The organism is Blastomonas sp. UPD001 (genome assembly GCF_003426715.1).
GTDB lineage: Bacteria > Pseudomonadota > Alphaproteobacteria > Sphingomonadales > Sphingomonadaceae > Blastomonas.
In genome coordinates this window covers 261226-317580 of sequence record NZ_QKVT01000001.1, presented here as the reverse complement: position 1 = coordinate 317580, position 56355 = coordinate 261226, and the positions used below count along the sequence as shown (strand labels likewise).

Genomic DNA, 56355 nt, shown 5'->3' with positions numbered 1-56355 from the left:
GCGATCGGCCATCTGGTCGAGTTCGCGATAGCTGATGCGGGTGATACCGTCGTCCATGGCGATGGCGTCCGGGCGTTCCTCGGCCCAGTAGCGGATGGTGGAACCCAGATCGGTACGCGCATTGGTGGTCGTGGCCAGCATCTCTCTCTCCCACTTGTTCGGCAAAGGAGCGGACCTTTGCGGCCCTGCCCTCCCCCGCGCAGGCTAGGCAGAAAGGCCGCAGCTTGACAATAGATTTGCGTCAGGCGCGCCGATAGACGAGCGACAGGTTGTTCGCGGGCATCTCGATCAGGTCGGTGCGGGCGAAGCCCTGGTCGGCAGCGACGGCGTCGACATCAGCGACATCGCGCAGGCCCCAGGCCGGATTGCGCGCCTTGAGCGAGGCGTCGAAGGCGAGGTTGCTTTCCGCGGTCATGACGTCATGACGTACGAACGGTCCGTAAAGATAGAGCGGCGCGCCCGATGGCAGCAGTGCGGCGGCGTGGCGGAACAGCGCCAGCGTCGCGCTCCACGGGCTGATATGCACCATGTTGATGCACAGGATGGCATCGGCGTGCCGAACCGGCCAATCATCCTGCTCGACATCGATCGGCACCGGAGGAAGGATATTGGTCCCCCCGCTTTCGGCCGTCCAGGCGGCGATCGAGCGCAAAGCGGCGCCTTCGCAATCGCTCGGCTGCCATTGCAGGTGCGGAAAGGCCTTTGCGAAATGAACCACATGCTCGCCGCTGCCGCTGGCGATCTCGAGCACCGTTCCGCTCGCGGGCAGCACCGATAGCAGCACCTGCGCGATCGCATCGCGGTTGCGCAGCGTTGCAGGGGCGTGGCGTCGCGCTTCGCTGCCCGCCTCGTCGATCAGCCAGGGCCTGGGTTCGGTCATGACAGCATCATGGCCGCAACCGCGTGTCGCCGCAATCACCCGGCTTGCGCCACGGTCCGCAAAGCGCCAGTTTGACCGTCATGGATGACGAACCTCCCCAATTGCCGCGCATCGACCCCAGCATCGCGCCCGCGGTCGGCTTTCCGCCGCCTCTGGTGTTCCTGGGCTTTCTGCTGCTCGGATTGTTGCTCGATGACGTCATGCACCTGCCGCCGATCCCCATGGGCCGCGCGCTCGAATGGCCGGGATTCGGCCTGATGATGGCGGGGATCGGGCTGATCATCGTCTCGCTCGGCATGTTCAGTGCCTATGGCGAGGATCCGCAGCCCTGGACGCCGAGCCAGGCGATCATCGCACGCGGGCCCTATCGGCACAGCCGCAACCCGATGTATCTGGGCATGCTGATGATCCAGCTTGGCTACGCGCTGTGGGATGCGAGCATGGGCGTGCTGGCCTTTGTGCCATTCGCGTTCATCGCCATCGACCGGGCAGTCATCGCCAGGGAAGAGAGTTACTTGCGCCGTAAATTTGGCAAGGCGTTCGAGGATTATTGCGCGCGCGTACGCCGCTGGATCTGACGAAAAGCCCGCCCGGTACAGAACCGGGTGGGCCGTCCGAAGGGATTACTCTGCCGCTTCGGCCTGTTCGGCCACCGGCTCGGTCCAGACCAGCACCGGCTTGCGCGCAGCAAGCGTCTCGTCGAGACGACGACGCGGCGCGAAATGCGGCGCGCTGTGCAGCGACGGATCGCCCTGCTTGGCGCGCAGCGCCACCGAGCGCATCGCACCGATGAACTGGTCGAGTGCCGCCTTGCTCTCGGTCTCTGTCGGCTCGACCAGCATCGCGCCGTGCACCACCAGCGGGAAATAGACCGTCATCGGGTGGAAGCCCTCGTCGATCAGCCCCTTGGCAATGTCGAGCGTCGAGAAGCCCTCGGCGAGACCATTGTCCGAGAACAGCGCCTCGTGCATGCACGGGCCCGCCGCACCAAACGGCGCATCGAGCACATCATCGAGCGAACGCAGAACATAGTTGGCGTTGAGCACCGCATCCTCGGCAACCTGGAGCAGGCCGTCGGCGCCATGGCTGAGGATATAGGTCAGCGCGCGGGTGAACATGCCCATCTGGCCATGGAAGGCGACCATGCGACCGAAGCTGGACGCATGGTGGTCTTCCATGCTCTCTTCCTCGATGAGCGCCAGCTTGCCGTCCTCGCTGCGTTCGACAAAGGGCAGCGGCGCGAACGGGGCGAGTGCTTCGGAGAACACCACCGGGCCCGAGCCGGGACCGCCGCCGCCATGCGGGGTGGAGAAGGTCTTGTGCAGGTTAATGTGCATCGCATCGACGCCGAGATCGCCCGGGCGCACCTTGCCGACCACCGCGTTGAAGTTCGCACCATCGCAATAGACGAAGCCGCCCGCCTCATGCACCGCGTCCGAGATGATCTTGAGATCGCGCTCGAACAGGCCGCAGGTATTGGGATTGGTGATCATCACGCCCGCGACATCGGGTCCGAGCCGGGCCTTCAGCGCATCGACATCGACGCGGCCATCGGGCTTGGCGGGAATGTCCTCGACCTGATAGCCGACGAACGCCGCGGTCGCCGGGTTGGTACCGTGCGCGCTTTCGGGTACGAGGATGACCGAGCGCTTGTCGCCGCGCGCCTCGAGCGCCGAGCGGATCGCGAGTATGCCGCACAGCTCGCCATGCGCACCCGCCTTGGGCGACATCGCGACGCCGGCCATGCCGGTCAGCTTGATCAGCCAGTCGCCCAGCTCGTCGATGACCGCCAGCGCGCCCTGCACCGTGTGGATCGGCTGCAGCGGGTGGATGTCTGCAAAGCCCGGAAGCCGCGCCATCTTCTCGTTGAGGCGCGGGTTGTGCTTCATCGTGCACGATCCGAGCGGGAACAGGCCGAGGTCGATGGCATAGTTCTGGCGGCTGAGCCGCGTATAGTGGCGCACCGTTTCCTGCTCGGACAGGCCGGGCAGGCCGATGGCCGACTTGCGCTCCAGCCCGCCGAGCCGCGAGGCGGCCTTGGGGGCTTCGGGCAGATCGACGCCGGTGCGGTTCGCATCGCCGATCTCGAAGATCAGCGCCTCTTCGAGCATCAGCGCGCGATTGCCGGTGCTGGTCGCAAAAGCCGTCGGTGCAGCGCTGTCCTCGGCAGGACGGGTGGGGCGTCCCTGGTTGTTCATGCTCATGCCAGCAGCTCCTCAAGGTTCGTGGCAAAGGCTTCGATATCGTCGAGCGTCGCGGTCTCGGTGACGGCGACGACCAGTCCGTTGGCCAGGTCCGCCTCCTCCGGATACAGACGGCCCAGCGAGACGCCGCCAAGGATCTTGCGATCCGCCAGCGCGCGCACGATCGAGCGAGCATCCTTGGGAAGAACCAGCGTGAACTCGTTGAAAAAGCTGTTGTTGAGCAGCTTGACGCCCGCAACCTTCTCGAGCCTTTCGGCCGCCGTCACAGCCATCGCGTGGTTGACATCCGCCAGGCCGCGCAGGCCCTTTTCGCCCAGCAGCGTCATGTGGATGCTGAAGGCCAGCGCACACAGGCCGCTATTGGTGCAGATGTTGCTCGTCGCCTTTTCGCGGCGGATATGCTGCTCGCGAGTCGAGAGCGTCAGCACGAAACCGCGCTTGCCCTCGGCATCGACGGTTTCGCCGCACAGGCGGCCCGGCATCTGGCGGACATATTTCTGCTTGCAGCCGAACAGGCCGACATAGGGGCCGCCGAACTGCAGGCCGACACCGAGCGATTGGCCTTCGCCGACGACGATATCCGCGCCCATCTCGCCGGGGCTACGCAGAGCGCCGAGCGCGACCGGCTCGGTCACGACGGCGATCAGCAGCGCGCCTGCGGCCTGCGCCGCCTGGGCGAGCGCGGACAGATCGTCCACGCGGCCGAGAATGTCGGGATATTGCACCAAGACGCAGCTGGTATTCTTGTCGATCTGCCCGATCAGGCCGGCGATATCAGTCTCTGGCGTGAGGCTGGGCGCCTGATGCACCAGCGCATCGCCGGTGAAGCGCGCCATGGTCTTGGCGACGCCGACATAATGTGGGTGCAGGCCAGAGGACAGCAGCGCGGTAGCCCGCTTGGTGATCCGCCGCGCCATGCCGATCGCTTCCCAGCACGCGGTCGAGCCATCGTACATCGATGCGTTCGCGACATCGCAGCCGAGCAGACGCGCGACCTGGGTCTGGAACTCGAACAGCATCTGCAGCGTGCCCTGCGCGATTTCCGGCTGGTAGGGAGTATACGCCGTCAGAAACTCGCCGCGCTGGATCAGATGATCGACCGAGGCGGGGACATGGTGCCGATAGGCGCCCGCGCCCATGAAGAACGGCACGTCGCCCGCGACCAGATTCTGGCTGGCCAGCGCCTTCATGTGCCGTTCGACCGCCATTTCGGGCGCGTGCATCGGCAGGCCATGGATCGGCCCGGTCAGCCGCGCCTCTTCGGGGATATCGATGAACAGGTCATCGATCGCTGCCGCGCCGATGGTGGCGAGCATGCTCGAACGGTCCTGCGTGTTGAGCGGGAGATAGCGCATTGCGGCTAATGTCCTTGGTTCAGAAACGACGAAAAATCAGAGGTCTGCAACGAACTTCTTGTACGCGGCCTCATCCATCAGGCTGTCGAGTTCGCCGGCATCGGTCAGCTCGAGCTTGAAGAACCAGCCATCGCCCTCGGGGTCCGAATTGACCAGGCCGGGCTCGTCGGCGAGCACGTCATTGCCCTCGACGATGGTGCCGGAGACCGGGCTGTAGACGTCGCTGGCGGCCTTGACCGATTCGACGACGGCGGCTTCGTCGCCCTTGTCGAACTGCTTGCCTTCGGCGGGCACGTCGACGAACACCACATCGCCCAACTGCTGCTGCGCATATTCGGTGATGCCGACCGTGGCGATCTTGCCCTCGACTTCAACCCATTCATGTTCTTCGGTAAAATAGCGGCTCATGGTGTCACTCCATTGGGTCGTTTGATGGTCAGGCGGCCTTGGGCCGGTGATAGCGGTGCGGCACGAACGGCATAGCTGCGACCGTTACCGGGATACGCTTGCCGCGCACTTCGGCTTCCAGCGCGGTGCCGAGCGGGGCAAAGGCGGACTTGACCAGTGCCATCGCGATCGGCGCGCCCAGCGTCGGGGAGAAGCCGCCCGAGGTCACCTTGCCGACCATGCGATCGCCGGAGAACAGCTCCGCACCCTCGCGCACCGGCTGGCGGCCTTCGATGGCGAGGCCGACACGCCTGCGATCGGTGCCCTCTTCGAGCTCTTCGAGAATGCGCTCGGCCCCGGCGAAGCCGCCTTCGGTGCGCCGGCGCTTGCTGATCGCGAACGACAGATCGCCCTCGACCGGGCTCACGCTCTCGTCCAGGTCGTGACCGTACAGCGGCAGGCCCGCCTCGAGCCGCAGCGAGTCGCGCGCACCGAGGCCGATCGGCTTGACGACATCGAGCGCGCACAGCCGGTCCGCCAGCACCTCGGCATGATCGCAATCGACGCTGATCTCGAAACCGTCCTCGCCGGTATAGCCCGAACGGCTGATCCACAGCGACATGCCTTCAAAGGTGAACGCGCCTGCCTGCATGAAATAGAGCGACGCCACCTCGGGGATCAGGCTGGCCAGCGCTTCGCCGGCCTTGGGCCCCTGCAGCGCGAACAGCGCGCGCTCGTCGAGCAGGGTGATCACGACCTCGTCAGGAAAGGTCTCGCGCATATGCGCCAGGTCGTCATATTTGCACGCACCATTGACGACGAGATACAGGTCGCGCTCGCGCCGCGTGACCATCAGGTCGTCGAGAATGCCGCCCTCTTCATTGAGCAGCACCGAATAGCGCATACGGTTGACGCCCAGCTTCTGGATCTCGCCCGGTACGATCGCCTCCAGCGCGACATCGGGCGCATCGCCGGTGAGCAGGACCTGGCCCATATGGCTGACGTCGAACAGACCGGCATTCTCGCGCGTCCAAAGATGTTCGGCCATGACGCCTTCATACTGCACGGGCATCTGGTATCCGGCGAACGGAACCATGCGGCCTCCGCGCGCACGATGCCAGGCATCGAGCGGCAGCAGCTTGTCGGCAACGCGTTCCATCATTTCGGTAATATGATCGGTCATCTGGCACTCCGGCAGGTTGAATTGGATCGCATGGCACGGCCGCTGATGGCCCTGCATGCATCCAACCCCCTCTGTCACTTGAACCTGAGAGCTTTCATGGGTGCATCAGATGCCACCCATTTACCCCTTCGGTGGAGCGACCCTGAGGGGCCGCCCGCTTTCCAGAGCGCCGATCAACGACACGGTCCCGATGACCTGAGAGATTCCGGGGCGGTTGCTCCTTCGGTGGCGATGGTTGCCCATCGCGCTCTCCCGTGCCGTTTCATGAGGCTTTCGCCGCATCGACACTGTCGGCATGCGCAAAGGCCGTTGGCCTGTCAATCAAATTGCGCTGCGACGCACAAAATCCTGTTCAGACGTGGCTGAGACCTTCGGGCGCATCGCCGAAGATCTGGCGGTGCTGCGACAGCGCGAAGCGATCGGTCATTCCGGCGAGGAAATCGGCGATATGGCGGCTCCTATCCGGTTCGCTGTCGGGCAGCCGGTGCCGCCAGTCCTCGGGCAACAGCGCGGGATCGTCGCGATAGGCGGCGAAGAGTGCAGCGATCACCTGCCGCGCCAGATCGGCCGCTTCGAGCTGGCGCGGATGATGATAGACGCGCGCATACATGAAGCGCTTCAGTTCGCGCTCCTGCTCCGCCATGGCCTCGGAGAACCCTGCGATCGCCTGCCCAGCGGCGCGCACATCCTCGATGCTGCCGATCCCGAGATCGGCGAGCCTGGCGCGTGTCGATGCTATGACGTCGTTGACCATCAAACCGATCTGGTCGCGGACAAATTCCGACTGGAGCCGCGATTCGGGAACGTCGGAGAACTTCGCGCGGATCGCGTCCCATTGCCGCGCCGCCGATGGCAGCGTGAGCAGATCGTCGAACGACAGGAAACCGGCGCGCAGGCCATCGTCGATATCGTGATTGTCATAGGCGATGTCGTCGGACACTGCGGCTACCTGCGCCTCGAGCGACGAATAGCGCTTCAAATCGAGGTCGAAAGCGGTGTCGATCTCGGCCAGCGCCCAGGGGGCGTGCTCGACCGGGCCGTTATGCTTGGCCAGGCCTTCAAGCACCTCCCAGCTGAGGTTGAGCCCTTGCCAGCGCGGATAGGGCGATTCGAGCACGTGCAGCGCGCGCAGCGTGTGCGCATTATGGTCGAACCCACCCTGCCCCACCATCGCGGCTTCGAGCGCGTCCTCGCCGGCATGACCGAACGGGGGGTGGCCGATATCGTGCGCCAGGCACAGCGCCTCGGTCAGGTCCTCGTCGAGCCCCAGCGCCCGCGCGATCGTCCGCCCGATCTGCGCGACCTCGAGACTATGGGTCAGGCGCACGCGGTAGTGATCGCCATCGGGGGCCACGAACACCTGGGTCTTGTGCCGCAACCGGCGGAAGCTGATCGAATGGATGATGCGGTCGCGATCGCGCTGGAAGGCGCTGCGCGGTCCGCGCGTGGGCTCGCCGCCCTCGGCATATTGCCGCCCGCGCGAACGCGACGGATCACTGGCATAAGGCGCGCGGGGGTGCATGGCTGTTCTACCGTTGAATGCGTGGTGCTCTCCAGCCTTGCCGGAAAACGCCAGCGCCTTCGCCCACATGGGTCAAAAGATCAAGCGTCGCCCATGATCCAGTCGACCGCAGCCCGCGCGTGGATCTCGGTGCCGTCATAGATGGGCAGCACATTCGCCTTGGTGTCGACGATCATCTCGAGCTCGGTGCAGCCCAGCACCACCGCCTGCACGTCTTCCTTGGCGATATTGGTGAGAAAGGTCTTCATCGTGCGTTCGGATTCGCGCACGACCTTCCCCTCCATCAGCTCCTCGTAGATGATCCGGTCGATCTCCTCGACGCGCTCCATCTCGGGGGCGAGCAGGCCGATGCCGTGCTTGACCAGGCGCTGGCGGTAGAAGCTTTCGAGCATCACGTTGCGCGTACCGATGATCGCGGCGCGCTTGATGCCATCGGCCTGCATCTTCTCGCCGACACAATCGGCGATATGGATGATCGGAACCGAGACCGCGCCCTGCACCCGGTCATAGACCTTGTGCATCGAATTGGCGCAGATCAGGATCGCGGTCGCGCCCGCCGCTTCGAGCGAGCGCGCGGCGACGGTCAGCTTCTCGGTCGCATGATCCCAGCCCTCGGGCGTGCGGATCTGCGCGAGATCGCAGAAATTGAGGCTTTCGACCACGATCGGACCGCTGCACAGCGATCCGGCGCGCTTCTGCACCCCCTTGTTGATCAGCCGGTAATAGGTCTCGGTCGAAACCCAGCTCATGCCGCCGATCAGGCCGATTTTCCGCATGCGGATCAGTGCCCCAGATTCTTGACGATATCCTCGACCATCTTCTTCGCGTCGGCGAGCAGCATCATCGTCTGGTCCATGTAGAACACGTCATTGTCGACGCCCGCATAGCCCACGCCGCCCATCGAGCGCTTGATGAAGAACACGGTCTTGGCCTTGTCGACATCGAACACGGGCATGCCGTAGATCGGCGAGGACTTGTCGGTCTTCGCCGCCGGATTGACCACGTCGTTCGCGCCGATAATGAAGGCGACATCGGTCTGCGAGAATTCGCTGTTGATGTCCTCGAGCTCGAACACCTCGTCATAAGGCACGTTCGCTTCGGCGAGCAGCACGTTCATGTGACCAGGCATGCGGCCTGCCACCGGGTGGATGGCGTATTTGACGCTGACTCCTTCCTTCTTGAGCAAGTCGGCCATTTCACGCAGCGCGTGCTGCGCCTGCGCGACCGCCATGCCGTAGCCGGGGACGATGATCACGCTTTCGGCCTGCTTCATCATGTATGCCGCGTCCTCGGCGCTGCCGCGCTTCCACGGGCGATCGACCTTGGCCGCGCCGTCGCCGCCGCTGCTCGCCTCGGCTCCGAAGCCGCCCGCGATCACCGAGATGAAGCTGCGGTTCATCGCCTTGCACATGATGTACGAAAGGATCGCACCCGACGAGCCGACCAGCGCGCCGGTGATGATCATCGCGGTGTTCGACAGGGTGAAGCCCATCGCCGCGGCCGCCCAGCCCGAATAGCTGTTGAGCATCGAGACGACCACCGGCATGTCCGCGCCGCCGATCGGGATGATCAGCAGGAAGCCGATGATGAACGAGAGCACGGTGATCGCCAGGAAAAGCCAGCCTTCGCCCGCGCCGCCATCGGGCGACACGGTATAGACGGCGATCATGCCGAGGATCGCGGCGAGCACGCCGAGGTTGATGACATGACGGCCCGGCAGCATGATCGGCGAACCCGACATGTTGCCGTTGAGCTTGAGAAACGCGATCACCGATCCCGAGAAGGTGATCGCACCGATCGCCACGCCCAGGCCCATCTCGATGCGGCTGACGGTCAGGATCTGGCCGTTCGCGTCAAGAATGCCGAACGCTTCGGGGTTGAGCCAGGCGGCGAGCGCGACGAGCACGGCGGCGAGGCCGACCAGCGAGTGGAAGGCCGCGACCAGCTGCGGCATGTCCGTCATCTTGATCTTGCGCGCAATCACGAAGCCCGCGACGCCGCCGATCGCGATCGCGATCAGGATCTCGAAGATGTTTGCGATCTCGTGCGTCAGCAGCGTGGTGATGACCGCGATGGCCATGCCGATCATGCCGAAGCGGTTGCCGCTGCGGCTGGTCTCCGGGCTGGAAAGACCGCGAAGCGCGAGGATGAAGAACACGCCAGCGACCAGATAGGCGAGCGAGACCCAGGGGCTCACCGGCGCGGCATCACCGCCCGAGGCAAAGGCCGGAGCGGCGGTGAGCGCGCTGCAGGCAGCGGCGGCGAAGGTAAGCGGACGATTGATGTTCATTGCTGCCCCCAGAGCCATCACTTGCGCTCCTTCTTCTTGTACATCGCAAGCATGCGCTCGGTCACGGCAAAGCCGCCGAAGATGTTGACCGCGGCAAACACGACCGCGAGCAGACCCAGATATTTCGCCACCGGCGATACCGCCTCGGCACTGGCGACCAGCGCGCCGACGATGATGACCGAGGAAATCGCGTTGGTCACCGCCATCAGCGGCGTATGCAGCGCGGGCGTCACCGACCAGACGACATAATAGCCCACAAAACAGGCCATCACGAAGATCGAGAGGATTGAGATGAAGTCCATGGCGGTTCCGGTTCCCCTAAAGCTGTTCTGTATCTGCTGCGCGAACTGCAACTGCGCGCTGGGCTGCCAGACCCACTAAACCTTCGGCTATTGCGTCGGCATCCTGCAACACATCCGATGCAGGGATACGCACGGTTAAGAGCCCTTTGCGCCCAAACCAACGATCCCTGGCATTATCCGCCTCATGACGGTCTGCGCACTCGTGCGTCGATCCATCGACCTCAATCACAAGGCGTCCCTTGTGGCAGTAAAAGTCAGCAACATATGGCCCTGCGGGGTGCTGACGACGAAACTTCATCCCCGCTTCGGTTGCCTTTAGCCGCTGCCACAGAAGCACTTCTGGCAAAGACATGCGCTTGCGTAGCAGTCGTGCCTGCACATTTGCCCTTGCATCACCTTGCAGCATCAAAATCCTCCCCTGCAAGGGGAGGTGGCACGCGCAGCGTGACGGAGGGGTGTCACGCCACAGAGAAGAGGATACCCCTCCACCACCACGCTATGCGTGGCGGTCCCCCTCCCCTTGCAGGGGAGGATTTGGGACCACGCTAGCTTCACCCCAGCAACCTCTCGCTGACGACCTTGCCGCCCATGGTCACGCGGACGCCCTGGACGATCTCGTCGTCGTCGGGGAAGACAGGGGCTTTCGCTTCCTTGTCCCAGAAGGCCGAGAAGAAGTTGAACAGGTTGCGCGCGAACAGCGCCGAGGCGTCGGTGGCGAGGCGCGAGGGCACGTTGCGGTGACCGACGATCTTCACGCCGTGCCTGACGACGATCTCGCCGGCTACGGCACCTTCGACATTGCCGCCCTGCTCCACCGCCAGATCGACGATGACGCTGCCCGGCTTCATGCTGGCAATCTGCGCGTCGGAAATCAGGCGCGGCGCGGGTCGGCCCGGGATCAGCGCGGTGGTGATGACGATGTCCTGCTTGGCGATATGCGACGAGACCAGCTCGGCCTGCGCCGCCTTGTACTCGTCGGACATTTCGGTGGCATAGCCGCCCGCGCCTTCGCCCTCGATCCCCGCGACATTCTCGACGAAGATCGGCTTGGCGCCGAGCGACTGGATCTGTTCCTTGGTGGCAGAGCGGACGTCGGTCGCCGAAACTTGCGCGCCCAGACGGCGTGCGGTCGCGATCGCCTGAAGCCCGGCCACGCCCACGCCCATGATGAACACCTTGGCGGCGGACACGGTGCCCGCAGCGGTCATCATCATCGGGAAGGCCTTGCCATATTCGGCCGCGCCGTCGATCACCGCCTTGTAACCCGCAAGGTTCGATTGCGAAGACAGGATGTCCATCGACTGCGCGCGGGTGATGCGCGGCATGAATTCGAGCGCCAGCGCCTGGAAGCCTGCCGCCGCATAGGCATCGATCCGGGCACGCTCGCCGAAAGGATTGAGCGAGGCGGCGATCATCGCGCCGGGCTTGGCCCCGGCAAGGCTGGCGGGATCGGGGCCCTGGACGCCGAAAATGATGTCCGCATCGCCGAGAACCTCGGCGCGCGAACCCACGCTGGCACCGGCGGCGGCGAAATCCGCGTCCGAAATCGACGCAAATTCGCCCGCACCGGTTTCCACCGCCACGGTCGCTCCCAATCCGATGAACTTCTTGACGGTTTCAGCGCTTGCCGAAACGCGCCGTTCGCCCGATGCCTGCTCCTTGAGGACCGCGATCTTCATGCCGCCGCCGGTCAGCTGGCGATGAGAACGACGACGAACGCCGTCACCAGCGCCGCCACGATCGTGCCGGTCTTCAGCAGGCCCATGAAGCCTTCATAGGTTTGCTTGGCATATTCGATGTTGTTGGACGTATCGTTGGCCATGGTCAGAGCCTTCCCCGTTATTGGTGCCGAAGTTGATATCGGTTCGCCTTAACCGAATGCCGGGTGTCGCTCAATCCCGCAAGCTTCAAATCGCTAGGCCCGTCCCAAGCTTAGCTTTAATGGGGTTTTTACCACATGCCGTTAAGCATGGCGGCGATGGCCAAGGAACGCACAGATGCAGACCAGCAGATCCGCCGGGTAATGCTGATCGATAACGAACCGGCGCAATGCCGTCTGGTCGCAGCGCTTGCGGCAAAGGCCGGCTGGCGCACGGTGTTCGCGCACGATTCGGAAACCGCGATCGCGATGCTCGGCACGCAGGAAGGGATGATGCTCGATGCGATCATCCTCGATCAATGGGTGCCCGGCGACGAAGCGGCCGAACTCATCAAGGAACTGAAGTCGCGCCGCCCTGCGCTTCCCATCCTGATGCTGACCACCAGCACCTCGCCGTTGCTCGCGGTTGAGGCGATGCGCGCGGGTGCCACCGATTACCTGATCAAGCCGATCGCGCCCGACAGGCTCGTCGCCGCGCTCAACGCCGCAGCGCGCAAGGACGATGCCGACGAGCTGCGCCCGCTCACCGAGAAGATCGCCGCTCCGCTCGATTTCGACGAGATGATCGGTTCCTCGCCGCGCTTCCGTGCCGCGCTCGCGATCGCTGCCAAGTCGGCGCGCACGCACACGCCGGTGCTGATCGAGGGCGAGAGCGGCACCGGCAAGGAGATGATCGCGCGCGCGATCCATGCCTCCAGCCCGCGTTCCAAGCTGGCGCTGCGGCTCGTGACCTGTGCCGGCGCATCGAGCGGGCAGATCGAATCGCAGCTCTTCGGGCATGAGCGCGGCGCCTTTCCCGGGGCGTTCGACCGGCATGTCGGCATCATTCAGCGGGTCGAGGGCGGCACGCTGTTCATCGACGAGATCGACCAGTTGCCGCTCGAATCACAGGCCAAGCTCGCCGATGCGATCCGCTCGGGCGAAGTGCGTCCGCTGGGCGCGCGGCACGGCTTCCGCTGCGACGTGCGCTTCATCTGCGCGAGCAACGCGCCGCTCAAGCCGATGGTCGAGGAAGGCACGTTCCGCGAGGACCTGTTCTTCGCGATCGCGCCGGTGCAGATCACCATTCCCGCGCTGCGCGACCGGTCGAGCGACATTCCTGCGCTGGTCCGTCATTTCCTCGCGCGCATTGCCGAGCAGCCGGGCCTGCGCGGCCTGGGTATCACCGACGAGGCGCTGTCGCTGCTCTCGAGCTATGACTGGCCGGGCAATGTCCGCCAGCTGCAGAACGCGCTCTTCCGTGCCGCGATCTTCTGCGATGGCGATGCACTGACCACGGCGGAATTTCCGCAGCTGACCACCATGCTGGGCGAGGAGGAGCCGCGCCGCAGCTCGTCGCCGCACGACGGCATCGGCATCACGCTCTATGCCGAAGACGGCAATCTGCGCCCGCTCGAGGAGATCGAGGCGGACGTGATCCGGCTGGCCATTGGCCATTACCGTGGACGCATGACCGAGGTCGCGCGGCGTCTGGGCATCGGGCGCTCGACGCTCTACCGCAAACTGACCGAGCTCGGCATCGACAACGCCGCCTGACCGGGGGCATTTCCCCCTTCCCTGCACCGTCACAGGCTCATAAGAGCGGGCGCATGACCCGCGATCCGCTCGACGTGCTGCACGAGACCTTCGGCTTTTCCGCCTTTCGCGGGGTGCAGGAGCAGGTGGTGACGCGCGTGCTCGCGCGGCAGAACACGCTGGCGATCATGCCCACGGGCGCAGGCAAGTCGCTCTGCTATCAGCTTCCCGCCGTGGCGCTCGATGGCTGCTGCGTCGTCATCTCGCCGCTGATCGCGCTGATGCACGACCAGTTGCGCGCTGCGCAGGCGCTCGGCATTCGCGCCGCTAGCCTCACCTCGGTCGATGCCGACTGGCAGGAAACGCAGGACCGCTTCCGCGCGGGCGAACTCGACCTGCTCTACGTCGCGCCCGAGCGGGCCAGTTCGGAAGGGTTTCGCAGCCTGCTGGGCCGCGCGCCGATCGCGCTGTTCGCGATCGACGAAGCGCATTGCGTCTCCGAATGGGGGCATGATTTCCGCCCCGATTACCGGCTGCTGCGGCCGCTGCTCGACAGCTTCCCCGATTGCCCGCGGCTCGCGCTGACCGCCACGGCAGATGCGCACACGCGCGAGGACATCCTCAAGCAGCTCGGCATCGCCCCCGATGGCATGGTGATCGCCGGATTCGACCGGCCCAATATCCGCTATGCCGTGCACCCGCGCGATGGTCTGACCCGGCAGATCGGCGATCTCGTCGCGGCCAATCCCGGCCCCGGCATCGTCTATGCCCAGACCCGCGCCGGGACTGAGAAATTGGCAGAGCAGTTGGGCCGCAATGGTCGGCGCCCGGTGCGTGCCTATCATGCCGGCATGCCGCCCGAGGAACGCCGCGCCAACCAGGACGCGTTCATCGCCAGCGAGGACATGGTGATGGTCGCCACGGTGGCCTTCGGCATGGGGATCGACAAGCCCGATGTGCGCTTCGTCGTGCATGCGGGCCTCCCCAAGTCGATCGAGGGCTATTATCAGGAATCGGGCCGCGCGGGCCGCGACGGCGAGCCGGCAGAGGCGCATCTGTTCTGGGGCGCGGAGGATTTCATCCGCGCGCGCATGCGGATCGGCGAGATCGAGCCCGAGCGCCAGGCGGGCGAGCGCGCGCGTATCGCGGCGCTGGGCGCGCTGGTCGAGACCGGCGGATGCCGCCGCGCGGTGCTGCTGCGCCATTTCGGCGAAAGCCCGGCGGAAACCTGCGGCAATTGCGACAATTGCCTGAGCCCGCCCGACAGCGTCGATGCAACCCAGACTGCGCGCAAGCTGCTCTCTGCCGTTTACCGCACCGGGCAGAGCTTCGGCCTCGGCCATGTCGAGGCGGTGCTGCGCGGGCAGAATACCGACAAGATCCAGCAGCGCGGACATGACCGGCTCTCGGTGTTCGGCATAGTCGATGGCGAAGAGGCGCTGCTGATCAAGCCGGTCGCGCGGGCGTTGCAGGTGCGCGATGCGCTGGCGACCAACGAGCATGGCGGGCTGATGCTGGGGCCCGAGGCGCGCGCGATCCTGCGCGACGAGGTGCAGCTGCCGCTGGTGCTGCCGCCCAAGCGCGCGCGACGCGGTCGGCGCGGCGGCGATGCGGTCAATCCGGTGAGCAATCCGTTGTTCGAGGCCTTGCGCGCCTGCCGCAGAGATCTCGCGCTAGAGGCTGGGGTCCCGCCCTATGTGATCTTCCACGACAGCACGCTGCGCGAAATGACCGAGCGCCTGCCGCAGAGCATGGACGCGCTGTCGCGGATTTCGGGCGTCGGCACGCGCAAGCTCGAGGCCTATGGCGACGCGTTCCTTCGCGTGCTGCGCGAGCACGGCTGAACTATTGACAGCCATAGTGTCAAATTATAGCCTTTCGGGCCTAACCATGCCGAGAGGATAGCATCATGCCCCAGCCCTTCACCGTCTTGAACGAAGTCTTTCCGGGCAAGCCGGAAACGCTGGCGGGGATGATGCAGCCGGGGCCGGACGGGCCGATCTTCATGATCAACCTGCTCAAGTTCAAGGAAAAGGCGGAATACGAGGACGGGCGCGAGACCGATCTGACCGGGCGCGAGGCCTATATGATCTATGGCCGCGCGGTGTCGCAGCTGCTGCCCAAGTTCGGGGGCGTCGCGATGTTCGTTGCTGATGTGACCTTTCTCTCGCTCGGACAGGTCGGCGAGCTGTGGGACGAGGTCGCGATCGGCGTCTATCCGAAGCGCGCGGACATGGTCCGCATGTCGATGTCGGACGAATGGCGCGAAATCGCAGTGCACCGCAGCGCCGGACTCGACGGCCAGCTCAATATCGAGACCGTGCTGTCCGAAGAGGGAAAGAACATGGCCTGGATACAGCAGATCCTGTCGATGGTCGGCCCCAAGGGGTGACATAGGCTCATCATGGGGATAATGCGTTTTACATGACCACAACAGCCCCTGCCCGCCATCCCGATGGCCGCAAACAACGCAGTGAACGCAGCCGCCAGGCGATCGTCGATGCCATGCTCGAGATCATCATGGGCGGAAAGATGGAACCGAGCGCCGCCGAAGTCGCCGAGAAGGCGGGGGTCAGCGCGCGCACCGTGTTCCGGCATTTCGAGGAAATGGACAGCCTTTACAGCGAGATGACCGAGCGGTTCGAGGCCGAGATCATGCCGATCATCCAGCAGCCCTTCACCGGGGAGGGCTGGCGCGCGCAGCTCGACCAGCTGCTCGAGCGCCGCGCGATGATCTACGAGCGGGTGATGCCGGTGAAGATCGCAGCGAGCATCCGCCGGTTCAGCTCGGACTATCTGATGCTGAACTACGAACGCTTCATCCATCTCGAGCGCACCGGGCTCGAAGGCGTATTGCCCGAGGCGATCCGCCGCAATGCGACGCTGTTTTCGGCGATCGAGATGTGCGCGGGCTTCCAGACCTGGCGGCGGTTGCGCCAGGATCAGGGGCTGAGTACCGCCCAGGCCGCCGATGTCGTCCGGCTGACGGTTTCACGGCTGGTGGACTGACCTTGCAGCGCGGGTGGTTGTCTGTCGGGATCGTCCTGCTGGCGACCATCGCGGCATGCAGCCCGGAAGCCGAGCCACACAAGGCGCCGCAACGGCTGGCCGGGCGGGAATGTCTTGCCAAGGCGTTCGAGCAGGGCAGATTCATCGCCCTGCCCTCGGGCTCCTATGTCAAGGGCGCCGACCCGCTCTATCCCGAAGAGCGCCCGTCCATGCGGCTGAGGGTCGAAGGTTTTGCTATCCAGGCGCACGAGGTCACCAACGACCAGTTCGCCGCTTTCGTCAAGGCGACCGGCTATCTCACCGAGGCTGAAAGGGCCGCCACCAGCACCGACCCGCAGGCCGGATCTGCGGTGTTTGCGCGCGACGCGAAGGGCATGAACGGACGCTGGGTGCTGCGCAGGGGCGCAACCTGGCGAGCGCCCGAGGGCGCGGGCTCCAGCATCGCGGGCAAGGGCCGTCATCCGGTGGTGCATGTGACGTTGGCCGATGCGCGCGCCTATGCGAGCTGGGCGGGAGGTCGGCTGCCGACCGAGGAGGAGTGGGAATAGAATAGGCCGCGAGCAGCGGCCTGCCCGATCCCGCCAATCGTTTTTCCGGCGCGGTCGATGACAAAGGCATACCGCGCGCCAATCACTGGCAGGGCGTTTTCCCGGTCAGGGACGAAGGCAAGGACGGTTTTTCGGGCACGGCACCTGCGGGATGCTTCCCCGCCGATCGCAATGGGGTGCACGATCTGATCGGCAATGTCTGGGAATGGACCGACAGCCCGGTGGACGATGGTCACATGATCATCAAGGGCGGCAGCTGGCTGTGCGCGGCGAATTTCTGCGCGCGCTATCGCCCCGCCGCGCGCCAGCCGCAGGAGAATGACTTCTCCTCGAACCATATTGGCTTCCGCATCATCCGCGACGCCGCAGCGCCAGCGCCAGGAACAGCGCGATGATCGGGACCGCCACGAGCACGGCATAGCTTTCGGGCGGCTGATGATCGCCGGGCTTGAGCACCCAGAAGCTCAGGGCATGCAGCGTCTTTTCGAGCAGCAGCAGCGCGAGCGTCAGCGGCACCAGCGCGCGATAGCGAAGGCCGATGGCGAGCATCATGAGCCCCCAGGCGATCTGCGTTGCGCCGGCCCAGGCGAACATCGACACCGTCCGCGATGCGTCGCGCGACAGATCGATGCCGGCGATGACCCCTGCCCCGCCATCGGGCAGGAAGACATGGATCATGCCGGGGATCACCGCGAGAACCCCGCACAGCAGCAGGAACCGCGACGAAGCCGAGGCCGCCACCGGCTCGGACCAGGGTAGCAGCGCGGCCATCAGTTGGGCCAGTAGACGAGCTCGTCGCCCTTTCGGAACTTCACCCCCAGCGGCTTGTCGACTGCCACCGGCGCCTCGATAGTGTGCGGATAGAGCGGCTTGCGCGCGCCCTGCTGGTGTTTGGCGAGCAGCGCCTTGAGCTCGGCGACCTTGGCCGGGTTGGCGGCCGCGAGATCGCGCTTCTCGGTCGGATCGTCCTTCAGGTTGAACAGCCAGGTCTTGCGCGGGCGTTCGGTCACCTGCAGCTTCCAGTCGCCTTGGCGCACGACGCGATAATAGGCGCTCTGCCAGAAGATCGCGTCATCTGGCCGCTTGCCGACTGGATTGGCGGGATCGGGGCCGAGCAGATCGACGCCATCGATCTGCAGTCCGGCGGGCAGCTGCGCGCCGCCTGCCCGTGCGAAGGTCGGCATCAGGTCGATATGCGCCACCGGTGTTTCCACCCGTGTCCCCGGCTTCACCCGTCCGGGCCAGCGCACGAACATCGGCACACGTATGCCGCCCTCGAACAGGGTCAGCTTCCATCCGCGATAGGGGGCGTTGACCTGGGGCAGGCCGATATAACCCGCGCCACCATTGTCGCTCGAAAAGACGATGATCGTGTTGTCGTCGAGCCCCTGGTCCTTGAGCGACTGCATGATGCGGCCGACGCTGCGATCGAGCGCGCGGACCATCGCCGCATAGACGCGCAGCCGGTGCGGCTTGATGTCGCCCACCGCGTCATAGTCCGCTTTCGTCGCTTGGAGCGGGGTGTGGACGTTCCAGTGCGCCAGATAGAGGAAGAACGGGCGGTTGCGGTTCGCCTCGATCACCTTGATCGCCTCGTCGGTCCAGTAATCCGCCAGATAGCCACCGGGCTTGAACCACTTGCCGCCGTTATAGCTGGTGGCGAACTGCATCCGGGCCCAGAGGAACTTGTCGATCGGGTCGAAATCGACCCTGGCGTTGACCACGTTCGGGTCGTCCTCGGGCAAGTGCATCGCGCTTGCCATCAACAGGCTCTCGTCGAACCCCTGTGCATTGGCGCTGAATTCGGGACCGTCGCCCAGATGCCATTTGCCGATATGCACGGTGTGATAGCCCGCAGGCTTGAGGATTTCGGCGATCGTCTGCTCGCTGCCCGGCAGGCCCTGGCCATCGAAATCGGGCGCGCCTTCCACCGCGGCGTCGAGATAGGTCACCGGCGGGAGCCCTGAATCCATCTCGTCGGACAGCGCCTTGACGATTCGGCCCATGCCGTCGGGCGTGGGGGTGAATTCGAACCCGGTCCGCGTGGGGTAACGCCCGGTCAGGATCATGGCGCGCGACGGGGCGCAACTCGCCGTTCCCGCATAGGCCTGCGAATAGATCGCGCCTTCTGCCGCGAGCCGGTCGATATTGGGCGTCGGCACCGTGCCGCCCGCCACGCCGCCGCCGAAGGTCGAGATGTCGTTGATGCCGAGATCATCGGCGAGAATGAAGACGATATTGGGCGGGCGCTGGTCGGCGGGCAGCGCGGCGATGGCGGGGCCCTTCTGCCAGGTCACCGGCTGGTTCTCGGCCACCTCGTGCTTGCCCATATGCGACGCCGCAAACAGCAGCACCTGGCTCTTGTTGAACCAGGCCCAGGTTCCGGCGGCGATGACGACGACCAGCAGGCCGAGCAGGATGCGCCGGATCATGCCACGGCCTCCTCGGCGAACATCGCCTCGCATCCGGTTCCGGCGAGCAGCGCATCGAGCCGGTCGCGCGCCTCGGCGGAGAGCGCCCCACGTGCAGACCGCAGGGTCACGAGGCACTTCGCCTGATAGGGAAAGACCGGCTGGGTCCAGCGCTTGCCGTCGATCTCGGTCTCGAAATCGGCAGCTCCGGCAGCCGCGGCACGGGCATTGGCGATCAGGAACGGCGCATAGACGCGGCCGATCTCGGCCAGCAATTCGCCAAGCTGGTCGTCCAGCGCCTCCTGATCGAGCCACGCGCCATCGGGCAGGCCGGACAGGTCCTCCACCCGGTCGAGCCAGGCGCGCAGGCGCGGCGCCGATCTGGCCATGATCGCGGCAGGCGTGGGATCGACAATGCCAAGCTGGGTCAACTGCCCATAGATCGCGAAATCCGCCGCCGAGGGCCGCGTGCCGAGCACGAAGCCGGTGCGCGCGATCGCCCGATCGAGAATGCCGATCAGCCGCGCATAGCTCGCCTCGATGATCGGCGCGGTGATGTCATTGGAGCCGACCACATACAGCCGGTCGATCTGCCGCCGGGCAAAACCGTCCGCCATCTGCTTCGCCTGGTCGTCCGGATAGGTCGGGCTCTGCCAGAAGATCAGCAGTGGCCCGGCATTCGCCGCGTCGACCGCGAAATGCCAGCGATAGTGGAACATCATCTTGGTCATCCACTCGTCGGCAAAATCCTCGATCAGCAGGTCGAGAAAACCGAGCAGCTCGTCCTCGGGCAGCACCGAGCGGCCCGGATGCTCGGCCTCGAGCCTGCGGATGATCGGGGTGGAGTCCACGACGGCCTCGCGCGCATCGCCCTCGCCGAAATAGAAGGTGGGCAGCAGCTTGACCTTGGGGATCGGGTATCCGGCGGGCGGCTGCATATGGCTGCCCCAGATCATGCGATGGGCAATGCCGCGATAGCGCAGCAGCGCCAGCATCTTGCGCGTATAGGGCGATCCCGGCGCCCCCAGCAGTTCGACAGCCATTCTCTCCTCCGCACTTTTATTGTCACAGGCTATGTCAATAACGCGAATGGGTCAAGCGGGCCGCGCGCGGCCTTTCCGTCGCAGCAGACGATAGGCACCATATAGCATCGCGATCACAACCACGCCTGCCCCCAGCAGAACGTACCAGTAACGCGACGCCATCTTGCGAACCGTGTTCTTGCCGATCTGCACCGTGGAGTCATAACCCTCGGGCATTTCGAGCACGCCGTTGCGCCTCGCATAGGCGCGATACTCGGCCATCATCTCCTTGAACTTCGCCGGATCGCTCTGGCTCAGGTCGCGGGTCTCGCCGGGGTCCGAAGCGATGTCGTACAACCGCCAGATGCCGTCGCCATAGGGCTTGAGGTTGCGCACCAGCTTGTAGCTGCCCTTGAACAGCGCAGCATTGCCCGAGACCTCGAAGCCCGTCGCGGTTTCCGGCGTGCGCACCGCATTGGCCTGCCCGGCGAGCAGCGGCACCAGCGAGCGGCCGTCAAAGGCGTTCGCATCGGGCGTGCCGCCCGCCATCGCGAGCAGCGTCGGCGCGATATCGCTCACCGTCGTCATCGCGGCGCTGGGGGCGGCAGGCGCGATCCCGGGACCTGCCATGATCATCGGCACGTGCAGCCCGCCCTCGGCGCTATAGAACTTGAACATTGCGCCCGGCGAGGCAGCGGCATTGGCGAATTCGGGGCCGATAAAGGCATAGGTGCCCTTGCCGCCCCAATTGTCGGCCGAGACGCTGTAGCCGTTATTGTCGAGCCACCATTGCATGGTGCGCGATGTCGCCAGCGGATTGCTCGGCTCGGGTCCATTGTCCGATGTGAATACGAACACGGTATTGTCGTACTGGCCGGTGCGCTTGAGATGCTCGACCAGCCTTCCGATATGATGGTCCATTGCCTCGATCATGCCGGCATTGATCGCCATGTTGCGCGCGAACAGCGCCTGCTCCTCGGACGACAGGCTTTCCCAGCGGCGCAAACCTTGGGGAGGATCGGCGAGCGGGGCGCCCCGGGGGATCAGGCCGCTCGCCTGCGCGCGCTCCCAGCGCGCCTTGCGCATCGCGGCCCATCCCTCGCGATAGGTGTCCTTGTACTTGCGGGTGAATTCGGGCGGCGCCTGGACCGGGATATGGATCGCCTGGAAGCCGATATAGGCGAAGAACGGTTTGCCGGTATCGCCGGTACCGAGATAATCGACCATCTGGTCGATCAGGAACCGCGAGGAATAGAAGTCCTTCGGGAGCGTCGCCGGTTTGCCGTCCTCGAACCACGGGGCATCAGCATAATAGGGCATGTACGATTTCTGCTCCCAATTGTCCGCGCCCGACGCATCGAGCACGAACGATCGGTCGAAACCGTGCGAATTGGGCAGATCGCCCGCCTCATGCCCGAGATGCCATTTGCCGGTCACGAAGGTGCGATAGCCACGCTGCTTCAACCGGCTGGCAATCGTGGTCACGCCCGGCTCGAATCGCAGCGAATAGCCCTTCTTGCCGATATGCTCTTCGGGAATGACCTCGGGAATGGTCGACACCCCGGTGCGATGGTTGTCGAGCCCGGTGAGCAGCATGGCGCGCGAGGGCGAGCACAAGGGCGACGTGTAATAGCGCGTGAACATCCGCCCGCGCCGCGCCAGCGCATCGATGTTCGGCGTGCGCGCCTCGCCGCCATAGATGCCGAGATCCATCAGCGCGAGGTCATCCGCAAGCAGCACCACGAAATTGGGCGGACGATCGGGCGGCGCCGGGCGGACCGGAGGAGGGCTCGCGTCAGGTTGCGCGGATGGTCCCGCTGCCGCCAGCGACAGCGCCAGGCCGATCGCCGCGAGAACCCTTTTCCGGGCCATAGATCCTCCCCGCCAGGATAGCCCCAGCTACATTATGACAGAGGCTATGACAGATTATCGGACAGCGCAAGCCGCTGATTGGCGGGGAAGCGCGCGGATCAGCCCTTGGGCTTGAACACCAATGAGGCCGTGACCGGAACGGCGGTGCTGATCGCGGGCAGCTTGGCGATTTCCTGCAGCTTGCCCCCCCCGGCTTCGAGGCCGACCGCCGATGCATCGATGATGAGCGGCTTGGCGGTCTCCACCAGCACGGTGTCGCCCGCCAGCCGGGTGACGGTAAGCGGTGCCTCGATGCTGTTGGTGGTGCCGTGCAGGTCAAGCGTCACCGGAACCGTCATCGCCTTGCGCTCGCCGGGCTTGAGCGCCTTGACCGCATTGGGATCGATCTTGGCGGTGAGCCTCGCCTCGGGAAAATTCGCGACCTCGAACAGCATGTCGCGCATCCGCTGATTGCGGATGTCGATCCCCGTGTCGACGCTCGCCAGATCGATCGCGACGCGCACCGTGCCCTCGGGTTCGACCGTGCCCGAGAGCTTCCTGAAGCTGTGTGCCTCGCCGACATTGCCCGCCTTGACCGACACGAAGCCGACATTCGACTGATCCGCCGCCAGCTGCCACGCGCCTTCGGGCAGCGGCGCCTCGGCCTGATCGGCACCGGCGCTGCAGGCGGCGAGTGCAAGCGCCAGCGAAACTGCGGAAAATGGGATGAGCGAACGGATCATCGGGGGGACTCCAGCCAGGCTATGGACGTCCGTTCTTAACCTCAGCAATCCGGCGAGTCACCGGGTCATGCGCGCAGTTGCTCGGGATAGCCGGTCGCGATCTGCGGGGGGCTGGACTGGCGGAAGCGCTCGAGGCTGATCGGGACTGTGAACTGCAGGCCGCAGCGATCCTCGACCGACCAGCGCGCCACCGCGCGCACCTTGAGATTGGCACCGAGCGCGATCTCGAACTCGGTTCCGGGAGGCACGTCCCACAGCCCCTCGATCAAAGCGCCGCCGGGCGAAATGTTCTTGATCCGCGCCGGATAGCAATAGCCGTCGTGATAGATGCCGATCGTGCGCAGCACCTTGTAGCGGGTCTCGCGGCTGCGCTTGTGGCCGACCGGCTCGACATGGTTGTCGATGCCGGCGAGACGCTCGGTGGCCTCGGCCAGGCCGACGGGCTTGCCATAGATATAGCCCTGGACATGGCTGCAACCGAGCGAGCGGATCAGTTCGAGCTCGTCGATCGTCTCGGCGCCCTCGGCGGTGGTTTCCATGTTGAGTGCCTCGGCGAGCGAGACGATCGACCGGATGATCGCGCTGTTGGCGCTGCCAGATTGCGACGCACCGCGCACGAAGCTCTGGTCGATCTTGATCTTGTCGAACGGCGCGCTGCGCAGATAGCCGAGCGCGGAATAGCCGGTGCCGAAATCGTCGAGCGCAAGCCGCACGCCGATGCCCTTCAGCCGCTCGAATATGCGCGTCGCATCGAGCTTGTCGTCGAGGAAGACGCTCTCGGTAATCTCCAGCTCGAGCCGCTGGGGCTCGAGTCCGCTCTGCGCCAGCGCGTTGAGAACGATCGACGGGAAGGCTGGATCGGCGAACTGGATCGGCGAGACGTTGACCGCGATGCGCACCGTTCTCGGCCAGTTTGCCGCATCGGCGCAGGCGGTGCGCAGCACCCATTCGCCCAGCTGCATGATCAGGCCCGATTCCTCGGCAATCGGGACGAAGGCAGCAGGGCTGATGGGGCCGCGCACCGGATGGTTCCAGCGGGCGAGCGCCTCGAAGCCGCTGATCGTTTCGGTCGCGACATTCACCACCGGCTGATAGGCGATGCTCATGCCGCCCGCCTGAAGCGCGGCGCGCAGCTCGCTTTCCAGCGCGCGTCGCTCGTGCGCGACCTTGTGCATGTCCTCGCTGTAGAATTTCCAGATGCCGCGGCCATTTTCCTTGGCCGAATACAGCGCCAGATCGGCATTGCGGATCAGCGTCTCGGCGCCCGGATGCTTGCGGCCATCGGCGATCGCGATCCCGACCGATGCGCCGATCACGATCTGGTTGCCCTCGACCATATAGGGGTGGCTGAGATTGATGATCACCGAGCGGGCGATATCCGCAAGCCGTTCTTCGCTGATGATGCCCGGGAGCACGACCTGGAATTCGTCGCCGCCCAGACGGCCCACTTCGCCGCTGTCCCCGATAGTGCGCTTCAAGCGCTCGGACACCTGCTTGAGCAGCGCATCGCCGATCGGATGGCCGAGCGTATCGTTGACCTGTTTGAAGCGGTCGAGATCGAGCAGGAACAGCGAACAGGGGCTCGGCTCGCCGCGATGGCCGGTCAACGCCTTCTCGAACAGCTCCTTGATATAGAGACGATTGGCGAGCCCGGTCAGATTGTCGTAGCGGGCCAGTTGGGTCACCGCCTCATGCGAGCGCTTGACCTCGGTCAGGTCGGTGCCATGCCCGCGAAAGCCGACGAACTGGCCGAATTCATTATAGAAGGGCGCGCCCGACAGAGACCAGGCGCGCTCCTCTTGGGACTGGGCGACGCGCACAGCGAGATCGCTGAACGCGGTTCGGGCGGAGAAATGGAAGTTGAAGGTGCGCTCGCTGCCGCCCCCTTCGGAGCCGGGCGAGCAGATCACCGAACTGAGCGGCTGGCCGATGATCGTGGCGGGATCGGCCTCGATCGCGATCACCGCCTCTGCGCTGATATAGACGATCCGCCCCTGCCGGTCGGTCTCCCAGAACCAGCCGCGCCCCGATTTCTCGTAGTCGGAGAGCAGGCAGCGCGCGCGTTCGTTGTTGAGCTTCTGCTCGTCGAGTGCGGCTTCCTCGTCGCGATCGTCCTTGCTGCGGATGAGCGCCACCAGCAGCATCGCGGGCAGGAAGACCAGCGTGCCCAACGCAAAGCGAAGGTCCCACGCGGCCAGCAGCACGCCGAGGCCGGTCGCCATGCTGGTGAGGAACATCAGCATGCGATGCGGCACGAGCACGGCCAGCGTCGGCAGCAAGGTGCCCAGTAACGCCATCAACCCGACGAGCGTGCTCGCTTCGTGATGGCCGGCCACCAGGCTGACCAGCGCAAAGGCGAAGCTTGCGGTCGATGCGCACACCAGGGCCGACAGCATCGCGGGGAAGCCGTCGCCCAGCGCCCGGCGCACCAGATTGCTGCGGCCCGGCAGGTAGATGGTCAGGTCGATCAGCAGCGAGAGCACACCCGCGATAACGAATGTCGGAGTGACCATCGCGCCGGAAAATCCTGTCGCGACCGCGGTCAGCAGCATCGCCACGGTGCGCACGCCCATGACCACGGGCCAGAGCGCGCAGATCGCCAGCAGCGATCGCGCAGACAGGATCGCAGGCGCTGGCGCGTCACCCGTTGCCAGTTCTGATTGCTTCTGTCCGAACATCGGAGAAGCCATAAAGGCGTGCGATTAGCAAAGCGTTACCACCGCCGGTCCGGGGCGCGGCAAGACGTGTAAAATCAAGGGCTAGGCCTACAAGCGCATGGTTGAGAGAAGATTGGCAAACCGCCTGCCCTGCCCCATATTGTCGTCATGCCCACGCTGCGCGATTCCATCGGAAGCGAAATCCGCCGCATCTTTGCCGAGCCGGGCGGCCAGGCTATCGAAATCTCGCGCAACGACACCGGTCTGTTCGGCCCGCAATCGGTCTGCTGGCAGGTTCATGGCGATGTCACGTCGATGATGATCGGCGGCATTGCCTCGCTGCTGCTGCAGATGCTCGATCCGGCGGTGCTCGCGGGGGTATGGGATCATTCGGTGTTTCGTCAGGACATGCGCGGGCGTCTGCGCCGGACCGCCGCGTTTCTTGCGCGTACGACCTATGGCGACCGCGAACAGGCCCTGGCCGAAATCGCGCGGATCCGGCGGATCCACGACCATGTGCGCGGCACCCTGCCCGACGGCACGCCCTATGAGGCCAATGACCCGCAGTCGCTGGCCTGGGTGCACGTGACCGAAAGCCTGTGCTTTCTCGATGCCTATATCCGCTATCGCAAGCCGCACATGACCATGGCCGAGCGCGACCGTTATTTCGCCGAAATGGCACAGATCGGGCGGCTGCTCGGCGCCGACCCCGTGCCCTGTCGCTATCGCGATGCTCAGCGCCTGGTGGCGCGAGCGCGTCCCAGGCTGCGCTTCGACGAGCGGACGCGCGAGATTGCCGACCTGCTGCTGCACCAGCCGCCGTCGTCGCCGCGGCTGGCGCCGTTCCACCACATGACGATGCAGGCCGGGGTCGACCTGCTGCCGCGCTGGGCGCGCAGCATGCATGGGCTGTCGATCTCGCTTCCCGCGCGTCTCGCGGTACGCGGCGGGACGACCGGCATTGCCGCCGTCACCCGCTGGGCACTGGCGCCGGGCCGGACGGTGCGTCCCGCGCGCTGAAATCGGCCGTCAGCGCGGCCTGAGCGCGCGTCCCGCCACCGCGTCGAGCCGGGCAAGCAGCGCCGGGTCGCGCGCTTCGGGTGCGGTGATCAGCGCGAAATCGAGACAGGTGTCGATCGGGCTCGGCGCGCGCGTTTCGGGGAGGATCTTGGCCAGTTCGATCACCAACTGGCGCGCCCTGGCCGAATTGGCGTTCATCTGCGCGATGATCGCGCCGACCTCGACATGATCCTCGCCCTCGCGCCAGCAATCGTAATCGGTGACCATGCCAACCAGCGCATAGGGCAGTTCCGCCTCGCGCGCGAGCTTGGCCTCGGGCATCGCGGTCATCCCGATGACGTCGCAGCCCCAGGCACGGTACATATGGCTCTCGGCGCGGCTCGAGAATTGCGGGCCTTCCATCGCCAGATAGGTCCCGCCCTGGTGGACCGGCGCGCCTGCCGCCCGCGCAGCATCCGCCGCCAGCGCCGACAGCCGGGGGCAGACGGGCTCCGCCATCGAGACGTGCGCCACCATGCCAGTGCCGAAAAAGCTGCTCGGGCGGTGAACGGTGCGGTCGACGAACTGATCGACCAGCACGAACTGGCCGGGCGGCAGTTCCTCGCGAAGCGATCCGATGGCCGAGATCGCGAGGATATCGGTGCAGCCCGCGCGCTTGAGCACGTCGATATTGGCGCACGCGTTGACGTCGCTGGGGCTCAGCCGATGGCCCTTGCCATGCCGAGGCAGGAACACGAACCGGTGGCCATTCAGCGTGCCGATGACGATATCGTCCGACGCCTCGCCGAACGGGCTGTCGACGCGGATCGATTGCGCATCTTCCAGCCCGTCGATCGCATAAAGGCCCGATCCGCCGATCACGCCGATGGTCCATTCGCTCATTGCCTCGTGCCCCTGTAACGCCGGTTCGACCGTCTGCTAGACCAGCCGTCGCGGCGCGCAAAGGCTATTCGGACGGCAGCGACGAAATCCAGGCACGGATCAGCGCGACGCCCTCTTCGTGCACCATCGATCGGCCCACTTCGGGCATGGCAACGCCCGGTTCGGTCGAAGCCATGCGGTGGATCATGATCGACTGGTCGGGCTGACCCGGCAGAATCGCAAATTCGCGGCCACCGCTGCCGCGCCCCGCCGCCACCGGGCGCTTGTACACGCCGGTCGTAGTACGATCCGCCGCAGCGCCGTAGTTGAGGAACAGCCCCGAATTGCTCGCCGATCCCTTGGGGTTGTGGCAGTGCGCGCAATTGACCATCAGATAGGCGCGCGCGCGCTGATCGAGCGAACCGGTAGAGGGATCGTTCCACACCGGCCCGTTCGCGGCGATCGGCGCGGCGGCCCAGTCTATGCGCTTGCGGAACACCGCGGCAGCGGATGGTGCGATGTCCATGTTTGCCGCGGTCGGGCCAATCGGCACCACCGCGCCCCCCGACGAATGGCATTCCTTGCACTGGTTCTTGTTGGGCACTGCATAGCTGATCTCGATGCGCTGGCCATCGGGCCGGGTCACGGTCACCGGCAGCCGCGTTCCCGCGACCTTCAGATCGGCATCGCTGAGATCCGCGTTCCAGACATAGGGCAAGGCCTCCCATCCGCCCGCACGCCGGAGCAGGACGCGGGTCTCGATCGCACGAAAATCCGCACCGCTGCCATAGCCGAAGGTCTTGATCAGCGCGCTGCCCACCGGAAAATCGAACCGACCTTCGGCATCGGCCGAGACCCGCGCGCCGTCTGGCACATAGACGAAGCGCTGCTTCTCGGCATAGTCGGAGAACAGGGGCGTGCGCAGGCCATAGGCAACGAGCGCGCTCGCCGGTCGCGTCGCGCCGGGTCCTGCAAAAAAGCCGAATTCGGAAAGCTTGCGCGGCAGCGCCGGATCGGTGATCGCCGCATCGCTGATCGCAGCAGGACCCGGCAGCGCGCTGACCAGCAGTGCGGCTGCGGCGATCGTGGCAAGACGCTGCCAGCGTCTCACCGGATCGCCGCTTCCATCGCCTCGGGCATCACGATCTTCGGCAGCTTCGGCGCAGCGTCACCCGCGAGCTTGGCCAGCGCAGGCTGCGCGGTCTCGATCGGCTGGTCCGACTTCGCCAGGCCCAGGTTGAGCACGGGAACCTCGTCGCTCGAATAGACCTTCGCGTCCGCGCCCCCTACCCCGTCCCAGATGATCGGCGGCACGCTGCCGCCAAAGGCGGCTGCGAGCATCTCGCCACCGGCAAATTGCGGGGCAAAGCCGGTCTTTCCGTGCGCATTGTCACTGATCCGGACATTGCGCACGGTCGGCTGATATTGGGCGTCGTCGAACTTCTGGCGATAGCCGATGATCATGATGTTCGACGATCCATTGCCGTCGAACACATTATCGAAAATCTCGATGTCACGATTGGCCATCACCATCACGCCAGTACCGCTGGGAACGCTGGCGACGATATTGCCCTTGGGCGCGAAATTGGGCGTGTCGTTCTCGACCACGACATTGTCGAACACGCGCACATTGTGCCCGCCCTGTTGCGGCAGGTTGGGCAGGTCGAACACCAGGATTCCGCCGGTGTTCTTGGTCGCGACATTGTCGTGCACATCGGCATTGAAGCTGTTCTCGATCTCGATCCCCGCGACATTGAAGCGGGCGATCGAATCGCGGACGATGATGTTGCGCGACTGGCCGACATAGATGCCGGCGTCTGACGCGCCGATGACGAGGACCGAATCGATCAGCACATTTTCGGATTCGACCGGATAGATGCCATAGGCTCCGTTGGTCTCCTTCGGGCCGCCGGTCCATTCGACGCGGATATTGTGATAGACGATATTGTCCGCGCCCTTGGACTTGATCGCATCTCCGCGGCTGTCTTCGACCGCGAAATCGCGCAGCACCACATTGTCCGATGTGACGAGCAGGCCTTCGCCTGCCGCCATCTGCCCCTTAAAGCTGAGCACCGACTTGTCCGGCCCGGCGCCCTTGACGGTGACGCCCGCAACGTCGAGCGACAGCCCGTCGGTAAGGTCGAAACGGCCTTCGCCCAGCATCACGACATCGCCAGGCTGGGCGAGGATCAGCGCCTCCTGAAGTCGCTCCTGCGCGCCGCTACCCGCCGCGACGGCGATATCCTTCGCGGCCAACGGCACAGCCCATGCGATGGACGCGATCGATACCAGTGCTGGAATTTTCCACTTCATGCCCATCTCTCCCCGCGTTATCACAGACGCATCCTGTCTTCCTGCCACCGTCTCGTGCGGGGCCGCGAGGCGCAGGCTAATCACAAGCTGGATGGAGAACAATATGCGCTTGTCGGCTTTCGCCGCAATTCTGGGGGCAAGCCTCGCCCTGATCGCCACCCAGGCCCAGGCGTCGGAATCCATCCAGGGTCAATGGTATACCAAGGGCAAGCGAGCCATCGTGACCATCGCGCCATGCGGCCAGAATATCTGTGGACGGCTGACGCGCTTCATCGAGCAACCCAAGAACGGCGTGACGACCGATGTCAACAATCCCGATCCGGCACTGCGCAAGCGCAAGCTGGTGGGTCTGCCGATCCTGTCCGGGTTCGTGGCCGATGGCAAGAAGTGGCGTGGCAAGATCTATGATCCGGAAAGTGGCAAGACCTACAGGTCGATCGTCACCGCCGGGAAGAACGGAACACTCAGCGTCGAAGGGTGTATCGCCATGTTCTGCCAGGCGCAGACCTGGACCGCCGCCAAATAACGGCTGCGGAGATTTTCAACCGTTACATTTTGGCATTCATACTGTCATTAAACAGTAACATCCAAATCTTGTAACCGGTTGGCGGGCCGGCGCAGTACTTGCCTCAAAGCCGCTGCCAGCCCGCCGCTCCATACCTGCTTCCGTTTGCGACCCGGCAGGCCTGAAGATTCTGTGATCAATCCTGGGGCGTTTTGCCCTCTGAACGCTTGTCCTGTCGCAAAGCCAGTTCGCTGACATGCCGGTCGGCCTGCCACAGCAGCGAAACCGTGGCGCGCAACCCGTGCTTGTCGGTTCGCCAATAGCCTGCATCGCGCAGCTTGACGGCGAGTTCGCGCAAGCGCATGCGCGCCTCCGCAATATCGACGTCGCTGCGACCCGTGGCGGCACGATCGAGCGCGAGCGCCAGACGCTCGCTCGCTGCGATGAACGCCTGCTCATCGATTGCAGACACAGCCCGCGAATGAGCCGGCGTGCTGTCGGTGCTATCTGGCAAGCTGGCCGGGAATCGGGCGGCAGAATTTGTCATGCCGCAGCTTTACGGAAAGTTGCTCAGCCTTGTAAGTTTATTACCGTTATTCGATCGTATGTAACCCACGGCTCGTCGGGAGGTCACAGTTAACCGGTGTCAATTGGCCGGCGGAGAGACGAGCAACCCGGGCATGATGATATCGAGCGTGTGATCGGCATAATCATCACGCATCTGTTCGGTCATTTCGCTCTGGCCGAAGCAATGGTGCAGCACCAGGCGCGCCGAGAAGAAGCGGTCGGCCGCGCCGGTGACGGTGAAATAGAATAGACCCGGATCGATAGGGCGGAACAGGCCCTGCTGGACGCCTTCCTCGATCAGCCGTTCATAGGCATTGGAGATCGGCACCAGATAATCGTCGGCGATCTTGCGCGAGACCTCGGGCGCGGCGTCGCGCACCATGCGCATCAGCAGACGATTGAGATAGGGAAAGCTGAAATAGGTGCCGATGACTGCGCGGATATGCACGCGCAGCTTCTCGTCGGGGGGCAGATTCTTGGCCAGCAGCGCGTCGAGACTGTTGACGATGTTGCGCATATCGCGTTCGAGCAGCGCAAGCATCAGGCCCTGCTTGTTTCCGAAATAATATTTGACCAGGGCGCTGTTCAGCCCCGATCGCAGCGAAAGCTCGCTCAGCGACAGATCGACCTGGTCGCCATCGCGCATGATCTGGCTTGCGGCTTCGATCAGCTGGTCGCGCGCATTGAGTTCGCTCTCGGGCGCAGCGTTATTCATATCCGGGTTCATCCCACCATGGATAGAATTCCGGCATGTCCGATGCAACCCGGTCAGGGTAGACCGCAGCACGCTTCTCGAGGAAACTCGATATGCCCTCAGCTGCATCGCCCGAACGCGAGCGCGTGTATATGGCGCGGCTGTCGACCCGGTGCGCGTGCATAGGGTGCGGCGCGGACGGAATGCGCCACAGCATCGCACGGGTCAGCGCGACCGAGACGGGCGCGGTATTGTCGATGATCTCGCGCGCGAGCGCGGTTGCCGCGGGCAGCAGTTCCTCTGGCGCATGCACCGAGCGCACCAGCCCGCCCGCCAATGCCTCGTCGGCGCCGAAGACGCGGCCCGTCATGCACCATTCGAGCGCCTGCTGCTGGCCGACCAGCCGCGGCAGGAACCAGGACGACGCCGCTTCGGGCACGATCCCGCGCCGCGCGAACACGAAGCCGAACCTTGCATTGGTCGAGGCCAGCCGCATGTCCATCGGCAGTTGCATGGTCACGCCGATGCCCACCGCCGCGCCGTTGATCGCGCCGATTACCGGCTTCTTGCACTGGAAGATGCGCAGCGTCAGCATGCCGCCGCCATCGCGGACGCGCGTGTCCGAAAGATCGGTGACCGGATCGTCGCTCGAAAACGGACCGCCGCCGCCCTCGGGCGTCAGGTCTGCTCCCGCACAGAACGCCTTGCCCTCGCCGGTCACGATGACCGCGCGGACGGCGTCGTCGGCATCGATGGCGTCGAACGCATCGATCATCTCGGCCATCATCCGGTTGGTAAAGGCATTCATCTTTTCCGGACGGCTGAGCGTGATTGTAGCGATGCCATCGGCCACATCGTAACGGATCGTGCTATAGTCCATGCCTGCCTCCCGGAAAGGAAATGGCCCCGCCCATGGAGCGAGCGGGGCCGGTGTCGATCAGCGCGGCGCCATGCGGATGGCGCCATCGAGACGCACGTCCTCGCCGTTGAAATAGCCGCACTCGATCATCGTCAGTGCAAGCTGCGCATATTCTTCAGGATCGCCGAGACGCTTTGGAAACGGCACCGAAGCTCCCAGCGCATCCTTGACCGGCTGCGGCGCAGCGGCGAGCAGCGGGGTGTTGAAAATGCCCGGCAGGATAGTGTTGACGCGGATCGCCTCGCTCGAAAGGTCGCGCGCGATCGGCAGGGTCATGCCGACGACACCGCCCTTCGAGGCCGAATAGGCGGCCTGGCCGATCTGGCCATCCTCGGCCGCGACCGAGGCGGTGTTGACGATCGCACCGCGATCGCCATCGGGCAGCGGGTCGAGCGTCATCATGCCCGCGGCCGATTTGGCGATGCAGCGGAAGGTGCCGACAAGGTTGATCTGGATGATCCAGTTGAACGCATCGAGCGGAAAATGCTTGATGCTGCCGTCTTCCTTCGAGCGGCTCGCGGTCTTGATCGCGTTGCCGGTGCCGGCGCAGTTGACCAGGATGCGCTCCTGGCCAATCGCGGCGCGTGCCTTGGCAAAGCCGGCATCGACACTGGCTTCATCGGTCACGTTCACTTCGCAGAACACACCGCCGATCTCGTTGGCGAGCGCAGTGCCCTTTTCTTCCTGCAGGTCGAAAATGGCGACCTTGACGCCCTTGGCGGCCAGCGCGCGCGCCGTGGCGGCACCGAGGCCCGAAGCGCCGCCGGTGACGACAGCGGAAATGGAGGAATCGAGTTTCATGTTTAACCCCGTTTGAAAGATGAAGAATGCGGATCGGGTTCGCGTATTCTCCCCTTCACGCGGAAGGGGGAACACGAAGTGATGGAGGGGCCCCCGCTTGCGCGAATGTAGATACCCCTCCGCCTCGCCTGTGGCGCGCCATCTCCCCTTGCAGGGGAGGGCTCTGGAGGTCAGCTCAACCGTTCGATGATGGTGACATTGGCCTGGCCGCCGCCTTCGCACATCGTCTGCAGGCCGTATTTGCCGCCGCGCTTCTCAAGCGCGTTGAGCAGCGTCGCCATCAGCTTGGTGCCCGAAGCGCCGAGCGGATGGCCGAGCGCGATCGCGCCGCCGTTGACATTCAGACGGTCATGGCTGGCCCCCAGATAGGACAGCCAGGCGAGCGGCACCGGTGCAAAAGCTTCGTTGACTTCGTACAGATCGATATCGTCGATCTTCATGCCCGCACGCTTCAGCGCACGCTCGGTCGCGAACAGCGGCTCCTCGAGCATGATCACCGGATCGCCCGCAGTCACCGACACATGGTGGATGCGCGCGCGGGGGGTGAGGCCATGGTCCTTCAGCGCCTGTTCGGACACGATCAGCACCGCCGAGGCGCCATCGCAGATCTGGCTGGCATTGGCGGCGGAAAGCACGCCCTTGTCCGAGATCGGCTTCACGCCCGCAATGCCCTCGAGCGAGGCATCGAAGCGGATGCCCTCATCGACCTTGTGCCATTCCTTGCCCTCGGGGGTTTCGATCTCGACGGGAACGATCTCGTTGTCGAAGGCGCCCGCCTGGGTCGCGGCAGCGGCGCGGCGGTGGCTTTCGAGCGAATAGGCGTCGAGCTGTTCCTTGGTCTGACCGTGCTTCTTGACGATCATTTCCGCGCCGTCGAACTGGCTGAACATCACACCGGGAAACGCTTCTTCGAGACGGGCCGACTTGTAGTTGCCCAGGCCCGCCTTCATGAAAAGCACCGCAGGCGTGCCCATCGGCACGCGGGTCATGCTCTCGATGCCGCTCGCCAGCACGATGTCCTGCGTGCCGCTCATCACCGCCTGCGCGGCAAACTGCATAGCCTGTTGCGAGGAACCGCACTGGCGATCGATGGTCACGGCGGGAATGCTGTCGGGCAGTTTGGAGGCCAGCACCGCGTTGCGGCCGAGGTCCATGGTCTGCTCGCCGCCCTGACCGACACAGCCCGTGATGACGTCGTCAATGGCCTTGGGATCGAAGTCGTTGCGCGATGCAATCGCGTCGAACACGGCTGCGCCAAGGTCCACCGGATGGACACCGGCAAGACGGCCGCCACGACGGCCCCCGGCAGTGCGGACTGCGTCTACGATATAAGCATGAGCCATGAAGCCTCTCCTTGCAGAATGCGCGAGACGGCAACCAGACGCCGACTCCGCGATGGATTTAATCGAACGGTTAAACCGCGTTGGGGCTTACGTCAACGGAAAGAAAAATCCTCCCACAGCTCGCTGGGTGAGGGGGACCGCGGCGCGAAGCGTCGCGGTGGAGGGGCAAATGGCGAAACATGGCATGGTATCGCCTCCCTTCCACCATCCTGCGGATGGTCCCCCTCCCCGAGACAAGCTCGGGGAGGATTGGGCTCAAGCCACCGCCTTCTCGCGCTTGACCGTGATCACCTGCGGATAGGTGAATTCGAGCAGGCCTTCCTTGCCGTACTCGGCACCGAAGCCCGACTGCTTGTGGCCCGCAAACGGTGCGAAGGGCGAGAGGTGGAGATATTCGTTGACCCAGACGGTCCCGGTCTCGAGTTGCTCGGCGATTTTCACGCCCTCTTCGGGATTGCCCGTCCACACCGCACCCGCCAGGCCGTAATCCGAGGCATTGGCGCGCTGGATCGCTTCCTCGACGGTCGAGAATTTCATCAGCGGCATTACCGGGCCGAACTGTTCCTCGGCGACGATGCGCGCGTCTTCGGGCGGGTTGTCGAGAATGGTGATCGGCACATAATAGCCCGGGATCGACGGATCGTGATCGCCGCCGACGAGGAACTTGTAGCCATGGTCCTTGGCGTCCTGGATCAGATCGAGCACGCGCTCATACTGCTTCTTGTTCTGGATCGGGCCGACGGCGGTGCCCTGCTCCGCGCCGTCGCCGACCTTCACGCCCTTGGCATATTCGGCGATCGCGGCGGACAGCTCGTCATAGATATCCTCGTGGATATAGATGCGCTTGGCCGCGACGCAGATCTGCCCGGCATTGGTGAAGCTCGACCAGAACAGCTGTTCGGCGACCTTCTTGACATCGGCATCGGGCAGCACGATCGAGGCGTCGTTGCCGCCGAGTTCCAGCGTGATGCGCTTCAAGTCCTTCGACGCCGATTCCATCACGCGCTTGCCGGTCGCGGTCGACCCGGTGAAGGTGATCTTGTCGATATCGGGATGCGAGGTGATCAGCGGGCCGAGATCGTCGCCGCCGGTGATGACGTTAAGCACGCCCGCCGGGATCTCGTCGGCAATCAGCTCGATGATGCGCAGCGTGGCGAGCGGCGTGAACGGCGAGGGCTTGAGCACCATGGTGCAGCCGGACAGCAGCGCCGGCACGATCTTCTGCACCGCCATCATCACCGGGAAGTTCCAGGGCACGATACCGCCGACCACGCCGACGGGCACGCGGCGGGTGCGCGAGAGGCGGGTATCGCTGTCCTCGTTGATCTCGTCCTCCAGGGTCAGTGTCGATTGCGCCGCCGCCATCGCCGCGGCGCCATGGATCTCGCCCGCTGCCTGGGCATGCGGCTTGCCCTGCTCGCTGGTCAGCAGCCGCATGAGTTCATCGGCATTGGCCTTGATCGCGGCCGAAATCTTCTGGATCACCGCGCGACGCTCGTCGATCGGCACGTTCTTCCACGTTTTGAATGCAGCGCGCGCAGCCGCGACCGCGCGGTCCAGCTCTTCCTGCCCGCAATCGGGAACCTGGGCGATCACCTGCTCGTTGGCGGGATTGACGACATCGATCCATTTGCCGGGCTTTTCCAGCTTGCCGTTGATGAGGACGCTGTACTGCTGAACCATCGGAACATTCCTTTCCTGTGATGCCGGCCCGGTATCGGACGATCCGGGCTGTTGTCATATAAGTCCGCCGGGCACGCTATACCGAGCGCCCGCCGCAAACCACTGTCAATTCAACTCGGGACGAAGCGGATGGGCAGCGTCTTGGGGCCGCCGACAAAGGTGCTGCTCGCGCGCTGCGGCGTGCCCGCGAGTTCGACGCTGTCGATCCGGTCGAGCAGCTCGTCGAACAGGATGCGCATTTCGAGCCGCGCAAGGTGCAGGCCCAGGCACTGATGCACCCCTGCCCCGAACGCGACATGGCGATTGGGTCCGCGCGACGCGTCGAACCGGTCGGGATCGGGGAACACGCGCTCGTCATGATTGCCCGAGACATAGCACAGCATCAGCCAGTCGTCCTTGGCGATGCGCTGCCCGCCGATCTCGCAATCCTCTGCGGCCGTGCGCATGAAATGCTGCACCGGCGTCGTCCAGCGGATCGCCTCCTCGATCAGGCCGGGCAGCAGGCTGCGATCGGCCTTGATCCGGGCGAACTGCTCTGGATCCTTGGCCAGCGCCCACATCGCGCCGGCGGTCGAGGCCGAGGTGGTGTCATGGCCCGCCGCCGCGACGATGATATAATAGCCGGCGGCGTTGCGATCGCTGATCGGCTCGCCATCGATCACCGCATTGGCGATGACGGTGGCGACATCGTCCTTCGGATCGGCGCGCCGGTCCGCCGCGAGCTTCATGAAATAGCCCTCGAAATCGCGCACCGCCTCGATCACGAATTGCGTCACCTGTTCGGGGGTCAGCTCGACCGAGCGTGCGCGGTTGAGATCGGGATCCTCGCCGCCGAACATTTCCTGCGTCAGCTTGAGCATCAGCGGCTCGTCCTCGTGCGGCACCCCGAGGATCTGCATGACCACGTGCAGCGGATAGAGCGCCGAGACCTGATGCACGAAGTCGCACTGGCCGCCGGTCGCGAGCATGGCATCGACCGAAGCGCGCGCGATGCCGCGAATCTTGCCCTCCAGACCCGCCAGGTTCTTGGGCATGAACCAGCTCTGGGTGAGCTTGCGATAATCCATGTGCTCGGGGGCATCCATGGTGACCAGCGATCGCACCAGATGCGGGCTGCCGCCGGTGATCATGTGCGTGAGCATCTGCACCGCGACCGGCCCCAGCACCACCGATTTGGGCGCGTTGAGGAACCGGGCATTGTCCTTGCTCACCGTCATGATGTCCTCATGCCGAGTGATCGCCCAGAACGGCATATAGCCTTCGGCCTGGACCAGCCCGACGGGCATGTTGTCGCGCGCCCAGCGGAACTTTTGCTTGATCCCGTTCCATTCGCCATAGGCGACGGGATTGACGATGGCCGCGGCGATTTCGGGCGGCAGCACGGCTGGGGCGATCGTCGCCATGGCTCAGGCTCCTGCTACGGCTTCGGCCGCCCTGGCCTTGGCCCAGTATTCATCGCGCAGCAGCCTCTTGTAGAGCTTGCCCGTGGCATGGCGGGGAAGTTCCTCGCGGAAATCGATCTGTCGCGGCATCTTCACGCCCGAAAGCGAACCGCGCAGATAGGTGCTAAGCTCGGCTGCGAGATCGTCGCCCGCCTCGGCAAGGTCGAGCGGCTGCACGATCGCGACGACGCGTTCGCCCATGTCCGGGCAAGGCGCTCCGATCACCGCCGCATCGGCGACCTTGGGATGGCTGACCAGCAGATTCTCGATCTCCTGCGGATAGATGTTCACGCCGCCCGAGATGATCATGAAGCTCTTGCGGTCGGTGAGATAGAGAAAACCCTCTTCGTCGACCCAGCCCACATCGCCCAGCGTCGTCCAGCCCTCGGGATGCGTCGCTTCCTTGGTCTTGGCCGCGTCATTGTGATACTCGAACGGGTTGCCGCCCTCGAAATAGACCGTTCCTTCGGTGCGCGCGGGCACCTCCCTGCCCTCTTCGTCGCAGATGTGGATCGTGCCGAGCAGCGAACGCCCGACCGAACCCTGATGCGTCAGCCAGTCCTCGCTCGAGATGAAGGTGAAGCCATTGCCCTCGGTGCCGGCATAATATTCCTTCAGCACCGGTCCCCACCAGTCGATCATCGCCTGCTTGACCGGTACCGGGCACGGCGCAGCGGCGTGGACGGCCGATTTCAGGCTCGACACATCATAACGCCTGCGCACCTCCTCGGGCAGCTTGAGCATGCGCGTGAAATGTGTCGGCACCCATTGGCTGACATTGACCTTGTAGCGCTCGATCAGCTGCAGCGCGTGCTCGGGATCGAACTTTTCCATCACGATCACGGTGCCGCCCAGCTTGTGCACGCTCATGCACCAGCGCAGCGGCGCGGCATGATAGAGCGGCGCAGGCGAGAGATAGATGCTGTCCGGGCCGAAGCCGAACGCCCCCTGGGCGAGCATGACCAGCGTGTTGCTCGCGGCGATGTCGCCGTCTTCGGGCAGCGGCAGGCGGACGCCCTTGGGGCGCCCGGTGGTGCCGGAGGAATAAAGCATGTCCGAGCCCGCGCGCTGATCGGCAATCGCAACCTCGGGCATCGCCGCGATGGCGGAAGCGGCGGCGGAATCGTCGATATCGACGATCGGCACCTGCGGACAGGCGCTGGCGATCGCCGGAAGATGGGCCGCGAGATACCCGGAGGTGAACAGCAGCTTGGCGCCGCTATCGTGAAGGATATAGCTGATCTCGTCGGCGGTCAGCCGGTTCGAGATCGCCACGAAGATCAGTCCCGCGCGCTGCGCGCCCCAGACGATATCAAAATATTCCGCCCGGTTCTCGAGGCACAGGGCCACCGTGTCGCCAATGCCGATGCCCTGCTGGCGGAGATATTGCGCGACCTGGTTCGACCGGCGATCGAGCGCGTCATAGCTGACCTCCAGCCCCGTACCCGCCATGATGATCGCCGGCTTGTCGGGCTGATTCCGGGCGTGGACCGATGGATGCATTGCGACATTCCCTCCTGATCAAGGGAAAGGCCCGTCCCGCCGTTCGGCGTGTTCCGGAACGATTCCCGATAATGAGGGCATCATTGTTTAATCGCCCGGTTAAAGCAACGGCAAAGCGCGCGCTCATGTGGCGGACAAACAAAAAGCGCCGGAGAACCGGCGCTTGATGTCAAGATTTGCGGACAGTGCGGAGCGATTATTCGGCGGGACCGCCCAGGGCCACCTTGCCGCCATCCTGCATGGCGAGCAGATAATCGCGCGAGGAAATGAAAGGCATCGGGTTGACCGAGTTTCCGGCGATGCGCACTTCATAGTGCAGATGGCTGCCGGTGGAGCGGCCGGTCGATCCCATCAGACCGATGACCTGGCCCTTGGTGACGCGCTGGTTGGGCTGAACCAGGATCTGGCTGAGGTGGCCGTAGCGCGTCTGGATTTCGCCACCATGGTTGACTTCGACATACTGGCCGTAACCCCCGACCCACTGCGCACGGCCGACAATGCCATCGGCGGTCGCGTAGATCGGCGTTCCGATCGGGCCCGCCATGTCGAGACCCTTGTGGCGGGCGCGGCGTCCGGCGAAAGGATCGGCGCGGAAGCCATACTGGCTGGTCAGCCTGAAGCTGTCGACGGGCTTGCGCGAAGGGATGGAGACTCGACCGGTGTCGCGCTTTTCCATCGATTTCCAGTCGGCGAACAGGGCGCGGAATTCGGTATCCTGGGCTCCCAGAGCACCGTCGGCAGAAACCTGCGGGACGGCGGCGGCGATGTCGGTGGCATTGCCTTCAGCAAAAGCCGGTGATGCAGCGCACAGCAGACCGGCTGTGGTGGTGGTAAGGACCGTTGCGACAATTCTGGTTGCGACCATGAATATTCAGCACCTTGTTGCAGGGCAACCGCCGGGCCGTTCGGACCTTGCGGCTGTCCTTCGTGCTCCGGCGCCTCGTGCGAGGCGGAGCACAAAAACACAAAAATCGTTGGAACCCCTTCCCTCCGATTTCGTTGGAGCATGGGTAGAGTGAAAGCTTTGTGCACCGCAACCCGCAACCGCCGACCGCGCGTTGAAGCGTCTGGCAGGCGCGTTGAATCGTTTAATCGCAGGTGAACGGGCTGGATTTTGGCCCGAATCCGAGCTCTTGGCGCACAAGAATCGGAATGCTCGGCGGGCGGGATGGCGTCGGCCTTAGCCCGTCCGACACGTCCTCGATTGGAAATTTCCGCCATTGCACGAAAAAGGGGCCCGCCGGATGCATCGGCGAGCCCCTGTCGTTAACCGCGATTCGCTTACCTCAAATCAGAGCGCCCGCGCGGCGGCGAGCACGTCTGCAACATGACCTGCCACCTTCACCTTGCGCCATGCGCGCACGACCTTGCCGTCCTTGCTGATCAGGAAGGTCGAGCGATCCATGCCCATATATTTCTTGCCGTACATCGATTTCTCGATCCAAACGCCCATCGCCTCAGCCAGACCATCGCTCTCTGCGTCGCTGGCGAGCGGCACGGTCAGCCCGTATTTCTCGATGAACTTCTGATGCTTTTTCGGCGGATCCTTCGATACGCCGAGCACCGACACGCCCGCCGCCTCGAACTCGGCCAGATGCGCGCTGAACTCCTGCGCTTCCTTGGTGCACCCGCTGGTATCGTCCTTGGGGTAGAAATAGAGGACCCAGGCCTTCCCGGCATAGTCGGCGGCGGAAACGCTGCTGCCATCGGGCGCCGTCAGCGCAATGTCGGGGATGGTGTCGCCAATATCGGTCATCGTCTGTCCTTCTCTCTCAAGCGCTGGTTCCAGGCGCGCTCGCGGCAAATAGGTGCTGCCAGGCGCTTTGAACACTGGCGCGCGCAGATTCGATTTCGCCGATTAGCGCCTCCCAGCCGACCGAGCCGCAGGCGCGCGCTATCAGAGCCTGGCTTGCCGGGGGCGGCTCGCTGCAATCGGGAGCGACCAGCCGCAGCGTGACCAGCAGCCGGGTCATGAGATCATGCGCGACCGCCAGCGACGGATCGGCCAGCCCCTGCGCGACTAGCGCATCGATTGCCTCGCGCAGGTCGGGCAGGAACCCGGTCGTGTGCGTCAATTGCAGCGTGTGCACGATGAACTCGAGGTCGACCAGTCCGCCGGGCAGCAGCTTCACGTCGAGCGGCCCGAGCGGCTGCTTGTGCGTGGCAATGTCCTCGCGCATCTTGAGCGCCGCGGCGCGGACCTCGTCCGGATTGCGCGGAGCGTGCAGCACCTCGCCGATGATCGCATCGAGCCGCGCCCGGCTCTCCTGCGATCCGTAGACCACCCGCGCCCGACACAGCGCCATATGCTCCCAGGTCCAGGCCTGATCGCGCTGATATTCGGCAAAGCTGGCGAACGACACCGCCAGCAGTCCTTGCGCGCCATTCGGACGGAGCCGCGTATCCACCTCATAGAGCGCCCCCGCCGCCGTCGGCACGGACAGCGCCGCGATGATCCGCTGTGCCAGCCGGTTGTAATACTGGGTGCTGCCCAAGGGGCGCCTGCCATCCGATTCGCGCCCGATCTCGCCGCTGAACAGGAAGATGAGGTCGAGGTCGGACGCATGGGTAAGCGCGCCGCCGCCGAGCCTGCCCAGCGCCAGGATAACCGGCTCGCTGTCGGGCATCCGTCCGTGGACCGCGGTGAATTCGCTGATCGCACAATCGGCGAGCCGGCAGATCGCCGCCTCGGCCACCCGCGCATAACCGCCGGCAATCGCGACCGGGTCGTGCCGCCCCTCGATCAGCTGCACGCCCAGCGCAAAGCGCATCTCTCCGACGCGGACGCGGACCGCATCGAGCCGCTGCTGATAATCGTCGCCCGGCTCCTCGCGCGCCAGGCGCTCGGCAATCTGCTTGACGCTGCCCACCAGATCGTAGGCGCTGGCATCGATCAATCCGTCGAGCAGATCGCCGCGCCGCGCCAGCGATTCGGCCAGCGGCGGGGCATGGCTCAATATGTCGACCAGCGTCTGCATCAGCGCAGGCCGCGCCTGGAGCAGCCGGAACACGTTCACCGTGCTGGGGAGCTGCCGCAGCAGATCGTCGAACCGGTTGAGCGCCGCCGTCTGGTCGGGCGCGTCGGCAAAGGCCGTGAGCAACGCGGGCAAGACCTCCTCGAACGCCTTGCGCCCTGCCGCCGTGCGCAGCGCGCGCACCGCGCCGCCGCGCCACGCCTGCACCCGCTCGGCCAGAGCCTCGGGCTGATCGAGCCCCGCATGGGCCAGCGCTTCGGCGAGCAGTTCGGGATCATTGCTGAGCGGGATGACCGCATCCTCGCCGTGTCCGCGCTGCGAGGCGATCAATCCGTCATACACACCCGCGACATCGCGGGTAACCGGCTGGAGCGCGGCGATCATCGCCTGGCCATCGGCCAGTCCGTGCAGCCTGGCGACATTGTCCAGCGCAGCGGGATCGCTGGGAAGGCTGTGCGTCTGCTGATCGTCGACCATCTGCAACCGGTGCTCGAAGGTACGCAGCGTGCGGTAGTGTGCTGCCAGAAGCTGCGCCTCGTTATCCAGGATGATGCTCTGCGCGGCCAGCGCCGCCAGCGCGTCCAGCGTCGAGCGCACGCGCAAGGCCGGGTGGCGTCCGCCATGGATGAGCTGATGCGCCTGGGTGAAGAATTCGACCTCGCGGATGCCGCCGCGCCCGCGCTTGAGGTCGAAGCCGGGGCCGAGCTGCTGGCCCTTGTTGTAATGGTCGCGGATCTGACGCGTCAGCGCCGCGATTTCGTCGATCGTGCCGAAATCGAGCGAGCGCCGCCAGATGAACGGGCGTAGCGCATCCATGAAATAGCGTCCGAGCACGCGGTCGCCCGCTGCGGCGCGCGAGCGGATGAAGGCGGCCTGCTCCCAGGTCAGGGCCTGCGATTCATAATGCGACAGCGCCGCATCGACGGGGATCGCAAGCGGGGTGACCTCGGCCGCCGGACGCAGCCGCAGATCCATCCGGAAGACATAGCCTTTGCCATCCCTTTGGCTCATCAGATCAATGAGTTGCCGCGCAATACGCTGCGCAGCATCGGCTGCGTCTTCGCGGGGACGGCATGGCAGGGTTGCCGGATCGTAAAGGAAGATCGGATCGATATCCGACGAATAGTTGAGCTCCTGCCCGCCATGCTTGCCGAGTGCGATCACTGCAAAGCCCTCCACCTCGGCCCCGGGTGTCCGCCGCGCAAAGATATCGGCGAGCGCCGCATCGAGCGCCTGATCAGCAAAATCGGACAGGACGCGCGTGACCCTGTCGACGCTGACGAGCCCCGCCAGATCGGCAAGCGCCAGCACCAGCGCCAGACCGTTCTTCCTGCGGCGCAGCGCCTCGGCGACGGGAAGATCGGGCCTCTGCTCGCCGAGCGCAGCGAGCGTTGCGTCAAGCCCCTCGTTGTCGAGCTGGTCGATCAGACCGGGCTGGCGCTCCATCGCGGCAGCCAGAAACGGGGCGTGGCGCGCGGCGCGCTGCATTGCGTCGGCAAGACCGGGAGTCGTCAGCATGAACCCGCTGCTAGCCGCCCCCGGTGCGCGAGGCAATCGGCGCGGCGCGGGTCGTTCAGTCTTCGTCGCCGCCGCGCCCTAGCAGCCCGCCGCTGACGCGGTCGACATCGGCCATGATCGCGGCCATCGGATCGGTGGTGCGCTCGATGCGGGATTCGCCATTCCCGGTTTCCTCGATCAGCGCCGCCAGCGCGGCGCGCCCACGCGCGACCCGGCTCTTGATCGTGCCCAGCGCCACGCCGCAAATGTCGGCAGCCTCCTCGTAGGAGAACCCCCCCGCCCCCACCAGGATCAGGGCTTCGCGCTGGCTTTCGGGCAATTGCATCAAGGCGCGCTGCACATCGGCGAGATGCAGCTGGTCACCCTGGCCAGCCGGCATCGACAGGATACGGTCGGCGACGACATCGTCCCATTCGGTGGTGAACCGAGCGCGGCGACGCTGCGACAGAAAGCTGTTGCGCAAAATGATGAAGGTCCAGGCACGCATGTTGGTGCCCGCCGCAAAGCGGCCGCGCGCGGCCCAGGCCTTGAGCATGGTATCCTGAACCAGATCGTCGGCGACATCGCGATTGCCACTGAGCGAACGGCCATAGGCGCGCAGATGCGGGATCAGCGAGGCCAGCTGCGCCTTGAAAGCCTCGTCGTCGAGCGGGGGGCCGGTCTCGGGCGCGGCGTCGGCAGTGGTGTCAAACGCCATAGCAAAAAGGCCTGATCTTGAACCGTTCAGCGGAAGACCGGCGGCGATTCGAAATGGCCGACGCGCGCCTGTCACTCACCCATGTTAAGCTTTCCTGATGCGTTAGGGAAATTCGTTGCAAATCACAAGCATGGCTCGACGAACGCGCGAGCGATCCGCTTGCCTGCCCCGCGCGTAGCTGGCAAACAGCGCTCCATCGCGGGCAAGGCGTCCGCGCATCCCTTCCTCCGGCGAAAAGAGCGATCATGTTTCTCAAGACCCTGTTCAAAATCGCATGCGCACCTGTCGCACTGCTGGCGGGCAGCCCCTTGGCTGCTCAGCAGACGACGTCGATCGACATTCCGGAAACAGCCCCCCAGCCGGTATCAGTCGATACGATGAAAGAGGTCACGCGGATGCTTTCGTCCGACGCGTTCGAGGGCAGAGCGCCCGGTAGCGTCGGTGAACAGAAAACCATCGCGCTGCTGACCGACCGATTTGCCAAGGCGGGGCTCAAGCCGGGCAATGGGGACAGCTGGCTGCAGAAGGTGCCGCTGGTCAGCATCGAGGCCGGCAAGATCAGCCCGCTGACCATCACGGGCGGCAAGACGCCGCTCAGCTTCGAATATGGCAAGGACATGGTGATCGGCACCTATCGCGAGGCACCGACTATCGACATTGCGAACAGCGACGTTGTGTTCGTCGGCTATGGCATCAACGCGCCCGAGAAGGGCTGGAACGACTATGCCGGGCTCGATGTGAAGGGCAAGACCGTCATCATCCTGGTCAACGATCCCGATTATGACAGCGCGGACCTCAACGGCGAATTCGGCGGCAAGGCGATGACCTATTATGGCCGATGGACCTACAAGTACGAAGAGGCCGCGCGCCAGGGCGCTGCCGCCGCGCTGATCGTGCACGATACGGTCCCCGCCGCCTATGGCTGGGGCGTGGTCGAATCGAGCTGGACCGGCCCGCAATTCTTCGCGCAGAGCGCCGACAAGGGCGCGAGCGAGACCCGGGCCAATGGCTGGATCCAGAAGGAGGCCGCCGAAAGGCTGCTGGCGAGCGCGGGCCAGGATCTCGCGACGCTGAGCGCGGCCGCCAAGCGCAAGGGCTTCAAGGCCGTTCCGCTGGGCGTCAAGGCCTCGGTGTCGTTCGCCAATGCGATCGAGACGACCGTGTCGAACAATATCATCGGCATATTGCCCGGAGCGAAGCGTCCCGACGAATATGTGCTCTATACCGCGCATTGGGACCATCTGGGCCGTTGCAAGCCCGCCGATGACGGCGACGATATCTGCAACGGCGCGGTCGACAACGCGACCGGTACCGCCGCGCTGGTGGCGCTGGCCGAAGCGTTCGGCAAGGCGGGCGCGCCCGATCGCAGCGTCGTGTTCCTCGCGGTCACCGGCGAGGAATCGGGGCTGCTCGGATCGGCCTATTATGGCGAGAACCCGGTCTATCCGCTGAGCCAGACCGCAGGCGGCATCAACATGGATGCGTTCCTGATGGCCGGCAAGGCGCGCAACGTCACCGTGATCGGCAAGGGCAAGTCGCAGCTCGACGATTTCCTCGCCGCCGCGCTGACAAAGGAAGGCCGGGTGGCCGAGGCCGATCCGATGCCGCAGAACGGCTATTACTACCGCTCGGACCATTTCAGCCTCGCCAAGCAGGGCGTGCCGATGCTGTACATCGATGGCGGCGACGATCTGGTGAATGGCGGCAAGGCCGCGGGCGAAGCGGCGGGCAAGGACTATACCGTCAACCGCTATCATGGCCCCAAGGACGAGTATAACCCGAACTGGGACTGGTCGGGCGTGATCGACGACCTGTCGCTCTATTACAGCATCGGTCGGAGCCTGGCGATGTCGAAGGATTGGCCGAACTGGGTGGAAGGTGACGAGTTCCGCGCCATGCGCGACAAGAGCCGCGCGGGCCGCTGATCCGATGACGCAGATCATGCCGCCCGAATGGGCCGCGCAGCGCTGGATCTGGATCGGCTTTCCGCATCTGGCCGACGAGTGGAACGGTTTCCTTGCCGCGGCACAGGCGGAGATCGCGAGCTTTGCGCGCGCGGTCGCCGAGAGCGGGCAGGAAGCGCGGCTGGTCGTTCCCGACGAAGCGCATGCGGCACTGGCGCGCGAGCTGGCGGGCGACGCGGTAACGCTTTGCGTCCATCGCTATGGCGATATCTGGCTGCGCGACACAGGGCCGCTGGTCGTGCGCAGCGCGAGCGGCGCGACCGTTGCGCAGCGTTTCGGCTTCAACGGCTGGGGCGGCAAATATGTGATGCCCGGCGATACCGAGATCGGCGGGCTGCTCGCCGATGAGGCCGGCCTCGACAGCGCCATGGCCGACTGGGTGCTCGAGGGCGGCGCAATCGATGTCGACGGCACGGGGCTCGGCGTCACTACCGAACAGTGCCTGCTCAACCCCAACCGCAACCCGCATCTGACGCGGGAGGAGATCGAGGCGCGGCTGCGGCGCGATCTGGGGATCGAGCGGCTGCTGTGGCTGGGCGACGGGCTGATCAACGACCATACCGATGGGCATGTCGACAATCTCGCGCGTTTCGTGACGCCGGGGACGCTCGCGCTACCGGTGGCGAGCGGCGAGGACGATCCCAACGCGGCAATCTATGCCAATGCGAAACTTCGCGCCGAAGCCTTCGGACTGAAGGTCGTGCCGATCCCCTCGCCCGGCCTGGTCGAGCGAGTCGATGCCGAGGGCGAAATGAAGGTCCAACCGGCGAGCCATATGAACTTCGCCATCACCAGCCATCTGGTCGTAGTGCCGACCTATGGCACCGCCTCGGACGGCCCTGCGGTCGCGGCGATCGGTGCCTGCTTTCCCGATCGCAAGACCATCGGCCTGCGGGCCGACGCGGTGCTGGCCGGCGGCGGGAGCTTCCACTGCGCCAGCCAGCAGATGCCGCTGCTCGATTGATCGGATCAGCGGTGCCGGGTATAGCCGGTTGCAGGATCCGTCCTATGTTCCCCAACATCAACCACAAAGAGGATTGCCCCCCATGCGCACCATGATCCTGTCTGCCCTGATCGCAGGCACTGCCCTGCCGCTAATGGCCGCCGCTCCCGCGATCGCTGCCCAGGCTTCAAGCACCAGCGCCTCGACCGCGATCGATGCCGCCGTCGCCGCGGATCTGCGCGGCGAGGACAAGGCGCGCGACCAATATCGCCACCCCAAGGAGACGCTCGAGTTCTTCCAGGTCGGCCCGAACATGGTGGTCGCCGAATATGCCGCCGATGCCGGCTGGTATAGCAAGATCCTTGCCCCGTTGACCGCCACCAGCGGCAAGTATGTCGCGCTCGGCGTCTCGCCGACCGCCGCGTCGTTCAACGAGCAGCGTAAGGCGCAGATGGCGGCCTATCCGACCAGCTATCCCGAGCGCGCCGCCAAGGCGACCGGCATCGCGGCCGACAAGATCCATGCCTATGTCACCAACGCTGTCCCCGCCGAACTCAACGGCACGGTCGACCGCATCCTGATCCTGCGGATGCTGCACAACATGAACCGCTGGGGCATCCTGGGCAGCGAGCTCGACGCGATGCACAAGATGCTCAAGCCCGGCGGCATGATTGGCATCGAGCAGCACCGCGCCAAGGCCGATGCACCCGCCGCTTATACCGATGGTTCGAAGGGCTATCTCAAGGAAGCCGATGTCATCGCCATGTTCGAGAAGCACGGCTTCGAACTGGTCGGCAAGAGCGAGATCAACGCCAATCCCAGGGACACGGCCGACTATCCCGATGGCGTCTGGACGCTGCCGCCCAATTACGCGCTGAAGGACCAGGACAAGGCCAGATATGCCGCGATCGGCGAATCCGACCGCATGACCATGCTCTTCCGCAAGAAGTGACGCTGGGCTCGCCGCCGGTCATCGGGCTGGCGGCGAGCGACTGACGCCGGGGGGCGATGATGGGCGCTTTTGTCCTGCGAGCGGTGATCTCGGGCATTCTGGTTGCGATCATCGCGCTAGTTTCGCGGCGAAGCCCGGGGCTGGGCGGCCTGATCGCCTCGATCCCGCTGGTCTCGACGCTCGGCATGATCTGGCTGTGGAACGACAGCGGGGATCGCGAGCTGGTGGCCAATTATGTCTCTGCCGCCTTCTGGTATTTCCTGCCGACACTGCCCATGTTCCTGCTCATTCCCTGGATGCTCCGCTCGGGCGTGAGCTTCTGGCTGTCACTGGGCGCAGGCTGCGGCCTCACCATTATCTTGTATCTGGGCATGGTCGCGCTCCTGCCCCGCATTGGGATCAACGTTTCGCTATGACCGAGATTACCGTCGCTGCCCTGCAGCTGCCGCTGGGCGGCGGGTTGGCCGAGAATATCGATGCCGTCAGCGATCTTGTCGCGCACGCGGCCGACAAGGGCGCGCACATCATCCTGCCCCCCGAACTGTTCGAGGGCCCTTATTTCTGCCAGGTCGAGGACGAAGGCCTGTTTGCCACCGCGCACCCCACCGCCGAGCACCCGAGCGTGCGCGCGATGGCGAAGCTGGCCAAGCAACTCAAGGTTGCGATCCCCACCAGCTTTTTCGAGCGCGATGGGCCGCATCATTACAACTCGCTGGCGATGATCGATCCCGATGGCGAGATCATGGGCGTCTATCGCAAGAGCCATATCCCCGATGGGCCGGGGTACGAGGAGAAATATTATTTCCGCCCGGGCAATACGGGCTTCAAGGTCTGGGACGTGTGCGGCACGCGGATCGGCGTCGGCATCTGCTGGGACCAATGGTATCCCGAATGCGCGCGCGCAATGGCGCTGATGGGGGCGGAGCTGCTCTTCTACCCGACCGCGATTGGCTCGGAACCCTATGACGCGGACCTCGACACCAGCCGCATGTGGCGGCGCGCGATGCAGGGCCATGCGGTGTCGAACTGCATGCCCGTGATCGCCAGCAACCGCATCGGCACCGAGGGCAATCAGAGCTTCTACGGGCACAGCTTCATCACCAACGAATGGGGTGACCTGGTGCTCGAATATGGCGCGGAGGAAACCGGCGTGCTGGTCGCGACGCTCGATCTTGCCCAGGCGCGCAAGCACCGCGCCGGGATGGGGTTTTTCCGCGATCGCCGCCCGCAGCTCTACGGGCGGCTCGCCGAGGACATCTGACCGATAAGGCGGGAGAAGTCCGGCCTTATTCGCCGATTCCGTCCCACATTTCCTTGAGCTTGGCGAAGAAGCCGGTGCTTTCCGGGCTTTCCTGACCGGTCTCGGTCGCCTGGAATTCGCGCAGCAATTCCTTCTGGCGGGCGCTGAGCCTGGTCGGCGTCTCGACATCGATCTGAATGACCATGTCCCCCGTGCCGCGGCCCTGCAGCACCGGCATGCCCGCGCCGCGCTGGCGCAGCTGCTTGCCCGACTGGATGCCGGCGGGAATGCTGATCCGGTGACGCTTGCCGTCGAGGCCGGGGATCTCGAGCTCGCCGCCGAGGGCAGCGGTCGTGATGCTGATCGGACAGCGCGTGATCAGCGTGGTGCCGTCGCGCTCGAAAATGCGGTGCCGCGCGACGTGGATGAAGATGTAGAGGTCACCCGGCGGCGAACCCTTGGGACCCGCCTCGCCTTTGCCCGAAAGGCGGATGCGCGTGCCGTTGTCCACGCCGGGCGGAATATCGACCGACAAGGTCTGCTGCTTGTCCACACGGCCCTCGCCGCGGCAGGTGCGGCAGGGGTTCTCGATCACCTGGCCGCTGCCATGGCAGTTCGGGCAGGTCCGTTCGACCACGAAAAAGCCCTGCTGCGCGCGCATCTTGCCGCTGCCGCCGCACAGGTTGCAGGTGCGCACCTTGGTGCCAGGCTCCGCGCCCGATCCGTCGCAGGTGTCGCAGGTCGCCGCGACATCGATGGTGATCTCGCTCGCCTTGCCATGATAGGCCTCTTCGAGCGTGATCTCCATGTCATATCGCAGGTCCGCGCCGCGAACGGGGCCACGCCGACCGCCTGCTCCGCCAAAGCCGCCGCCGAAAATGGTATCGAAAATATCGCCCAGATCGGAAAAGCCGCCCGCAGCGCCATGGCCACCACCGCCGCCGGACATGCCGCTTTCATACGCTTCATGGCCATAGCGATCATAGGCCGCGCGCTTCTGCGGGTCCTTCAGGGTGTCATAAGCCTGGCTGATCGCCTTGAACCGGGCCTCCGCCTCGGTATCGCCGGGGTTCCGGTCCGGATGCCATTGCATCGCCAGCTTGCGATAGGCGGACTTGAGCGTGGCGTCGTCCGCGGTGCGCGAAACGCCCAGGCGCTCGTAATAATCTTTGGCTGTGGTCATGGTCATGGGTCGCGATTCATCATGCAGCGACCGGGCGGGATCGCGGCGCCGGGGTGGCAATAACCACCCCTGCCCCGCAGTCCCGCCCGGCCGGACTGTCGAACATCAATCCGGCAATCAGTTTTTCGCGTCGCCGTCAACTTCCGAGAACTCGGCGTCGACGACATTGTCCTCAGCCGGAGCAGCCTCGGCCGCCGGAGAGGCAGCTGCCGCCTGTTCCTTCTCGTAGATCGCTTGCCCCAGCTTCATCGCGGCCTGCGCCAGCGCTTCGGTCTTGGACTTCATCGCATCGGCTTCGCCGCCCTCGACCGCGGTCTTCAGCTCGGCAATCGCGGTCTCGATCTCGCCCTTGGTGGCAGCATCGACCTTGTCGCCATGCTCTTCCAGCTGCTTTTCGGTGCTGTGCAGCAGGCTTTCGGCGTTGTTCTTGGCTTCGGCAGCCTCGCGGCGCTTCTTGTCTTCCTCGGCAAAGCGCTCGGCATCCTTGACCATCTGGTCGATATCGGCGTCGCTGAGACCGCCCGATGCCTGGATGCGGATCTGCTGTTCCTTGCCGGTGCCCTTGTCCTTGGCCGAAACGTTGACGATGCCGTTGGCGTCGATGTCGAACGTCACCTCGATCTGCGGCACGCCGCGCGGTGCCGGCGGAATGCCGACCAGGTCGAACTGGCCCAGCAGCTTGTTGTCCGCCGCCATTTCGCGCTCGCCCTGGAAGACGCGGATCGTCACCGCCTGCTGATTGTCGTCAGCGGTCGAATAGGTCTGCGACTTCTTGGTCGGGATCGTGGTGTTGCGGTCGATCATGCGGGTGAACACGCCACCCAGCGTCTCGATGCCCAGCGACAGCGGGGTCACGTCGAGCAGCAGCACGTCCTTGACGTCGCCCTGCAGCACGCCCGCCTGGATCGCCGCGCCCATGGCGACGACCTCATCGGGGTTCACGCCGGTATGCGGTTCCTTGCCGAAGAATTCCTTCACGACTTCGCGCACGCGCGGCATGCGGGTCATGCCGCCGACGAGCACGACGTCGTCGATGTCCGCCGCCTTGAGGCCGGCATCTTCGAGCGCCTTCTTGCACGGATCGAGCGTGCGCTTGATCAGGTCGGCGACCAGCTTCTCGAGGTCCGCGCGGCTGATGGTCTTCACCAGATGCTTGGGACCGTTCTGGTCGGCGGTGATGAAGGGCAGGTTGACTTCGGTGGTCTGTGCCGAGCTCAGCTCGATCTTCGCCTTTTCGGCGGCTTCCTTCAGACGCTGCAGCGCGAGCTTGTCCTTGGTGAGGTCGATGCCTTCGGCCTTCCTGAAGTCTTCGGCCAGGAATTCGACGAGCTTCGAGTCGAAATCCTCACCGCCGAGGAAGGTGTCGCCGTTGGTCGCCTTCACCTCGAACACGCCATCGCCAATCTCGAGGATCGAGATGTCGAACGTGCCGCCGCCAAGGTCATAGACCGCGATGGTCTTGCCGTCGTTCTTGTCGAGACCATAAGCGAGCGCCGCCGCAGTCGGTTCGTTGATGATGCGCAGCACTTCAAGGCCCGCGATCTTGCCCGCGTCCTTGGTCGCCTGGCGCTGGGCGTCGTTGAAATAGGCCGGAACGGTGATGACCGCCTGAGTGACGGTTTCGCCCAGATAGCTCTCGGCGGTTTCCTTCATCTTCTGCAGCGTGAACGCGCTGATTTCCGAAGGCGAATAATCCTTGCCGCCCGCCTTGACCCAGGCATCGCCATTGCCGCCCTTGACGATGCTGTAGGGCACAAGCTCCATGTCCTTCTTGGTCAGCGGATCGTCGAAACGACGGCCGATCAGACGCTTGACCGCGAACACGGTGTTTTCCGGATTGGTAACGGCCTGGCGCTTGGCCGGCTGACCGACGAGGCGCTCGCCATCCTTGGTGAAGGCGACGATCGACGGCGTGGTGCGCGCGCCTTCCGCGTTTTCGATCACCTTGGGCTTGTCGCCGTCCATCACCGACACGCAGCTGTTGGTGGTGCCAAGGTCGATACCGATTACTTTTGCCATAATGCTTTTCCCACGTAACTTTCGATATGCAGATGAAAGAATACGAACCGCCGTCATGCCCCCAAGCATCCGGCAATTCCGTCCCCGACGGCGGATATAGGATGGCTTTCGCTTGGCACAAGGCATCGCAGTATCTACATCACCGCCATGGCCGATCCGGCCCGTTCCGGCACAGGATGATGAGGGAGAATTCACCGATGCTGCGCACACTCACGCTGCTTATCACAGGCCTTGCGATGGCGTTGCTCGCCGGGTGCCAGCCGCCCGCGCAGCTGCTGGTGGAAAAGGCCGAGCTCCAGCTTTCGCCGGTCGCGGACAGCCCTTCCGTGCTCTATTTCACGATCCGGGGCGGGCCTTCGGATACCGTGCTGCGCTCGATCAGTTCGCCCAACATCCTGCGGCTCGAGATGCATGAGACGGTCGAGGAAAACGGCATGTCGATGATGAAGCCGATCACCGCGGTCGCGGTGCCATCGCGCGGCAAGGTCGAGTTCGAGCGTGGCGGCAAGCATGTAATGGTCTGGGGCGTCGATGCCGCGGCGCGCAAGGCGGGCAAGGCAACGTTCCTGTTCTCCTTCTCCAATGGCGAGAAGATCGAGGTCGATGCCGCCCTGAAGGCGCTCAAGCCGCATGACGGCATGGCGCACTGATGGCGATTGCGCCGATTGACCGGCCGCTGACCAGGGCGGAAATCGATCTGTCGCGTTCCGTCTTCGGCGATGCCATCGCCTATGATCGGGTGCGCATCCGGCTGAAGAAATGGATCTTCTTCCAGCCGAAGCGCACCATCATGGCACCGATGGGGCATATCCATTTCCACCCCCGCGGGACCGCCTATTGCGACGATTTCAGCTGCGCAAGCCTGTCGCGACAAGCCTTGTTCATTCACGAGATGGTGCATGTCTGGCAGTACCAGCAGGGGATCTTCCTGCCGCTGAAGCGCCACCCGTTCTGCCGATACGATTATGCGATCAAGCCCGGACAGCGTTTCGGCAAATACGGCATCGAGCAGCAGGCGGAGCTGGTCCGCCATGCCTTCATGCTACGCCAGGGCGTGAAGGTCGCGGGCGCGCCTTCGATCGAGACCTATCGCCAGATCGTGCCGTTTCCGGTCTGACGGCCGCTTTGACCCACCCCGTCACCCCCGCGTAGGCGGGGGTCCCGCTTCTGGCGCAACGCTCGCGAAAAAGCGGGATTCCCGCGTTCGCGGGAATGACGTGAAGTTCAATCGGCTCGGTGGATCAATCCGGCTTCTTCGCCACCGCGACCAGCGCGGGGCGCAGCAGGCGGTCCTTGATCATGTAGCCGGCCTGCAGTTCCTGCACCACGGTGCCAGGCTCTGCGTCGTCGCTGGGCAGTTCGATCATCGCCTGGTGCTGGTTGGGATCGAGCGGCAGGCCGATCGCGGCGATGCGCGAGATGCCGTGCTTGCCGAACACGCTTTCGAGCTCGCGGCCCGTCGCTTCGAGCCCGACGACCAGCCCCTTCCACGCCTCGTCATTGCGCGCGTCTTCGGGGATCGCCTGCAATGCGCGGGTCAAATTGTCCGAAACCGAGAGAATGTCGCGCGCGAAGCCGGTCGCCGCGTAGGCGCGTGCGTCCTGCGCGTCCTTTTCCAGCCGACGGCGAACGTTCTGCGTGTCGGCGCGGGCATAGAGCACGTCCTGCTTCGCCTCGGCAAGCTGCGCTTCGAGCGCGGCAATGCGCTCTTCCAGCGCCGCCTGGCCGTCGCCCTGTTCCTTCAGGCTGTCCGGCACGCCCTCGAGTTCGGCTGCCGCTTCGGCATCGAGATCGGCGGTCTTGCTGGGGTCGTTCTGTGTCACGGTTTCGTCCTGAATCACGTTGTTCCTGCTCATTTCAACAATCGGGTCAGGCTCTGCGCGGTAAAGTCCACCATCGGCACGATCCGCGCATAGTTGAGGCGGGTGGGGCCGATCACACCGACCACGCCCACCACTCGGCCTTCGCCGTCACGATAGGGCGCCGCTATCACGGATGACCCTGAAAGCGAAAACAATTTGTTTTCCGCTCCAATGAAGATCCGGGCCGACCCTGCCTCGCGCGCGCTGTCGAGAAGATGGGCAATGTCCTGCATCGCTTCAAGCTCGTCGAGCAGCCGCCGCACGCGTTCCAGATCGGCCACCGCCTCGTTGTCGAGCAGATTGGCCTGGCCGCGCACGATCAGCACCGGACGGTCCGAACCGTCGCGCGACCACATCGCGAGACCACGCCGGATGAGATCGGAACTGGCATCGTCCAGCGCGGCGCGCTCGTTCAGGATTTCGGCTTCCAGTGCGGCCAGCGCTTGCGGGAGGCTTCGACCGGACAGCCGCGCGCTGATGAAATTGCCCGCCTGGACCAGCATGCTGTCCGTCACGCGGCGATCCATCTCGAGAACGCGGTTCTCGATGCTGCCATCATGGCCGACAAGCACTGCCAATACCTGGTTGTCCGACAGCCGGACGAAGTTCATCTGGCGCAGGACCGGTTCGCGACGCGGCACCATCACGATCCCGGCGCAGGCCGACAGGCCCGACAGCGCCTGGGTCGTGGCGGCCAGAGCGGCCTCGATCGGCCCTGCGCTTTCGAGCTGCTTCTCTATTGCCGCACGCTCTTCGGCCGAAGGCTCGGCGACCTGCATCATCCCATCGACAAAGAGTCTGAGCCCCTGCTCGGTCGGCATGCGCCCCGCACTGGTATGCGGCGCGGCCAGCAGGCCCAGCTCCTCGAGATCCTGCATCACGTTGCGGATCGAGGCGGGCGACAGGTTGACCGTCGACGTCTTGGAAATCGTGCGCGATCCCACCGGTTGACCGGTTTCGAGATAGCTTTCGACAACGATGCGGAAGACGTCGCGCGCGCGGTCGTTCAGTTCGGTGAACGGACTGGTCATGCGCTCAAGTTAGGCAGAACTGCCCCGGCTGCCAAGATGGCACGCGTGTCGGCGATCACACGCCCAGGCCGCCGCGTTGCTCCACGAGCGCGAACCATCCGCACACATTGGCGTAGGCGGCATCGGAAAGGTCCACGAACATGCGCCGCGCATCGGCGGGATCGGCGCGCCGCTCGAGCAGCCCCTGGTCGGTCATCATGCGCACCCAGCGGAGCGCGGTCGTGGGAGGCACAGCGGCGGCGATGCACAGGCTGGAGACGGAAACCGGCTTCTTCTCGAGCCGCGACGCCGTCAGGTCGAGCAGAATGTCCCAGGCCGGATCGGCGAACAGATCGGACGGGAAGTAACGATCGCGCAACCGCCGCATGGCGATCAGATGACGGACCCGCTGAGCGCTGGGCGGTCTGGCTGCGATGCGATCGAGCGGCTCTTCGGCCTGATAGGCGTGACTGCGATCGGCCAGCGCAGGGCCGGTCTCGTCCCCCCTGCCCTCTTCTGACAGCGCACCCAGCTGCTCCGCCAGCCGCGCAAGCTCGCTCGCCAGCGACTGGAGCCGCGCGCG

55 protein-coding genes and 1 riboswitch (1 of these 56 only partly in view) are annotated in these 56355 nt (G+C 64.9%); of the genes, 16 read left to right on the top strand and 39 right to left on the bottom strand.

Translation table 11 applies throughout. The features are described from left to right. Both DM995_RS01550 and DM995_RS01545 read right to left on the bottom strand, forming a co-directional pair. Window positions 1-141: the start of a fatty acid--CoA ligase gene (locus DM995_RS01550; protein ID WP_023836372.1), read on the bottom strand. The gene continues 1443 nt to the left of window position 1, outside the view; the window shows 141 of its 1584 coding nt (coding positions 1-141); the start codon lies at window positions 139-141; its stop codon lies off the left edge, out of view. A gap of 100 nt (window positions 142-241) precedes the next feature. After that, window positions 242-880: a DUF938 domain-containing protein gene (locus tag DM995_RS01545; protein WP_116968272.1), complete on the bottom strand. Its 639-nt coding sequence runs from the start codon at window positions 878-880 to the stop codon at window positions 242-244. A gap of 80 nt (window positions 881-960) precedes the next feature. Between DM995_RS01545 and DM995_RS01540 the strand changes: the two genes are divergently transcribed. Next, the gene (locus tag DM995_RS01540) at window positions 961-1458 is read left to right on the top strand and encodes a methyltransferase family protein (RefSeq protein WP_023836374.1); all 498 of its coding nucleotides are present in this window, start codon (window positions 961-963) and stop codon (window positions 1456-1458) included. 45 nt (window positions 1459-1503) lie between these two features. On the opposite strand, the gene gcvPB is transcribed toward DM995_RS01540, so the two are convergent. From gcvPB to DM995_RS01485, 11 genes are all read right to left on the bottom strand, one after another. Then, complete coding sequence (gene gcvPB, locus DM995_RS01535) at window positions 1504-3084, bottom strand: aminomethyl-transferring glycine dehydrogenase subunit GcvPB (protein ID WP_116968271.1); 1581 nt, start codon at window positions 3082-3084, stop codon at window positions 1504-1506. Beyond that, window positions 3081-4439, bottom strand: coding sequence for an aminomethyl-transferring glycine dehydrogenase subunit GcvPA (gcvPA, locus tag DM995_RS01530; protein ID WP_116968270.1), 1359 nt, complete (start codon window positions 4437-4439; stop codon window positions 3081-3083). The genes gcvPB and gcvPA overlap by 4 nt, the downstream gene beginning before the upstream one ends. A gap of 36 nt (window positions 4440-4475) precedes the next feature. Continuing rightward, window positions 4476-4847, bottom strand: a complete 372-nt coding sequence (gcvH, locus tag DM995_RS01525; protein ID WP_023836377.1) for a glycine cleavage system protein GcvH — start codon at window positions 4845-4847, stop codon at window positions 4476-4478. 28 nt (window positions 4848-4875) lie between these two features. Next, complete coding sequence (gcvT, locus tag DM995_RS01520) at window positions 4876-6009, bottom strand: glycine cleavage system aminomethyltransferase GcvT (protein WP_116970275.1); 1134 nt, start codon at window positions 6007-6009, stop codon at window positions 4876-4878. Between the two features lie 172 nt (window positions 6010-6181). Then, window positions 6182-6274: riboswitch (glycine riboswitch) on the bottom strand. Between the two features lie 87 nt (window positions 6275-6361). Continuing rightward, window positions 6362-7531, bottom strand: a complete 1170-nt coding sequence (locus tag DM995_RS01515) for a deoxyguanosinetriphosphate triphosphohydrolase (RefSeq protein WP_116968269.1) — start codon at window positions 7529-7531, stop codon at window positions 6362-6364. An 80-nt stretch (window positions 7532-7611) separates the two neighbouring features. Then, window positions 7612-8307, bottom strand: coding sequence for an aspartate/glutamate racemase family protein (locus tag DM995_RS01510; RefSeq protein ID WP_116968268.1), 696 nt, complete (start codon window positions 8305-8307; stop codon window positions 7612-7614). Window positions 8308-8312: 5 nt separating this feature from the next. After that, window positions 8313-9839, bottom strand: a complete 1527-nt coding sequence (locus DM995_RS01505) for an NAD(P)(+) transhydrogenase (Re/Si-specific) subunit beta (RefSeq protein WP_232823970.1) — start codon at window positions 9837-9839, stop codon at window positions 8313-8315. After that, entirely contained in the window at window positions 9839-10123 is a 285-nt protein-coding gene (locus DM995_RS01500; RefSeq protein ID WP_023836382.1) for an NAD(P) transhydrogenase subunit alpha part 2, read from the bottom strand. The genes DM995_RS01505 and DM995_RS01500 overlap by 1 nt, the downstream gene beginning before the upstream one ends. A 16-nt stretch (window positions 10124-10139) precedes the next feature. Then, window positions 10140-10529 (bottom strand): endonuclease domain-containing protein, encoded by a 390-nt coding sequence (locus DM995_RS01495; RefSeq protein WP_116968267.1) that lies wholly within the window; start codon window positions 10527-10529, stop codon window positions 10140-10142. Window positions 10530-10674: 145 nt separating this feature from the next. Then, on the bottom strand, window positions 10675-11802 hold the full coding sequence (locus tag DM995_RS01490; RefSeq protein WP_023837638.1) for an NAD(P) transhydrogenase subunit alpha: 1128 nt from the start codon (window positions 11800-11802) through the stop codon (window positions 10675-10677). 11 nt (window positions 11803-11813) lie between these two features. Next, a complete protein-coding gene (locus tag DM995_RS01485; protein WP_232823969.1) occupies window positions 11814-11945 on the bottom strand; it encodes an aa3-type cytochrome c oxidase subunit IV in 132 nt (43 codons plus the stop codon). Between the two features lie 147 nt (window positions 11946-12092). Between DM995_RS01485 and DM995_RS01480 the strand changes: the two genes are divergently transcribed. The 6 genes from DM995_RS01480 to DM995_RS22615 all read left to right on the top strand — a co-directional run bounded on the left by DM995_RS01480 (window position 12093) and on the right by DM995_RS22615 (window position 17469). Then, window positions 12093-13538 carry a sigma-54-dependent transcriptional regulator gene (locus DM995_RS01480; RefSeq protein ID WP_116968265.1) on the top strand — a complete coding sequence of 482 codons (1446 nt, stop codon included), beginning with the start codon at window positions 12093-12095 and terminating at the stop codon, window positions 13536-13538. Between the two features lie 53 nt (window positions 13539-13591). Beyond that, window positions 13592-15361: a DNA helicase RecQ gene (gene recQ, locus DM995_RS01475; RefSeq protein ID WP_116968264.1), complete on the top strand. Its 1770-nt coding sequence runs from the start codon at window positions 13592-13594 to the stop codon at window positions 15359-15361. Between the two features lie 65 nt (window positions 15362-15426). After that, the gene (locus DM995_RS01470; protein ID WP_116968263.1) at window positions 15427-15909 is read left to right on the top strand and encodes a DUF1330 domain-containing protein; all 483 of its coding nucleotides are present in this window, start codon (window positions 15427-15429) and stop codon (window positions 15907-15909) included. Between the two features lie 32 nt (window positions 15910-15941). Beyond that, the gene (locus DM995_RS01465) at window positions 15942-16526 is read left to right on the top strand and encodes a TetR/AcrR family transcriptional regulator (RefSeq protein WP_232823968.1); all 585 of its coding nucleotides are present in this window, start codon (window positions 15942-15944) and stop codon (window positions 16524-16526) included. A gap of 17 nt (window positions 16527-16543) precedes the next feature. After that, window positions 16544-17074, top strand: coding sequence for an SUMF1/EgtB/PvdO family nonheme iron enzyme (locus DM995_RS22620; protein ID WP_286164918.1), 531 nt, complete (start codon window positions 16544-16546; stop codon window positions 17072-17074). Window positions 17075-17094: 20 nt separating this feature from the next. After that, window positions 17095-17469, top strand: coding sequence for a formylglycine-generating enzyme family protein (locus DM995_RS22615; RefSeq protein ID WP_353653371.1), 375 nt, complete (start codon window positions 17095-17097; stop codon window positions 17467-17469). Here DM995_RS22615 and DM995_RS01455 read toward each other — a convergent pair. From DM995_RS01455 to DM995_RS01430, 6 genes are all read right to left on the bottom strand, one after another. Next, on the bottom strand, window positions 17426-17845 hold the full coding sequence (locus DM995_RS01455; RefSeq protein ID WP_116968262.1) for a hypothetical protein: 420 nt from the start codon (window positions 17843-17845) through the stop codon (window positions 17426-17428). The two genes, DM995_RS22615 and DM995_RS01455, sit on opposite strands and share 44 nt — an antisense overlap. Further along, window positions 17845-19506, bottom strand: coding sequence for a sulfatase (locus tag DM995_RS01450; protein ID WP_198669219.1), 1662 nt, complete (start codon window positions 19504-19506; stop codon window positions 17845-17847). The genes DM995_RS01455 and DM995_RS01450 overlap by 1 nt, the downstream gene beginning before the upstream one ends. Further along, the gene (locus DM995_RS01445) at window positions 19503-20528 is read right to left on the bottom strand and encodes a glutathione S-transferase family protein (protein WP_116968261.1); all 1026 of its coding nucleotides are present in this window, start codon (window positions 20526-20528) and stop codon (window positions 19503-19505) included. The genes DM995_RS01450 and DM995_RS01445 overlap by 4 nt, the downstream gene beginning before the upstream one ends. A gap of 51 nt (window positions 20529-20579) precedes the next feature. Further along, on the bottom strand, window positions 20580-22379 hold the full coding sequence (locus tag DM995_RS01440; RefSeq protein WP_116968260.1) for an arylsulfatase: 1800 nt from the start codon (window positions 22377-22379) through the stop codon (window positions 20580-20582). A gap of 98 nt (window positions 22380-22477) precedes the next feature. Continuing rightward, the gene (locus tag DM995_RS01435; protein WP_116968259.1) at window positions 22478-23101 is read right to left on the bottom strand and encodes a YceI family protein; all 624 of its coding nucleotides are present in this window, start codon (window positions 23099-23101) and stop codon (window positions 22478-22480) included. A 65-nt stretch (window positions 23102-23166) separates the two neighbouring features. Next, window positions 23167-25779 (bottom strand): EAL domain-containing protein, encoded by a 2613-nt coding sequence (locus tag DM995_RS01430; RefSeq protein ID WP_023837650.1) that lies wholly within the window; start codon window positions 25777-25779, stop codon window positions 23167-23169. Between the two features lie 147 nt (window positions 25780-25926). On the opposite strand from DM995_RS01430, the gene DM995_RS01425 reads away from it, so the two are divergent. Then, window positions 25927-26778, top strand: coding sequence for an oxygenase MpaB family protein (locus tag DM995_RS01425; RefSeq protein ID WP_116968257.1), 852 nt, complete (start codon window positions 25927-25929; stop codon window positions 26776-26778). Window positions 26779-26787: 9 nt separating this feature from the next. Here the strand turns inward: DM995_RS01425 and DM995_RS01420 are convergent, their stop codons facing one another. From DM995_RS01420 to DM995_RS01410, 3 genes are all read right to left on the bottom strand, one after another. After that, window positions 26788-27660: an S-methyl-5'-thioadenosine phosphorylase gene (locus DM995_RS01420; protein WP_116968256.1), complete on the bottom strand. Its 873-nt coding sequence runs from the start codon at window positions 27658-27660 to the stop codon at window positions 26788-26790. A 64-nt stretch (window positions 27661-27724) separates the two neighbouring features. Further along, a complete protein-coding gene (locus DM995_RS01415) occupies window positions 27725-28750 on the bottom strand; it encodes an SO2930 family diheme c-type cytochrome (RefSeq protein WP_198669218.1) in 1026 nt (341 codons plus the stop codon). After that, entirely contained in the window at window positions 28747-29901 is a 1155-nt protein-coding gene (locus DM995_RS01410; protein WP_353653341.1) for a parallel beta-helix domain-containing protein, read from the bottom strand. Before DM995_RS01410 ends, DM995_RS01415 begins: the two co-directional genes overlap by 4 nt. A gap of 10 nt (window positions 29902-29911) precedes the next feature. Between DM995_RS01410 and DM995_RS01405 the strand changes: the two genes are divergently transcribed. Then, window positions 29912-30478 carry a DUF2147 domain-containing protein gene (locus tag DM995_RS01405; RefSeq protein WP_353653340.1) on the top strand — a complete coding sequence of 189 codons (567 nt, stop codon included), beginning with the start codon at window positions 29912-29914 and terminating at the stop codon, window positions 30476-30478. 175 nt (window positions 30479-30653) lie between these two features. On the opposite strand, the gene DM995_RS01400 is transcribed toward DM995_RS01405, so the two are convergent. From DM995_RS01400 to DM995_RS01345, 12 genes are all read right to left on the bottom strand, one after another. Further along, the gene (locus tag DM995_RS01400) at window positions 30654-30929 is read right to left on the bottom strand and encodes a hypothetical protein (RefSeq protein WP_116968254.1); all 276 of its coding nucleotides are present in this window, start codon (window positions 30927-30929) and stop codon (window positions 30654-30656) included. A 174-nt stretch (window positions 30930-31103) separates the two neighbouring features. Continuing rightward, on the bottom strand, window positions 31104-31739 hold the full coding sequence (locus tag DM995_RS01395; protein WP_023837655.1) for a TetR family transcriptional regulator C-terminal domain-containing protein: 636 nt from the start codon (window positions 31737-31739) through the stop codon (window positions 31104-31106). Then, the gene (locus tag DM995_RS01390; protein WP_023837656.1) at window positions 31732-32598 is read right to left on the bottom strand and encodes a crotonase/enoyl-CoA hydratase family protein; all 867 of its coding nucleotides are present in this window, start codon (window positions 32596-32598) and stop codon (window positions 31732-31734) included. The genes DM995_RS01395 and DM995_RS01390 overlap by 8 nt, the downstream gene beginning before the upstream one ends. A gap of 57 nt (window positions 32599-32655) precedes the next feature. Then, window positions 32656-33438 carry an SDR family NAD(P)-dependent oxidoreductase gene (locus DM995_RS01385; protein WP_116968253.1) on the bottom strand — a complete coding sequence of 261 codons (783 nt, stop codon included), beginning with the start codon at window positions 33436-33438 and terminating at the stop codon, window positions 32656-32658. 170 nt (window positions 33439-33608) lie between these two features. Continuing rightward, window positions 33609-34781, bottom strand: coding sequence for an acetyl-CoA C-acetyltransferase (locus DM995_RS01380; RefSeq protein ID WP_116968252.1), 1173 nt, complete (start codon window positions 34779-34781; stop codon window positions 33609-33611). 255 nt (window positions 34782-35036) lie between these two features. Further along, window positions 35037-36464 (bottom strand): aldehyde dehydrogenase family protein, encoded by a 1428-nt coding sequence (locus tag DM995_RS01375; protein WP_116968251.1) that lies wholly within the window; start codon window positions 36462-36464, stop codon window positions 35037-35039. Between the two features lie 110 nt (window positions 36465-36574). Then, the gene (locus DM995_RS01370) at window positions 36575-37867 is read right to left on the bottom strand and encodes a cytochrome P450 (RefSeq protein ID WP_116968250.1); all 1293 of its coding nucleotides are present in this window, start codon (window positions 37865-37867) and stop codon (window positions 36575-36577) included. Window positions 37868-37870: 3 nt separating this feature from the next. Continuing rightward, the gene (locus DM995_RS01365; RefSeq protein ID WP_116968249.1) at window positions 37871-39409 is read right to left on the bottom strand and encodes an acyl-CoA synthetase; all 1539 of its coding nucleotides are present in this window, start codon (window positions 39407-39409) and stop codon (window positions 37871-37873) included. 196 nt (window positions 39410-39605) lie between these two features. Beyond that, window positions 39606-40274 (bottom strand): M23 family metallopeptidase, encoded by a 669-nt coding sequence (locus DM995_RS01360; protein WP_023837662.1) that lies wholly within the window; start codon window positions 40272-40274, stop codon window positions 39606-39608. Window positions 40275-40700: 426 nt separating this feature from the next. Further along, on the bottom strand, window positions 40701-41165 hold the full coding sequence (locus tag DM995_RS01355; RefSeq protein ID WP_116968248.1) for a peroxiredoxin: 465 nt from the start codon (window positions 41163-41165) through the stop codon (window positions 40701-40703). Window positions 41166-41181: 16 nt separating this feature from the next. Further along, window positions 41182-43902, bottom strand: a complete 2721-nt coding sequence (locus tag DM995_RS01350) for a bifunctional [glutamine synthetase] adenylyltransferase/[glutamine synthetase]-adenylyl-L-tyrosine phosphorylase (protein ID WP_116968247.1) — start codon at window positions 43900-43902, stop codon at window positions 41182-41184. A 55-nt stretch (window positions 43903-43957) separates the two neighbouring features. Next, window positions 43958-44599, bottom strand: coding sequence for a sigma-70 family RNA polymerase sigma factor (locus tag DM995_RS01345; protein WP_023837665.1), 642 nt, complete (start codon window positions 44597-44599; stop codon window positions 43958-43960). A 245-nt stretch (window positions 44600-44844) separates the two neighbouring features. Between DM995_RS01345 and DM995_RS01340 the strand changes: the two genes are divergently transcribed. The 5 genes from DM995_RS01340 to aguB all read left to right on the top strand — a co-directional run bounded on the left by DM995_RS01340 (window position 44845) and on the right by aguB (window position 49719). After that, the gene (locus DM995_RS01340; RefSeq protein ID WP_116968246.1) at window positions 44845-46524 is read left to right on the top strand and encodes a M28 family metallopeptidase; all 1680 of its coding nucleotides are present in this window, start codon (window positions 44845-44847) and stop codon (window positions 46522-46524) included. Window positions 46525-46528: 4 nt separating this feature from the next. Next, the gene (locus DM995_RS01335; protein WP_116968245.1) at window positions 46529-47527 is read left to right on the top strand and encodes an agmatine deiminase family protein; all 999 of its coding nucleotides are present in this window, start codon (window positions 46529-46531) and stop codon (window positions 47525-47527) included. Window positions 47528-47609: 82 nt separating this feature from the next. Then, window positions 47610-48458, top strand: coding sequence for a class I SAM-dependent methyltransferase (locus tag DM995_RS01330; protein WP_116968244.1), 849 nt, complete (start codon window positions 47610-47612; stop codon window positions 48456-48458). Window positions 48459-48517: 59 nt separating this feature from the next. After that, window positions 48518-48874 carry a DUF3147 family protein gene (locus tag DM995_RS01325; protein ID WP_066275343.1) on the top strand — a complete coding sequence of 119 codons (357 nt, stop codon included), beginning with the start codon at window positions 48518-48520 and terminating at the stop codon, window positions 48872-48874. Next, entirely contained in the window at window positions 48871-49719 is an 849-nt protein-coding gene (gene aguB, locus DM995_RS01320; protein ID WP_116968243.1) for an N-carbamoylputrescine amidase, read from the top strand. Before DM995_RS01325 ends, aguB begins: the two co-directional genes overlap by 4 nt. A 25-nt stretch (window positions 49720-49744) precedes the next feature. Here the strand turns inward: aguB and dnaJ are convergent, their stop codons facing one another. Together dnaJ and dnaK are read right to left on the bottom strand one after the other, a co-directional pair. Then, the gene (gene dnaJ / locus DM995_RS01315) at window positions 49745-50881 is read right to left on the bottom strand and encodes a molecular chaperone DnaJ (RefSeq protein ID WP_116970269.1); all 1137 of its coding nucleotides are present in this window, start codon (window positions 50879-50881) and stop codon (window positions 49745-49747) included. A 117-nt stretch (window positions 50882-50998) separates the two neighbouring features. Beyond that, window positions 50999-52900 carry a molecular chaperone DnaK gene (dnaK, locus tag DM995_RS01310; protein ID WP_116968242.1) on the bottom strand — a complete coding sequence of 634 codons (1902 nt, stop codon included), beginning with the start codon at window positions 52898-52900 and terminating at the stop codon, window positions 50999-51001. Window positions 52901-53097: 197 nt separating this feature from the next. Between dnaK and DM995_RS01305 the strand changes: the two genes are divergently transcribed. Beyond that, window positions 53098-53550 carry a copper chaperone PCu(A)C gene (locus DM995_RS01305; protein WP_157973033.1) on the top strand — a complete coding sequence of 151 codons (453 nt, stop codon included), beginning with the start codon at window positions 53098-53100 and terminating at the stop codon, window positions 53548-53550. Next, the gene (locus tag DM995_RS01300; RefSeq protein WP_116968240.1) at window positions 53550-54017 is read left to right on the top strand and encodes a vgr related protein; all 468 of its coding nucleotides are present in this window, start codon (window positions 53550-53552) and stop codon (window positions 54015-54017) included. Before DM995_RS01305 ends, DM995_RS01300 begins: the two co-directional genes overlap by 1 nt. A 124-nt stretch (window positions 54018-54141) precedes the next feature. On the opposite strand, the gene grpE is transcribed toward DM995_RS01300, so the two are convergent. The 3 genes from grpE to DM995_RS21575 form a co-directional block, all read right to left on the bottom strand. Next, complete coding sequence (grpE, locus tag DM995_RS01295; RefSeq protein WP_116968239.1) at window positions 54142-54756, bottom strand: nucleotide exchange factor GrpE; 615 nt, start codon at window positions 54754-54756, stop codon at window positions 54142-54144. Beyond that, entirely contained in the window at window positions 54753-55793 is a 1041-nt protein-coding gene (hrcA, locus tag DM995_RS01290; RefSeq protein WP_116968238.1) for a heat-inducible transcriptional repressor HrcA, read from the bottom strand. Before hrcA ends, grpE begins: the two co-directional genes overlap by 4 nt. A 55-nt stretch (window positions 55794-55848) precedes the next feature. Continuing rightward, on the bottom strand, window positions 55849-56355 hold a 507-nt coding region (locus DM995_RS21575), incomplete at its 5' end, for a winged helix DNA-binding protein (protein WP_198669216.1).

Bases quoted from the DNA above. Each gene is read 5' to 3' on its own strand.
- gcvT (WP_116970275.1), bottom strand. From the start codon at position 6,009: ATGACCGATCATATTACCGAAATGATGGAACGCGTTGCCGACAAGCTG.
- DM995_RS01455 (WP_116968262.1), bottom strand. From the start codon at position 17,845: ATGGCCGCGCTGCTACCCTGGTCCGAGCCGGTGGCGGCCTCGGCTTCG.
- DM995_RS01335 (WP_116968245.1), top strand. From the start codon at position 46,529: ATGACGCAGATCATGCCGCCCGAATGGGCCGCGCAGCGCTGGATCTGG.
- grpE (WP_116968239.1), bottom strand. From the start codon at position 54,756: ATGAGCAGGAACAACGTGATTCAGGACGAAACCGTGACACAGAACGAC.
- gcvH (WP_023836377.1), bottom strand. From the start codon at position 4,847: ATGAGCCGCTATTTTACCGAAGAACATGAATGGGTTGAAGTCGAGGGC.
- DM995_RS01375 (WP_116968251.1), bottom strand. From the start codon at position 36,464: ATGGTTCAGCAGTACAGCGTCCTCATCAACGGCAAGCTGGAAAAGCCC.
- DM995_RS01540 (WP_023836374.1), top strand. From the start codon at position 961: ATGGATGACGAACCTCCCCAATTGCCGCGCATCGACCCCAGCATCGCG.
- DM995_RS01380 (WP_116968252.1), bottom strand. From the start codon at position 34,781: ATGGCTCATGCTTATATCGTAGACGCAGTCCGCACTGCCGGGGGCCGT.
- aguB (WP_116968243.1), top strand. From the start codon at position 48,871: ATGACCGAGATTACCGTCGCTGCCCTGCAGCTGCCGCTGGGCGGCGGG.
- recQ (WP_116968264.1), top strand. From the start codon at position 13,592: ATGACCCGCGATCCGCTCGACGTGCTGCACGAGACCTTCGGCTTTTCC.
- DM995_RS01360 (WP_023837662.1), bottom strand. From the start codon at position 40,274: ATGGTCGCAACCAGAATTGTCGCAACGGTCCTTACCACCACCACAGCC.
- DM995_RS01300 (WP_116968240.1), top strand. From the start codon at position 53,550: ATGGCGATTGCGCCGATTGACCGGCCGCTGACCAGGGCGGAAATCGAT.
- DM995_RS01425 (WP_116968257.1), top strand. From the start codon at position 25,927: ATGCCCACGCTGCGCGATTCCATCGGAAGCGAAATCCGCCGCATCTTT.
- DM995_RS01350 (WP_116968247.1), bottom strand. From the start codon at position 43,902: ATGCTGACGACTCCCGGTCTTGCCGACGCAATGCAGCGCGCCGCGCGC.
- DM995_RS01365 (WP_116968249.1), bottom strand. From the start codon at position 39,409: ATGCATCCATCGGTCCACGCCCGGAATCAGCCCGACAAGCCGGCGATC.
- DM995_RS01305 (WP_157973033.1), top strand. From the start codon at position 53,098: ATGCTGCGCACACTCACGCTGCTTATCACAGGCCTTGCGATGGCGTTG.
- gcvPA (WP_116968270.1), bottom strand. From the start codon at position 4,439: ATGCGCTATCTCCCGCTCAACACGCAGGACCGTTCGAGCATGCTCGCC.
- DM995_RS01385 (WP_116968253.1), bottom strand. From the start codon at position 33,438: ATGAAACTCGATTCCTCCATTTCCGCTGTCGTCACCGGCGGCGCTTCG.
- DM995_RS01505 (WP_232823970.1), bottom strand. From the start codon at position 9,839: ATGGCTCTGGGGGCAGCAATGAACATCAATCGTCCGCTTACCTTCGCC.
- DM995_RS01510 (WP_116968268.1), bottom strand. From the start codon at position 8,307: ATGCGGAAAATCGGCCTGATCGGCGGCATGAGCTGGGTTTCGACCGAG.
- DM995_RS01490 (WP_023837638.1), bottom strand. From the start codon at position 11,802: ATGAAGATCGCGGTCCTCAAGGAGCAGGCATCGGGCGAACGGCGCGTT.
- DM995_RS01325 (WP_066275343.1), top strand. From the start codon at position 48,518: ATGGGCGCTTTTGTCCTGCGAGCGGTGATCTCGGGCATTCTGGTTGCG.
- dnaK (WP_116968242.1), bottom strand. From the start codon at position 52,900: ATGGCAAAAGTAATCGGTATCGACCTTGGCACCACCAACAGCTGCGTG.
- DM995_RS01390 (WP_023837656.1), bottom strand. From the start codon at position 32,598: ATGGACTATAGCACGATCCGTTACGATGTGGCCGATGGCATCGCTACA.
- DM995_RS01465 (WP_232823968.1), top strand. From the start codon at position 15,942: ATGACCACAACAGCCCCTGCCCGCCATCCCGATGGCCGCAAACAACGC.
- DM995_RS01430 (WP_023837650.1), bottom strand. From the start codon at position 25,779: ATGTTCGGACAGAAGCAATCAGAACTGGCAACGGGTGACGCGCCAGCG.
- DM995_RS01515 (WP_116968269.1), bottom strand. From the start codon at position 7,531: ATGCACCCCCGCGCGCCTTATGCCAGTGATCCGTCGCGTTCGCGCGGG.
- DM995_RS01355 (WP_116968248.1), bottom strand. From the start codon at position 41,165: ATGACCGATATTGGCGACACCATCCCCGACATTGCGCTGACGGCGCCC.
- DM995_RS01485 (WP_232823969.1), bottom strand. From the start codon at position 11,945: ATGGCCAACGATACGTCCAACAACATCGAATATGCCAAGCAAACCTAT.
- DM995_RS01370 (WP_116968250.1), bottom strand. From the start codon at position 37,867: ATGGCGACGATCGCCCCAGCCGTGCTGCCGCCCGAAATCGCCGCGGCC.
- dnaJ (WP_116970269.1), bottom strand. From the start codon at position 50,881: ATGACCACAGCCAAAGATTATTACGAGCGCCTGGGCGTTTCGCGCACC.
- DM995_RS01470 (WP_116968263.1), top strand. From the start codon at position 15,427: ATGCCCCAGCCCTTCACCGTCTTGAACGAAGTCTTTCCGGGCAAGCCG.
- hrcA (WP_116968238.1), bottom strand. From the start codon at position 55,793: ATGACCAGTCCGTTCACCGAACTGAACGACCGCGCGCGCGACGTCTTC.
- DM995_RS01495 (WP_116968267.1), bottom strand. From the start codon at position 10,529: ATGCTGCAAGGTGATGCAAGGGCAAATGTGCAGGCACGACTGCTACGC.
- DM995_RS01450 (WP_198669219.1), bottom strand. From the start codon at position 19,506: ATGATCCGGCGCATCCTGCTCGGCCTGCTGGTCGTCGTCATCGCCGCC.
- DM995_RS01340 (WP_116968246.1), top strand. From the start codon at position 44,845: ATGTTTCTCAAGACCCTGTTCAAAATCGCATGCGCACCTGTCGCACTG.
- gcvPB (WP_116968271.1), bottom strand. From the start codon at position 3,084: ATGAGCATGAACAACCAGGGACGCCCCACCCGTCCTGCCGAGGACAGC.
- DM995_RS01435 (WP_116968259.1), bottom strand. From the start codon at position 23,101: ATGATCCGTTCGCTCATCCCATTTTCCGCAGTTTCGCTGGCGCTTGCA.
- DM995_RS01440 (WP_116968260.1), bottom strand. From the start codon at position 22,379: ATGGCCCGGAAAAGGGTTCTCGCGGCGATCGGCCTGGCGCTGTCGCTG.
- DM995_RS01395 (WP_023837655.1), bottom strand. From the start codon at position 31,739: ATGAATAACGCTGCGCCCGAGAGCGAACTCAATGCGCGCGACCAGCTG.
- DM995_RS01445 (WP_116968261.1), bottom strand. From the start codon at position 20,528: ATGGCTGTCGAACTGCTGGGGGCGCCGGGATCGCCCTATACGCGCAAG.
- DM995_RS01500 (WP_023836382.1), bottom strand. From the start codon at position 10,123: ATGGACTTCATCTCAATCCTCTCGATCTTCGTGATGGCCTGTTTTGTG.
- DM995_RS01330 (WP_116968244.1), top strand. From the start codon at position 47,610: ATGCGCACCATGATCCTGTCTGCCCTGATCGCAGGCACTGCCCTGCCG.
- DM995_RS01480 (WP_116968265.1), top strand. From the start codon at position 12,093: ATGGCGGCGATGGCCAAGGAACGCACAGATGCAGACCAGCAGATCCGC.
- DM995_RS01545 (WP_116968272.1), bottom strand. From the start codon at position 880: ATGACCGAACCCAGGCCCTGGCTGATCGACGAGGCGGGCAGCGAAGCG.
- DM995_RS01345 (WP_023837665.1), bottom strand. From the start codon at position 44,599: ATGGCGTTTGACACCACTGCCGACGCCGCGCCCGAGACCGGCCCCCCG.
- DM995_RS01405 (WP_353653340.1), top strand. From the start codon at position 29,912: ATGGACGCGATCGATACCAGTGCTGGAATTTTCCACTTCATGCCCATC.
- DM995_RS01420 (WP_116968256.1), bottom strand. From the start codon at position 27,660: ATGAGCGAATGGACCATCGGCGTGATCGGCGGATCGGGCCTTTATGCG.